Raw genomic sequence first — 54,936 nt, forward strand, 5'->3', positions numbered from 1 at the left:
GCGCACCGAACTGGAGCGCGAGCAGGACCGCTCCACCGTGCTGGCCCGGTTCGTCTCCGACCTCTCCGACGACGACGAGCGCCTGCTGCGCGAACTGCTCGGCGACGGCCCGGCGAACGGGCAGGCCGCCGGTCGGCAGGCGGCCGGCGGGCAGAGCGGCGGCCACCAATGATCGTCGCCGTCTGGGCCCCGTTCCTGGTGCCGTTCCTCGCCGCCCCCGCCGCCCGCCGACTGGCCGAGGCGCTGCCACCGCGCGCCGCCGCCTGGGTGCTGGGCTGCACCGGGGCGCTGCTGGCCGGGGCCAGCGCCGCCTCGCTCGGCCTGCTGCTGGCGGGCGGCCTGCTGCGGATCCCCGCGGTGGCCGCGCTCGCCCACCTGTCGGTGCCCTGGCTGGCCGACGCCTCGCCCACCACCATGGTGCTCGCCACCCTGGCCGGGATCGCCCTGGTGGTGACCGGCGCGCTGACCCTGCGCACCGCGCACCGGCAGTACCGCGACCTGCGCCGGGCCCGGGCCGCCCTCGGTCTGCCCCAGCCGCCCCGCCCGAGCCTGCGCGAGCTGTTCAGCCCCACCGACCACCACCCGCTCGCGGTGCTGGACGAGGACCACGCCGACGCCTACGCCCTGCCCGGCCGCCCCGGCCGGATCGTGGTCACCGCCGGCATGCTGCGCGCCCTGCCGGCCCCCGAGCGGGCCGCCCTGCTGGCCCATGAGCGAGCGCACCTGACGTCCCGGCACCACCTCTTCCTGGCCACCGCCGAGTACGCCGCCGTGCTGCACCCGGCGCTGCGCCAGCTGCGCACCCCGCTCGGCTACCACCTGGAGCGCTGGGCCGACGAGGACGCCGCCCGCTCGGTCGGCGACCGCGCGGTGACCGCCCGTGCCGTCGGCCGCGCCGCGCTGGCCGCCTCCCGCACCCCGCGCCGGGAGCGCCGGCAGCGCCCGCTGCTGGCCCCGGCGGCCGCCGCCGGACCGGTCCCCCGCCGGGTGGCCGCGCTGCTCTCCCCCCAGCCCGACGGGCTGACCGCCGCGCTGCCCGGCACCGGCAACCGTCGCCGGGCGGTGGCCGCCCTCGCCCTGGCCGCCTGCCTGGCCGTCAGCGCGGCCGGTACCGTGGAGGCCACCACCGACCTGCACCACGCCGTGGAGATCGCCCAGGCGAGCGAAGCCGGCGCGCGGCGCTGACCCGAGCACGGCATGACCCGCGCGTGACGCCCGACCCGCACGTCACGTGCGACGGCCGACCCGCACGTCACGCGCGACGGCCGACCCGCACGCGAAAGACGGAGGGGACCTCCCGTGACCATCACCGTGCTCGGCGAGTGCGTCGCCGACGCCTTCGCCACCGACGGCCGCCCCGGCGAGCTGTCGCTGACCGTGCACCCCGGCGGCGGCCCCGCCAACACCGCCACCGCGCTCGCCCGGCTCGGCAGCCGCACCCGCTTCCTCGGCCGGCTGGCAGCCGACCCGTTCGGCGCGCTCTTCCGCGACCGGCTGGCCGGCTCGGGCGTCGACCTGTCGGGCTGCGTGGCCGCCGCCGAGCCCAGCACGCTGGCGATCGCCGCGCTGGACGCCGAGGGGCGGGCCGGCTACACGTTCCACGCCGAGGGCACCGCCGACTTCCAGTGGCAGCCGGCCGAGCTGGCCGCCGTCGACCTGACGCAGTCCGTCGCCGTCCACACCGGCTCACTCGCCCTGGTACGCGCCCCCGGCGCAACCGCCGTCGAGGAGTTCCTGGCCCGCGCCGGAGCGCACGCCACCGTTTCGATCGATCCGAACCTTCGACCGCTGCTGGTCGCCCCGGAACGCTACCGGGAGCGCATGGCCGCCTGGTGCGCCCTCACCGACCTGCTACGCCTGTCCGCTGACGACCTGGCGCTCCTCCATCCCGATCAACCGGTCGCCGAAGTCCTCGACCACTGGCACCAGCTGGGCGTTCCGCTGATCGTGCTGACCCTCGGTGAGCAGGGCGCGCTGGCCTCCCTCGACGGCGAACGGGTGCGGATCGAGGCCGCTCCCGTTCAGGTGGTCGACACCGTCGGGGCCGGCGACGCCTTCACCGCCGGGCTGCTCCACCACCTCGCTCAAGCCGGCCTGCTGGGTGGCCGGTTGAACGCCCTGACGGTCGATCAGGTGGCTGACGCCTGCCGGTTCGCGGCCGCCGTAGCCGCGCTGACCTGCTCGGTCGCCGGCGCCAACCCGCCCTGGGCGGCCCAGCTGACCACCCTCTGAAGGCCGGTGGCAAAGGGTCAGCCGCTGTCAACCCCTGGCACCACGTCCGAGGATCACCCGACGAATCGGCGGGCCAGCCCCGTACGCTGTGGGCGACAGGGCCGGCCCGACCCTGCCCCGGCCGAAACAGACCGGTGATGCGGCAACGGGAGCAGTCACCATGCGGAAGATCGCGCGCTCGGAGCGGAGCGACGACGGCGCCGGGCACCCCGCCGTCCCGGTGAAACCGCCCACCGACGAAACCCTTGAGCAGTGGGCGAACGGCGAGCGACCCACCCGGCCGCTCCGCCCCGAGATCGGCGACTCCTGGGAGCGGATGCGCCGGCTCGGACTCGACCCGGGGCGCGGCCGCGACCCGCAGCACCTCGGGCCGGCCGAGATCGAGCACCGGCGCCGGGCCAGCGGCCTGGACCAGGTGATGCCCGCGCTGCGCTCCACCCTGCTCGACCCGGTCTGCGACCTGCCGCTGATCCTCGCCGTCTCGGACTCCGCCGGCACCCTGCTGTGGCACGAGAGCCCGCCCCAACTGCGGCGCAGCGCCGACCTTATCGGCTTCATGACCGGCGGCCACTGGGCCGAGGAGTCGGTCGGCACCAACGGAATCGGCACGGTCGCCCGCACCGGCCGGCCGCTGCGGGTCCAGTCCACCGAGCACTACCTGCACAACCAGCACGCCTGGACCTGCGTCGGCGCACCGGTGCGCGACCCGCGCACCGGCCGGGTCACCGGGGTGGTCGACCTCAGCGGCCCGGCGCGCGGCGTCCACCCGCAGCTGCTGTCGCTCGCCGTGACTGCCGCCCGACTGGCCGAAACCGAGCTGCGGGCCGCCCAGTTGGAGTCGCTGCACCGACTGCGCATGGTCGCCGAACCGATGCTCGCCCAGGCCTCGGGGCCGGCCCTGGTGGTCGACCGGGACGGCTGGACGGCCGCCGCCACCGGCCTGGCCGGCCCGATCAACCGGCTGCGGCTGCCGGCCGACGGCTGGGGCTCGACCTCGGTGCACTGGCTGCCCTCGCTGGGTGAGTGCGCGGTGGAGCCGCTGGCCGACGGCTGGCTGGTCCGACCGCTCTCCGACTCGGCCGAGGCGGTCTCCGAACAGGTGCTGGGCGCCCGGCTGGTGCTCGATCTGAGCAGCGCCGACCACCCCACCATCGCGGTCCGCGGCGGCGTCGGCAACTGGTCGCACCCGCTCAGCCCGCGCCACGCGGAACTGCTGCTGCTGCTCGCAACCCACCAGGCCGGCCGAACCGCCGCGCAGCTGGCCGAGGGGCTGTTCGGCGACCCGAGCAGGACCGTCACGGTACGGGCCGAACTCTCCCGGCTGCGCCGCTACCTGGGTGGGCTGCTGGAGCACCGGCCGTACCGGTTCGCCGAGTCGGTGCAGGTGGAGGTGGTCCGCCCGTACGACGCCTACCAGTTGCTGCCGGCCTCCTCGGCGCCCGGGATCCGGCGGCTGCGGGCGCTGCTGGACGGCGGCTCGGTGCTGCTGCCGGGCTGCCGCACGGTGCACCCCGACCCCGCCGAGCCGGTGAGCCCGGCGATTCCCGGACCCCGGCGGCTCGGCTCGGCCTGACGGAGCGTCAGCGGTCGGTGGACGTCAGTCCAGGTCGCCGATGAGCAGTGCGCTCAGCTGCGCGTCGGTCGGACTGGCGTCCGGCTCGGCGCCCTCCGGAACCTCGGCGTAGGTGCGCTCCAGCCAGTCCCGCACCCGGGGTGCGGATGCCTCCAACAGGGCGCTGCCGTACGGCGATTCGAGGGCCAGGTGGAGGGTGGCGCCGTGGCACGGGCAGTGTGCGGGCCAGAGCCGCACATCGCCCTGGCCGGTGAGCCCGCGCAGGCCGTCGCGGAGCAGTTCACGGGAGAACACCCAGTCCACCTCGTCCGGTCGCCCGAGGTGGAAGGTGACCAGGACCTCGTAGGGGCGCTCGGGTTCGTAGCGGAACCGGGTCGGCACGGTGCCCACCCGGTCGCGACCCAGCGCGATGCGCAGGGTCAGCACCTCCTCCACCGGCAGCGCCGGGCGAGGCGGTGACTGCGGTCGGGCCCCCTGCCCGGCCGGGTGCGGGGATTGGCTGCTGGCGGACAGTGGATCGCGCGGCATGGCTGCTTCTCCGGAGCGAGAGGGAACGGCTCAGCCTGGCCCGGCCGCACGGCGGCCGGCAAAGGTTGCAAGGGGTTGCAGCGGCGACCTCATCCCGCACGGCCCGCGGGCGCCCGTCCCCACACGGCCCGCGGGCGCCCGTCCCCACACGGCCCGCGGGCGCCCGTCCCCGCACGGCTCGTGAGCGCCGCCGTTCGGATCGATCCAACAGACGGTTCGTCAGTTTGTGGACCTCCCTAGCCCATTCGGCCGAACCCGCCGACTTCTGAACCCGCGTCGACACCCCGCGCGTAACCCACCGCCGGTTACGCAGCGGCGCCGCGCTGGTACTCTCGTCAGCCTGTCGAGATGGCGTGGGCCGGTGGGGTTGCGGTCCGCCGACGAGCGAGTGCCTGCCCGGGCCGAGTGGGGCAGCGGCAGCCGACCGGGAAGGCCGGCTGGGGAGGAGAGGGATCCGGTGACGCACCGGGAGAGCGCCCCCGCGGCGGAGCTGTCGACCGGCGAGGGGCTGACGCAGACGCTGACGCACGGCCGGCACAGCCGGCCCAAGCCGCTCGGCGGCCAACTGCGGCTGCCCGCGATCAAGGTCTCCGGTGCCGCGATGGCGATGTCCACCGTGGTCGGCATCAGCATCGCCACCACCTGGCTGATCACCGCCCAGCAGCGGGTCGGCTACGGCCCCCAAATGTCCACCGTGGGCGCCACGCCCACCGACGGCGGCATCCCCGGCGCCTCGACCCCACCGACCCAGCTGGCCGGCGGCACCGCCCCGGCCGCGGGCTCCGCAAGCAGCACCACCCCGCTGAGCTCCGGCGCCACCGTCACCGCCCGGAACGACCGGGCCGTGAAGCCCGGGCCCACCCAGCCCGCCGCCGGCGCTGCTGCCGGGCCCGCCTCGGCCTCGGCGGGCGGTGGCGCGTCGACCTCGACGACGCCCGGCCCGGGTGGTCAACTGGCCGACCGGGCACCGGTGTCCGCACCGGCGAGCCCGCCGGGCAGCGGCATCGCGACCGGGCCCGTCGGCAGCCTGTCGACTCCGGCGCCCGGTGCCTCGACGGCGGCCGATCCCGCGGCGTCGGCGGCGGCGAGTCCGACGCAGAGCACCGGGCAGCCGCGGCCCACGAACCCGGCCGGCCTGACGCCGGGGACGCCCGGTATGACTCCCGGCATCACGCCTGGCATGACGCCCGGCCTCGTGGGCGGCCCCGGGCACGCGGACGAGTTCCACCCCGGCGCCGGCCTGCCCGGATCGCCGACCGCACCCACCGGGCCCACCACACCCGCCACCTCGGCGCCCGCGACCCCTGCCGTCCCAGCACCCCAGCCCGCCCCCGGCGCCTCCCGCTACGGCACCCCCGCCTACCCGGTGCCGGCGCCGAGCCTCGCCGGCTGGGGCGGCACGGTGGCCTCCGCGGGCCTCGGCCAGCGGCACACCGTCACCCTGACCGTCACCGAGCCGCTGGCCGCCATGGAGACCGAGCTGCGCCTGCCCCGCACCGACGCCACGGCGGGCGCGATGACCTGGAGCACCCTGCCGGGCGCCCGGGTGACGCTGCTCCAGCAGGGCGACACGGTGGTCTACCGGTTCGCCCCGCCGCCGGGTGAGGACGTGCTGCCCGGCACCTACACCTTCACCGTGCAGGGCGCCCGCTCGGCCACCCCGGGCGCCGGCGACACGACCGGCCGCTGGACCGCCTCCGGCTTCGCCCTGCGGTTCCCGCAGGCGGTGGCCGCGCACGGAGGGTTCGCCGCAGCAAAACCGTGACCGCCACCGGCGCACAGCCTTCGACGGTCACCGCCGCACCACCGCGACCGTCACCGCCGCACAACCCTGACCGCCGTCGCCGCACCACCGCGACCGTCACCGCCGCCCAACCGTGATCATCGCCGCGGCAAAACCGTGATCCCTTTCGCCGACCCTCTTGGTTAGGCTGAGCGCGGACCGGCGCGCCGAGGGGCTCGCGCACATCTTCCGTGCGCCCCTTGGACTCTGAGTCCATGCCAGATGACGCTGTGCCACCAGCCGTACACCGTCGTGCCACCGGCCACAGGTCACAGGCCACAGGCCACAAGCCGCCGGACCGGACGCCGCAGAGCCGAGGAGGATCACGTGACCGAGACGCTGACCCCTGGGGCCAACGCCCCGCTGGCCGCCGTCCGGGTGACCGTGGAGGTGACGGCCCCTCAACGGCTCGACGTCTCGGGACTGCTGGTCACCGCCGCCGGCAAGGTCCGCTCCGACGCCGACCTGATCTACTACAACGCCCCGCACCGCTCGGGCGTCAGCCACCGCCCGGCCACCGGCGCGATCCCGGGCGCCATCACGGTGGACACCTGGGCGATCCCCGCCGACATCGCCAAGGTCGTGGTGGCCGCCAGCCTGGACGACCCGGCGGCCGTCTTCGGCGGCGCCGAGCCGACCGCCACCGTGCGGGACGCCGACACCGGCCAGGTGCTGACCAGCTTCACCCCGCCCCGGCTGACCCAGGAGAAGGCCCTGGTGGTCGTGGAGCTCTACCGGCGCGGCACGGAGTGGAAGATCCGCGCCGTCGGCCAGGGCTACACCGACGGCCTGGCCGGCATCGCCTCCGACTTCGGCGTCACCGTCGACGAACCGGCCAGTGCCACGCCGCCGATGCCCGCCTACGCCCCGCCGGCGGCGCCCGACGCGCCCCCGCAGCCCGCCGCGCCGCCCCGGGTGACCCTGGACAAGGGCCGGGTCAGCCTGGTCAAGGGCGACTCCGTGTCACTGGTCAAGAACGGCGGCCCGGCGCTCAGCTCGGTCCGGATGGCGCTGGGCTGGCAGCCCGCCCGCCGGGGCCGCAACATCGACCTGGACGCCTCCTGCATCGCCTTCGACGCCCAGCGGGAGCGCCTGGAGACCGCCTGGTTCATGAAGCTGAACGTCTTCAACGGCGCGATCCAGCACACCGGCGACAACCTGACCGGTCGCGGCGGTGGCGACGACGAGGCCATCGACGTGCACCTGGACGGCCTGCCGCCCGAGGTGTGCGGGCTGGTCTTCGTGGTCAACTCGTTCTCCGGCCAGCGCTTCACCGACGTCCAGAACGCCTACTGCCGCCTGCTGGACGCCGTCACCGGCGAGGAACTGGTCCGCTACGACCTGACCACCGCCGAGCCCGCCACCGGCGTGGTGATGTGCAAGCTGATCCGCCAGTACTCCGGCGAGTGGGTCATGACGGCCCTGGGCCACTACGTCGACGCCCAGACCGCCCGGGGCATGGTGAAACCGGCGGCCGCGCTTCTCTAGCCACCCGGTAGCATTGGTTGCTTGTGCCCGTCCGGCGACCCGAGGTCAGTGAGAAGTGAGCCAGCCGCAGTCCATCACCACCGCGCAGGTCATCGATGAGGCCGGCCGCCGGCGGACCTTCGCCGTGATCTCCCACCCCGACGCCGGTAAGTCCACGCTGACCGAGGCCCTGGCGCTGCACGCCCGGGCGATCAACTCGGCCGGCGCCGTCCACGGCAAGGGCGACCGGCGCGGCGTCACCAGCGACTGGATGGAGCTGGAGCGCGAGCGCGGCATCTCCGTCACCTCCGCCGCGCTGCAGTTCGGCTACCGCGAGCAGGTGATGAACCTGGTCGACACCCCCGGTCACGCCGACTTCTCCGAGGACACCTACCGGGTGCTCTCCGCCGTCGACTGCGCGATCATGCTGGTCGACGCGGCCAAGGGCCTGGAGGAGCAGACCCGCAAGCTGTTCGCGGTCTGCCGGCACCGCGGCGTCCCGGTGATCACCTTCATCAACAAGTGGGACCGCCGCGGCCGCGAGTCGCTGGCCCTGCTGGACGACATCGAGAACATCCTCGGCATCACCCCGGTCCCGCAGGTCTGGCCGGTCGGCCCGGCGGGCAACTTCCGCGGCATCGTGCAGGCCTCGGACACCGACCTGATGCTGCGCTACACCAAGGTGCCGAGCGGCACCCACGTCGCGCTGGAGGAGACCCTCTCCGCCGCCGAGGCCGTCGAACAGGAGGGCGAGCTCTGGGAGACCGCCCTGGAGGAGCTGGAGCTGGCACTCAGCTCCGGGCCCGGCTACGACCAGGAGGCCTTCCAGGAGGGCAAGATCACGCCGGTCTTCTTCGGCGCCGCCCTCACCAACATCGGCGTCAAGCTGCTGCTCGACGCGGTGGTGGAGCTGGCCCCCGCACCCAGCGCCCGCCCGCTGGCGGACGGCGGCGCCCGCGAGGTGACCGAGGACTTCTCCGGCGTGGTCTTCAAGATCCAGGCGAACATGGACCCGGCGCACCGCGACCGGATCGCCTTCGTCCGGGTCTGCTCCGGCGTCTTCGAGCGCGGCATGAACGTCACCCGGGCCGCCAGCGGCCGCTCCTTCGCCACCAAGTACGCCTCCACCGTCTTCGGCGCCGAGCGCACCGTGGTCGACACCGCCTACCCCGGCGACGTGGTCGGTCTGATCAACGCCAGCGCCCTGCGCGTGGGCGACACCCTCTACACCGGCCGCAAGGCGACCTTCCCGCCGCTGCCGGCCTTCGCCCCCGAGTACTTCGCGGTGGCCCGCCCCAAGGACATCTCCCGCTCCAAGCAGTTCCGCCGCGGCGTCTCCCAGCTGGACGAGGAGGGCGTGGTCCAGGTGCTGGTCTCCGACCGCCGAGGCGACCAGGCCCCGGTGATGGCGGCCGTCGGCCCGATGCAGTTCGACGTCGTCCTGCACCGCATGGAGCACGAGTTCTCGTCCCCCATCACCCTGGACCGCCTCTCCTACCGCCTGGCCCGCGTCACCGACGCCGAAGGCCAGGCCGAGCTCGCCAAGGCCCGCCTCACCGACGCCGAGGTCCTCACCCGCCGCTCCGACGAGGCCCTCCTCGCCCTCTTCGCCGACAAGTGGCACCTCAACGCCTTCCAGCGCGCCAAGCCGGACATCCGCCTCGACCCCCTGATCGCCACGGCGGACTGACCCCAGCCCCGCAGTGACCTGAAGCCCGGCGCCCGACGCGCGCCGGGCTTCGCGCCGTTGTCGGCCGTTCCGCCTGCCTGGCAGCGTCAACTCCCTTCGTGGACGCACCCACGATGAGGTGAAACAACGCCGCTGGCTCATTCTGCGGCCGTCCGGCCCGGCTAGCCTGTGCCTTACCCAGGGAAGGGGCATCATGAGTGCCATGACGCACGACTACCCAGGCCAGGCAACGCCGCCTTCGCAGGAAGAGATCCTGCTCGAGGCGTTCCTCAGCCTGGCCACCCCCGAGGGCTTCCGGGCCGAGCTCATCGAGGGAGAGATCATCGTGTCGCCACCGCCGGACGGAGACCACGAGGACGTCATCGGGCTTCTGATCGATCAGGTCGTGCTGGGCTCGGCAACTCGGATGCAGGTATCCGGTGGCAAGGGCCTGAGGCTTCCCAGAGGCGGTCGCTGCCCCAAGAGCCACGTAATCCCCGACGCCACCTTCGCTCCCCTCGATCGGCGCCTCTTCCGCGGTGCCCCGCCCTGGATGGACCCGGACGGCGTGACCATGGTCGTCGAAGTCACCTCCGGCAAGCCCATCCAGGACCGGATCGCCAAGCGCCACTGCTACGCGCTCGCCGGGATCCCGCTCTATCTTCTGATCGACCGCGAGGAGTCCCGGATCACGCTCTTCTCCACCCCTGAGGGCGACGACTACACCGAGTCCCAGAGCGTCGCCTTCGGCAAGCCGCTCCCCCTCCCCGAGCCCTTCGCCTTCGAGCTGCGCACCGACGACTTCCTCTGATCTTCTCGTTTCCGAGCTACTTCAGTCTGCTCAGCGCGCCTGTCCTGTCACCCGATCGCCCCCATCACCCCGCCACCACCCCGTCCGCCACCAGCCCCGCGAGCACCGCCTCCCCCAGCGCATGGACGGCCGACTGCGGGCGGACCATCACGGTGAACTCCTTGATCCGGCCGTCCTCGCCGAAGTGCAGCAGGTCGACCCCGTGGATCTCCTTGCCGCCGACCACCGCTCGGAAGAGCAGCACCGCCGACGGGGCCTGAGTCCCGTCCCCGCTGGTCTCTGCGCTCCCGTCGTAGTGGCCCACGTACCGGAAGTCCTCGAATGTGCGCAGCAGGACTCCGAAGAGCCCCAGGACCATCGGCTTCCCCTCGAACGGGGTGAACTTCACGGGGCTGTAGAAGCGGATGTCGTCGGTGAACAGGTCGTCCAGTGCGGCGAGGTCCCGATTGTCGACGGCTGCGCGGAAGCGGTCTGCGGTGGCGTTCATGCTCCATGCCCTCCCTGCTCAACAGAGCTGCCCAATAGAGCTACTCATCAAAATGACTAATCACTTTTATGAGTACCATGGCCACCACAACCCGCACCAGAGGCACCGGCGAAGGAGGCCACCCCCATGGCGCTACGGCATGCCGTACTCGCCGCGCTGCTCGACGGAGAGATCAGCGGCTACCAGCTGGCCAAGGCGTTCGACATCGGCGTGGCGAACTTCTGGTACGCCCAACCGCAGCAGCTCTACGCCGAGTTGACCCGGCTGGAGAAGGACGGACTCGTCAGCGGACGCGAGGTCGTCCAGGAGAACCGGCCCAACAAGCGGGTGTTCCGGGTGACGGAGACCGGCCTGGGCGAGCTCGAGCGGTTCACCGCCGCCTCCGCCAAGCCCTCCGTCATCCGCGACGACCTGCTGGTCAAGGTCCAGGCGGCCGACCGCGTCGACGCCGGGACACTGATCGCCCAGCTGGACGAACGCGCCACCGCCGCCCAGGCCAAGGTGGAGCTGTTCGAGGAGTTGCTGCGGACCATGCGCGGGGAGCGTACGGAAGCGGACTTTCTGTGCCACGGCGAGCACATCGGCCCGTACCTCACCTGCCTGCGCGGCCTCGCCTTCGAGCAGGGCAACCGCGACTGGTGCCGCAACACGATCACCATCCTGCGCAGCCGGCAGGCGGCCGCCCGCACCCAGCAGTGACCACCCCCGCCAGACCGCCAACTGCCCCTTGTACCAACGGCCGTGCCATCGGGCAGACGATCGTGCCCCCGTCCCTGCCCCTCCGTACCTTCTGGGCAGGCTCCCGCTCGCGTAGAACGAGCAAGCAGCCTGGAGGAAGAGGCGGACATGCATGCCAAGGAACAGCCGGAGAAGAGCCCCAGCCAACGACGCCAGCCGCATGCGCCGATCCAGGAGGCCGCAGAAGTGCGGTCTGCCGATGGGGAGTTGTCCCCGCAGGCGGTCGCGGCCCTGCAGCGCAGCGTTGGGAACGCGACGGTGGCGCGAATGATCGAGGAGCGGCGCCGCGGTGACGCACCGGCTGTGCAGCGGTCCGCGGTGCACGGTGTCCTGCGCTCGTCCGGGCAGCCCCTGGAGGAGCCGCTGCGCGCCGAGATGGAGGCGCGGCTCGGCGCGGACTTCTCCGATGTCCGTATCCACACCGGGAGTTCGGCCCGCGCTTCCGCTGCCGAGGTGGGCGCACGGGCCTACACCAGCGGCAACCACATCGTCATCGGGGACGGCGGCGCCGACAAGCACACCCTCGCCCATGAACTCACCCACGTCATCCAGCAGCGGCAAGGACCGGTCGCCGGTACCGACAGCGGTGACGGGCTGCGGATCTCCGACCCCGCCGACCGGTTCGAACGAGCGGCCGAGGCAAACGCGACGCGGGTGATGCAACGCCAACTCACGGCCTCCGACGAGACACACGAGGACGAGGCCCGCCGAGCCACCGGAACGACGACGACCGGCGGCGAGGTCGTCCAGCGCTACACCACCGCTCAGGATCCGACGCTCGGCAGGATCCAGATCTCCCAGAACGGGAGCTTCGTCATCCAGCCCGACGCGCAGAGCGTCTGGGTCCGCGACGACGTACCGGCCGGCCAGCTCGCCACCGCACTGCAATCAAGGAACCAGCAGATGCAGATCAACGAGCAGACGTACAACCGGTACTGGCTCGGCGGCCCGATCCTGCTCGACTGCCTGCACGCCGCCGAGGAGATCATCAACAACCGGGTGGGACAACTGGGCTGGGGCGAGGGCGAGTACAGCAACATCGACATCACCAAGAAGGGCAATGTCACCACCGAGGCGTTCGGCAAGTCGGACTCGTCCAACCGACGGCAGGCGCGCGCCTTCGCCGGAGCCCGCAACGAGGCGGCCAACCCGCAGCCCGGCGAGGCCTTCGTGATCGTCGCGACCAAGCCGAACGGCACGGAGATGAGCCAGTTCCACGCCGCCGCCGTGGTCGCACGCGACGGCCAGGACTGCGTCACCCTGGAGGTCTGGTCCGACAACGGCAACCCGCCGGCGCAGGGTGCCGCCAACGCCGCGATGTACACCGTGGCGGACCTCTCGAAGTCCTTCCACAACGCCTACGGGGGCGAGGGCGCCTACTTCGGGGAGGTCGGCCCCATCACCGTGGTCGTCAGGCCTGCGGGGGTGTAGCCCCAACCCCCGCCGCCCCCGCCCCCGCCCCCGCCCCCGCGCAGAACCCGCTCCCGCCGCCACCGTCAGCCGATGAACGCAGACGTCACGCGGTCATCGACGACCGTGACGCGCACTCTGAAGCTCCGGAACTCAAAAGTGAACGGCCCGGAGCTCACCCCGTCCTGGCTGATGACCTGCAGTTCCCGATGCTCCTTGGCCGCCTGCGCACGGGCGGCCTCCAGCGTCAACCCCACGTACTGACAGGATCGCGTATCCGGGGCGAGTTCGATCGGCGGCGTGGCACCAGGCGCGGCACCGGGCGTGGCAGCGGACGTGGCAACGCAAGCCGATCCTGTGGGCGGGGCGGCGGCCGGCTGCGCCGACACCGAGGTGACCATCGGACGAGATGGCGATCCCTCGGCGACCTGGACCGTGATCACCGCGCCGGCCGCGAGGCAGCCGACCGCGAGCCCAAGTGCGCTGGTGCGCACCCGCCGACGCCTCCTGACGCGCGTGGTGACGTCCGCCAGGCTCACATCGAGCGGCCCGGCTTGCTCTGCTGTGTCGAGCAGCAGCTGCTTGACCGTGTTCAGCTCATTCACCATGTCCATCCCCATCGAGATTGGTGAGCACCAAGACCTTGCCGAGCCTTGCGACGGCCTCACTGAGGTGCCGCTTGACCGTCCCCGCGCTGCAACCCAGCCGGTCGGCCACCTCGGCCACCGGCAGGTCCTCGTAGAAGCGCAGGACCACGCACGCCCGTTGGCGTGGGGAGAGCGCATCGAGCGCGCTGACGACGTCCAGCCGGTCACCGCTGCCGGCGGTGAAGTCGCCGGTCGAGGTGGGCGTCGCCAGGCGCGGGAGCAGGCTCGTCCAGCGGGCCCGGCGACGGTGCTGGTCGAGGTAGCGGTTCAGCATGACCCGACGTACGTAGGGCTCCGCGGACGCGACGTCCCAGCTACGCCGGGGCTGGGCGAGCACCCGGACCAGCGCCTCCTGCACCAGGTCGTCGGCTTCCGTGCGGTCGCCGCACAGCAGGTATCCGTACCTCTTCAACGCGGATCCCCTGGCCTGCAAGAGTTCGCCTGCGACGTCATGCCAGTGCACCCCTCACCTCTTCTTCCTTCTGCACGTTCCACCGACTCCCACGAACGACCGCGGCAATTCGTTGGCCCCTGTCGTGTTTCCGCCCGCTGGAGGGGTGCCCACGAGGCGGCTATCGGAGTGGATCGTGACAGGCAGTCACCCGCTCTGCTCGGTCAAGGACACGAAGAAGTGCCCGCCCAGGCCGTGCGGCCACCGGCCCTCACCGTGGCAGCGCCCACGCGAGCACTGATGACCTGCTCCGACCTTAGGGGGCTCGGCGCCCGAACGGGTAAGTGATGCGAGGGTGTTCAGGATCTGCTCCGGCAGATCCTGAACACCCTCGCGCTTTGCCCGGCTGAGCGATTGCCCATCGTCCCAGCGAATCAGACCGCAGGCGCCAACGATTCGGTGACATCCCACGCGAAGCCGTCCGGGTCGGTGAAGGGCTCGGCGGCGGTGCCGATCGCCAGCCGGTGCGACCCGGAGCCCTCGGGAGCGACGCCGACCTCCTTGGCCAGAGCGCGGCGCCGGTACAGTGCGAACTTGACCGGCCCGGTCGCGAATTCGACGTACCGGCTGCCGAAGCTCTTCGCCACGGTGAAGCCCCGCTCGACGTAGAACCGCTTGGTCGCGGCCACGTCCTCGACGCCCACCAGGAGCACCATGTCGTCGATCTGCCGGGTGGCCGGGCCGGTGTCCTTCTTCGCCGAGGTGGCGATCTTCCAGATCGACCCGTCCGGGGTCTGCACGACACCGCCGTAGCCCCAGAGCGACTTCGCGGCGGGCTTGAGCGTGGTGGCACCGGCGGCCACGGCGGCGTCGATGAAGCCGTTGACGGTGGCCGGCTGGGACACCGTGAGCGCGAGCGCGAAACCACGGAAGCCGGTCGTCGGTGCCTCCGAGGCCCGCAGGCGCACCTGACTGTCCAGGCCGAAGGCGGTGGCGTAGAAGTTACCGGCGGCCTTGGTGTCGGCCACGTCGAGGGTGATGGTTTCGATGATTGCCATGGCCATAAAGCTAGTTGGGGCACGGCAGCCGGTGCTTCTCCATTCCTGATCGGTCTGGCCGGCCGTGCCGCTGGTCATGGCAGAGAGGCCCCTCAACCCCCGAGGTCCAGCTCGCACCAGAGCGTCTTGCCGTAAGGCGGATACGGCACCGTCCCCCAGCGGTCCGCGAGCGTGTCCACGATCAGCAGGCCACGCCCCGACTCACCGTCGGCCGACGCATCGCCCGACTTCTGGCAGGGCAGGCGCTCGCCCCGGGGGTCGGTCACCTCGATCCGCAGCAGCTTCGGCAGTCCGGCGAACGAGTCGAGCGAGAGCCGGAGTTGGAAGCCGAGGCCGCGACGGCGGCCGTGCGTAATGGCGTTCGAGGCAAGCTCGGCCACGATCAGCGTGACGCACTCGACGAGGTGCGATTCGGGCTTCCAGCCCCAGGCGCACACCTGTTGGACGGCGTTCAACCGGGCTCGGCGAGCGCCGAGCGGGGTGGCTGGGAGCTGCCACTTGACCTGCGACATGGGGTCGGGCTGGTCCGCAAGAGTGAAATCGGTCGTCATGTCTTTTAGCGTGGCGACTTGCGCGTACGCTGACCAGAGCGACCGGCGGTACTCACCGTAAGCGTACGAACGCGCAGCGCAGGCCTGTCCGGGTGGGCGGTCGTAACCGAATTGATCGTGCGTCAGGGACGGTGGTCACGATGACGATTACTGGGCAGCGCAACGGACTGCAGCCCGCCGAGCCGGGCGAGGAGAAGCGGCCGGAGGCGCCGGAAGACTCCGAGGGCGCGGCCGACTTCTTCCGTGCCATCGGCAAGATGATCAAACTCCTGCGCGAGCGCAAGGGGTTGACGCAGAAGGAGTTCGGCCAGCTGATCGGCTACGGCGAGGACCAGGTCTCCTCTCTGGAGCGCGGCCGACGCACCCTGCACCCGGACATGCTGGAGATCGTGGACAGGGTGCTGGACGCCGGCGGGCTGTTGCTGGCGCTGAAGCCGGACTTGGAGGCGGCCAAGTCGCGGGCCAGAGTCCGGCATCCGGCATGGTTCCGGGACTTCGTGCGGCTGGAGGCGGAGGCGGTGGAGCTGCACGGATACAGCACGCACTTCATCCCCGGCCTGCTCCAGACCGAGCAGCACGCGCGGGCGCTGTACTACATGCGACGGCCGCTACTCGCCGAACAAACCATCGAGGAACGGGTGATGGCCCGACTGGCCCGCCAGACGATTCTGGCCAAGTGGCCGTTCCCCGAGTTCAGCTGGATCATCGAGGAGGCCGTCCTGCGGCGGCCGATCGGCGGCTGGGACGTACACCACGGACAACTTGAGCAGCTGATCCGCATCGGCCGTCAGCGCAACGTATCGCTCCAGGTCATGCCGATGGACCGCGCCGAACACGCGGGCATGGGTGGGCCGTTCACCCTCATCACCCCAAAGGGCCGGGGGCAGGTCGGCTACGTGGAGGCACAGAACATCAGTCGTCTCTGCACGGTGGCGGAGGAGGTCCGTATTCTGGCCTCACAGTACGGCCTCCTCCGGGCTCAGGCGCTCACCCCGCCCGAGTCCACGGCCCTGATCCAGAAGATGCTGGGAGAACGATGAACACCACGGAACTCGCCTGGTTCAAGAGTAGCCACAGCAGCAACGAGGGTGGCGAGTGCGTGGAGGTCGCCAAGACCGCCGCCACCATCCACGTCCGCGACTCCAAGGACCAGCACGGCCCGGCCCTCACCCTCACCCCCGCCGCCTGGTCCGCCTTCCTCCAACTCGCCACCCGCCACTGACCCACCCCGAACGGGTACTGCCAGGCCGCTTGCGCCCCACGCGTGTTGCGGCCTGGCTGGTCTGCCCTCATCCCTCAGATGAGGCGGACTCGCCACCGCCGGGCTTCTCCACTCAGAGCGCGGTGACCTGAACGATGAAGACCGTCTCCAGATGCGGAGCGATGAAGTAATGGAACATGCCTCCGGAGACGTCCGCTGCCTCCATGCCGGGACCGACTCCCTCGAAGCTCGTCCCGTCGAGGTAAAGGGCCTCAGCCGCTCTCACCAACTCATCGGCTCTCCTGGCAACTTCGGCAAGGAATGCTACTGGAGCGCCAGCGGCTACGTACTCGGCATCTGGGTGATACTCCCAGGACCAGCTCATTCCTGGACCGCCGATGTGGCCGCACGAAGGATCTCACTGGAAACCGTCAGGTAGTCGCGTGCTTCCGCCACGGTGTCGGCCTGTTGCGCGAGGTACAGATTCCGGTGGTACTCCCGGGCCGTCTCGGGGAAGCGCTCGATCTCGACCATCGCGGACCAGTGCATCAGGAAGGCGTGCACAGGGGTCAGGCTGTCCAACTCGGCGGCCCGGTTGAACGCCTTCTCCAGGTCGGCCTGCATCTTCGGCAGGAGGTTCGGTGCCACGATGGCCAGTGCCGCTTTCAGCGCGGCCGGAGTCTTCGTCGGCCTCGGGATCAGTTCCTCGCCGTGGTGTGCTGCTGTGCTCAACGTTTCCTCCAAGGGATACCTCGGCTACCGTACGGCAGCCAGGGCCAGCAGAGCGTCCGGACCTGCCAGCTTCGCGCACAGCTGAGCCTGCCGCCGACTCCGAGGACCAGCACAGCCCGCCCTCACCCCCGGCAGCCGGCCCTGACGGGTCACCCCGGCTGACGCTGGACGTCACCCCTCCAGTACGCGTTCAAGCCCGAGCGACACCTCGTGCAGCACGAGGCGGCTGCGTAGCTCCCGCACGCCCAGGTCGGCTTTGAGGCGGTCGATGACGCTCTCGAACTCGCGCGCGTCCGCGCACACCACGCGGAGCTGGAAGTCGTAGTCACCGGTCAGGCGCATCGCGCTGATCACCTGGGGCACGTCGGCGAGTTGGCGCTCGAAGGCGTGGCGGTCCACCCGGTCGCCCAGGCGGATGTCGCTGATCATCTGCATGCCCCGGCCGAACGCCTCCAGGTTCAGCTCGGCCCGGTAGCCCTTGATGATGCCGGCGGCCTGAAGTCGGCGCACCCGGTCGGCCACCGTGTTCGCCGACAGCCGGACCTGGCGCCCCAGCTCCTGGTAGGTCGCCCGGCCGTCCTGCAGCAGGAAGGCGAGAAGCTCTCGATCGATACGGTCCACGGCACCCATGCTACGAATCCTCGGCAGATCTCACCAATCACCGATTTTCCCTCACCACCATGGCGCCCATCCCCGTGAGATCCGAGACAAAATCGACGCAACCGACGCAAGAATCGCAGCCATGGAACTGCTGCTGGTCCGCACCGCCCTCGCCCCGTCCCTCGTGTTGCTCGCCTCCGTGATCGCCCGCCGTCTGGGGCCGCGCCGGGGTGGGCAGTTGCTCGGCGCACCGACGAGCACCGGGCCGTTCCTCGCCCTGACATGGCTGAGCTCCGGACCCGAGAAAACCGCGGCGGCCGCGCACGGCACCGTCACGGGGACGCTGGTCGTGGCGTGCTTCTGCCTCGCGTACGCGCGCCTCGCCCCGACGCGCCGCCCGGCGTGGACGCTGGTGCTCACCCTGGCGTGGGCGGCCGTGGCGGGGCTGGTCGGGGCGAGTTGCGGGAGCATCTGGCTGACCGCCGGGCTGACCGTCGCCGTCATCGGCGCCGGCTTGCTCAGCTGGCCTGCCACCGGGCCGAGTTGCCCGCCGCCGAGCCGCACGCGGAGGTGGGAGATACCGGTACGGATGGCGCTGGCCGGCGCAACGGTCGTGACGGCGCTGGCCGCTGCCACCGCACTGGGGTCCTTCGTCGGAGGCGTACTGTCCGCGCTGCCGGTGCTGTTGTCCGTCATGGGGACGTCGGTGCACCGCACGGCCGGGGCGCCGGCCGCGCAGGAGATGATGCGCGGCGCGCTGACCTCCGCCGCGGGCACCCTCGGCTTCCTCCTCGTGCTCTGCTTCGCCCCGGTCCCCCTCGGCCCGCTCGCTGCCTTCCTCCTCGCCCTGGCCGCCCTGCCGACGGGCGACTACCTGCTACGCGCCGCTCAGCACGCCTGACGCATGGGGGCGGTGCACCCTCCTGTAGCGGGAGAGTCTTGCCCCCAACCGGACTTGACCCTGCCACGGCAGCACCGCCCATCGTTGCGTCCGCGGCCACCCAGGCCGTTAGAGACGATAGAAAGGGCGCCGATCATGCCGAACATCCACACCCCGGACGGCACGCAGCTGTTCTACCGGGACTGGGGCAGCGGACGCCCGGTCGTCTTCGTCCACAGCATGCTGATGAGTAGTCAGATGTGGCAGCACCAGATGCAGCACCTGGTCGAGCACGGTCATCGTGCGATCGCCTACGACCGCCGGGGCCACGGGCGGTCCGACGACCCGGGCACCGGCTACGAGTTCGACACCCTGGCCGACGATCTGGCCGCCCTCCTGGCCGAGTTGGACCTCACCGACGTCACGTTGGTCGGGCACTCGATGGGCGGCGGCGAGGTGGTGCGGTACCTCAGCAAGCACGGTGACGAGCGCATCTCCCGTATCGCACTGGTGGGTTCGACCGTCCCGCACCTGGACGTCGAACCCGCCGTGGCGGCAGCGCTGCTCGACCGCCTCCGGGTCGGCTACGGCCAGTGGGTGGAAGAGAACGCCGCGCTGTCCTTCGGCGACGGGCTGCCCGACTGCTCGATACCGCAGGTGGAGAAGGACCGGACCATCCAGGACTGGATGGAGGTCTCGCTCAAGGCGGCAGTCGACTGCACCGCCGCCAACCTGGCGGCCGACTTCCGAGCCGACCTGCGCGCGATCAGGATTCCGACGCTGGTCGTCCACGGAGACGCCGACGCCTTCGCCCCGCTGGAGACCTGCGGACGCCGCTCGGCCGAACTGATCCCCGACAGCAAGCTCGTGGTCTACCGCAACGCCTCCCACATGCTCCACCTGTCGCACCGCCGACAGCTCAACACCGACCTGCTGGCGTTCGTCCACTAGGCGGGCGCGCCCCACCGTCAACCGCACCACGGCCTCCGCCGTACAAGTACGCTGGGACGATGACCGAATCCCTGCCGCCCGGCGGCGTGGTCCTCGACGCCGACGAAATGGAAGCCCGCTGGGCTGGCGCATGGCGGCCGGAGCAGGTTGCGGAGCGGTTGCGCGGGGTCAGTACGACCTGGTGTGTCGCGGCAGGCTGGGCGCTGGACCTGTTCCGTGGGAGGCAATCGCGGCCGCATGGCGATCTGGAGATCGCGGCGCCCGCCGCGGCGTTCCCGGAAGTTCGAGATCGCTTCCCCGAGTACGTGTTCGACGCGGTGGGTTCGGGGCAGGTCTGGCCGGCGGCAGACGCCGAAGCACTGGCGGCCACGCACCAGACCTGGGCGCGGGATCCGGCGAGTGGTCAGTTCCTCTTCGACGTCTTCCGCGAGCCGCATCAGGGCGGGGTCTGGGTCTGCCGGCGGGATGAGAGTCTGCGCCTGCCGTACCACGCGATCATCGAACGAACGGCGGACGGGATCCCGTACCTGGTACCGGAGTTGGTGCTGTTGTTCAAGGCGAAGGCGGCGCGGCCCAAGGATCAGGCGGACTTCGACGGTGTGCTTCCGCTGCTGAGCCGGACGCGGCGCGACGTCCTCAGCGGGTGGCTGGAGCGCGTGCACCCGGGTCATCCGTGGCGGGCCGAGCTGGCGGGATAGCCGTGCCCGGCAGCCGCCAGCCGCACGCGCTCCCGCCAGCCCAGGCGCGCCGGTTCGGACTCCGGCGGTTGCACCGGTGCCGTGCTGCGGCAGCCCGCGCACCGTGCCTCGCCCGCGACGACGCGGAACGGGCGCTCGCAGTTGCCGCAGATCGCCAGCGTCAGCGGCAGGTGGTCCGTCTCGTGGTCGGGCATCTTGTCCAGCAACCGAGTACGCAGCAGCGCTGCCGGGCACTTCACCTGCGGCGGCAGGCCTGCCGTCAGCGCATGTCGCAGGCCCGTCGAACCGACGCCCCTGGCCAGCCACTCGGCGGCCAGCGGCGCCAAGCGGGCTGCCTCACGGGAACCGAGCACCAGGCGCTCGTCGAACTGGCGCAGCGTCAGCAGCAGTTGCTCGGCGGTCTCCAGGCGCCCGTCCGGATCCGGCGGGACCGGGAGGGGGGAAGACGTCTTCTCCCCCAGTGTTCCTTCCGTAGGGAGGACGGTGCCGGGTGACGGAACGTCGGCCCGCCCGACCTTTCGTGATCCGGCACCCGGTACAGCGGCCTTGCCCCCACGCCCCGAGACGAAGATCTCCGCCGCCTCCTCCGCCCGCAGCGGCACACTCGACACCAGCGACTCCGACCGCACCTGGCCACCCGCATCGCGCCGCTTCGTCGTGTGCAGCAGCCCCTTGTTGACCAACTGCCGCCGCGCCCGATCGGCCGTGATCCGCCCGCCCGTCAACCCGGCGGCCAACTCCGTCACCGTCGTCTTCCGCGCCGCCACATCCGACAGCGCCAACGCCCGCACCAGCAGCCGGAAGGCAGAATCCGACAGATCGTCATCCCAGATGTGGGCGTTGGCGATCTGCGTAAAGGCGCGCGCGGGCGCGATAACATTCCTAAGCATCCTCAGTGGCCCTTTCCTGAGCCCACTTGGCGGATGAAGAGCCCGGCCAGGTGCGTCAACACCCGCCGGGCTCGCCCTTTTCCATTCGGGGCGACCCGCTCACCGCGCACGCTAACACCACCCGTAGCCGATCAACGACTGTCCGCGACTCCACGGCCACACCGCGCAACCCTCCGCGCGCCCCCTCGCGCCGGTAGTCACCTGCTGGGCACGGCCGTCCGGGAGGTCCGAGAGGAGACCGGACCCGACGTCAACATGACCAGCTACCGCGTCAGTCCGCACCCTCCATCACCAGGCACACCGGCTCCCCGTCGGCATCCGCCAACTCCCAGGCCAGCGCGCTGCCATAGGGAGCGTAGAAGGCGAGGTACTTCGCCCCGCCGCCCGAATCCGCCGGGATCTCCGCGACATTGGGCACCCTCCCCGCCTCGGCCCCCGCCGCGAGGTCGGCCTCGATGCGCTGGACGAACTCCGGGGTGCGGTCTGCCGGGTAGTTCGACTCCTGGTCCCACAGCGCGCCCAGCGGGCCGAGCGGCTGGTAGTCGTTGTACACCAGCTCGATCCGGCGGGCGGCGGCCGCCTCGGCGATGGCCTCGGGGGCGGCGAGGGGGATCACGATCCGGAAGGTCCAGGACGGCTTGAGGTCCAGCGGTACCCGGGCCGCCGGGTCGGGCTCCTCGATCACCTCCAGGTAGACCGGGTACGAGCCGGGCGCCAGCGTCTCGTACGGGATCCACTCCCCCGGGTTGGGCTGGGCGAACACCAGCGTCCCGGTCACCACGAGGTCGCTCACCCGGTGGAACCCGTGCGCTCGGCCCTGGTAGGGCCAGTCACCCATCTGGAACTCGTTGAACAAAGTCGCGATGCGCTCCAGCGCCGCTGCGGTGTCCACGTCTGCTGCGTCCATGGGCGCGGATTCTGCCAGGCGGCCCCGACACCGGGCCCAGCCGCTGTTGCCCCATCACGCAGACCGTGGCAGCCGAACTTGACGTGTCACCAGGCGATCTTCGGACAACCGGGCCGCCGCCCCTCTGATACGGTTCTGGCCGGCCCACCGAGGGCCGCTGCCGCTCCGCTGACCGCGGGGCCCGACCGAGGAGGTGAGACCCATCAACGCTGGTGTTGTCCGGGTACTCGCCCCGCGCGGTCGCCGTTCGTCGAGCTGAGCCGCCGAGAGTACCCTTCGGATCCCCGGAAGGCTCTCCCCATGACCGCTCAGCCCCACTCCGCGCCATCCTCCACTTCCCCCTCCCCGGTCTCCCCCGCATCCCCCTCCTCGGCCTTTCCCGCCTTTGCCGCCGTCGTCGAGACGCTGCGCGCGGCCGGCTGCGTCTTCGCCGAGGACGAAGCGGACCTCCTTCTCGCCGCCGCCCGCTCCGATGCCGAGCTGGCCCGCATGGTCGCCCGCCGGGTGGCCGGGCAGCCGCTTGAACACGTCGTCGGCTGGGCCGAGTTCTGCGGTCTGCGGATCGCGGTGGACCCCGGGGTGTTCGTCCCCCGGCGGCGCACCGAGTTCCTGGCCCGGCAGGCGCTCGGGCTGGTCCGCACCGGATTCCGCACCGTCGACCTGTGCTGCGGCTCGGGAGCGCTCGGCGCGGTGCTGGCCGCGGCCGTCGAGCTGGAGTTGCACGCGGCGGACATCGACCCGGCCGCGACCGCCTGCGCCGCCCGCAACCTGGCCGGGCGGGGCACGGTGTGGACCGGTGACCTGTTCGATCCACTGCCGACCGGGCTGCGCGGCGAGGTGGAGCTGCTGATCGCCAACGTGCCCTATGTGCCCACGGATCGGCTGGCCGTGCTGCCCGCCGAGGCCCGCGACCACGAGGCCCGGGCGGCGCTGGACGGCGGGCCCGACGGGCTGGGCGTGCTGCGCCGGATGGCCGCCGAGGCGCCGAGCTGGCTGGCACCCGGCGGCGCGCTGCTGTTCGAGACCAGCGAGCGCCAGCTGCCGGCGGCACTGTCGGTGGTCCGCAGCGCGGGCCTGGCCGCCCGCGTGGTCGCGGACGAGGAGCTGGACGCCACCGTGGTGATCGCCACCCGGGATCTCCCGCGCCCGTAATCACCACGCGCGGGGGAGCTCCCCCGACACGACCGCCTGCGCCCGTAATCACCACGCGCAGGGGAGCTCCCCCGCCGGCCCCAGACCGCCCCCTTCCACCTTCCCGAATAAAGTGATATCACTTTGATAGGCCCGTGATAACGGGCTCAACGGAGGATTGAGAGGAGCCGGTCCGATGGCCGCTCAGCAACACCCCATCGCGGTGCCCGAGATGCCCGCCCCCAAGATCACCGAGCGGCTGATCACCGGCCGCCCCGGTCTGCCGATGCTCGCGCTCTGCCTGCTCTCGGTGCTCGGCGGCGCCGCGCTGACCGTCGTCGCCATCGCCCAGCTGGCCATCCGACACGGCAGCGCGCTGGGGATCGTGCTGGTCTGCTTCGGCCCGCTGCTGGCCATCACCGGGCTGGTGCTCTGGGGCGGCATGACGGTGGTCGCCCCCGGTGTGGCCCAGGTGGTGATGCTGTTCGGGCGCTACCGGGGCACCATCCGGGCCGACGGCCTGACCTGGGTCAACCCGTTCACCTCACGCCGCCGGATCTCCACCCGGATCCGCAACCACGAGACCGAGACCGCCAAGGTCAACGACGCCGACGGCAACCCGATCCAGATGGCCGCCGTGGTGGTCTGGCAGGTCGAGGACACCGCCAAGGCCGTGTTCGAGGTGGACGACTTCGTGGAGTTCGTCGCGATCCAGACCGAGACCGCCGTCCGGCACATCGCCAACAGCTACCCGTACGACTCCCACCAGGACGGCCAGCTGTCGCTGCGGGACAGCGCCGACGAGATCACCGGCCGGCTCTCCGAGGAGATCGGCACCCGGGTGGCGTCGGCCGGCGTCAAGGTCATCGAGTCCCGGATCACCCGTCTCGCCTACGCCCCCGAGGTCGCCCAGGTGATGCTGCAGCGCCAGCAGGCCGGCGCGGTGGTCGCGGCCCGCAGGCTGATCGTCGAGGGCGCGGTCGGCATGGTGGAAGCCGCCCTGGACCGGCTGGCCGAGCGCGACGTGGTCGAGTTGGACGAGGAGCGCAAGGCCGCCATGGTGAGCAACCTGCTGGTGGTGCTGTGCGGCGACCGTGGCACTCAGCCGGTCGTGAACACCGGTTCCCTGTACCAGTAGGAGAATGCGCAGGTGGCGACCGAGCGGAAGAAGATCCTGTTGCGCCTGGATCCGGGGGTCCACGACGCACTGGCCCGCTGGGCCTCGGACGAACTGCGCAGCACCAACGCCCAGATCGAGTTCCTGTTGCGCCGGGCCCTGACCGACAGCGGCCGAATGCCCGGCGGCGTGGGCCGGCTGCCCAAGCGCGGCCGGCCCGCCAAGGAGGACGCGAGCAGCCCTGACGAGGAGGGGGAAACCTCATGACCGACGTACCCGACACCCTGCAGGGCAAGCTGTTCCTGCTCGCCTACGACCCCGACAAGGGCCGGCTCACCAACCGCCCCAACCTCGACCTGCTGCTGCGCGCGGCGGGCCTGGCCGACCTGCTGCGGCTCGGCCTGATCCGCGACGACCGGGGCAGGCCGGTGGCCGTCGCCCCCGCTCCCGCCGGCCTCGACCCGCTGCTCGCCGAGCCGCTGCGGCTGATCGCCCAGAGCCGGCCGCGGTCCTGGCAGCGGTGGATCGGCCGGCGTCGGCCGACCGTGCGCGAGGTCCGCGGCAGCCTGGCTGACCGGGGCGTGCTGCGTCTGGAGGAGCGCCGGGTGCTGGGGCTGTTCCACTCGGTGCGGATCGAGCCGCGCGACCCGCGGGCCCGCAAGCAGCTGACCGCCGCCGTCTCGGCGGCGCTGCGCGACCCGATCAGCCGGGTCGAGGCGGCGGACGCGGCCCTGGTGGCGCTGGCCCACGCGGGCGAGCTCACCGTGGTGTTGAGCCGTCAGCAGCGGCGCGAGGAGAAGGCCAGGATCGCCGAACTCGCCGACCTGTGCGGGCCGGTGCCGATGGCGCTGCGCCGGGCGATCCGCTCCAGGCGGGCGGCGCAGTCCAGTTGAGTCGACGCGATGTCGACCACGAACAACTCATGCACCAACGAGCAAAGAGAAATGGCGAGTTGACATATCGTCAACTCGCCATTTCACCCATTCGGGAACCACTAGCCCTTGGTGGCCATCGCCCGCAGGAAGAACGTCAGGTTGGCCGGACGCTCCGCCAGGCGGCGCATGAAGTAGCCGTACCACTCCTGCCCGTACGGCAGGTAGACGCGCATGGTGTTGCCGGCCTGGGCGAGGCGCAGCTGCTCCTCCGGGCGGATGCCGTAGAGCATCTGGTACTCGAAGCTGTCCCGGGTGCGGCCGTTCCACTCGGCCAGCTGGCCGGCGATCTTGATCATGTTGGGGTCGTGCGAGGCCACCATCGGGTAACCCTCGCCGCCCATCAGGACCTTGAGCGCGCGGACATAGGCGAGGTCGACCTCGTGCTTGCCCTGGAAGGCCACCGACTCGGGCTCCTTGTAGGCGCCCTTGCAGATCCGGACCCGGGAGCCCGCGCCGGAGAAGTCCTTGCAGTCGGCCTCGGTGCGGCGCAGGTAGGCCTGCAGCACGACGCCCAGCCACGGGAAGTCGGCGCGCAGCTCGCGGGCGATCGACAGCGTGGAGTCGGTGGTGGTGTGGTCCTCCATGTCCAGGGTGACCGTGGTGCCCGCGTCGGCGGCGGCCTGGCAGATCCGCCGGGCGTTCTCCAGCGCGATCTTCTCGCCGTCCACCGGCAGGAACTGGCCCACCGCGGAGAGCTTGACCGAGACCTCGGCGTTGGCCGCGAGTCCCGTCTCCTTGAGGGCGGCCAGCAGGTGCTCGTAGGCCTTGGCGGTGCCGGCGGCCTGCTCGGCGTCCTTGGTGTCCTCGCCGAGGTGGTCGAGGGTCACCTTGCGGCCGGTGGCGACCAGCTCGTCAGTGGCGGTGATGCCCTGGTCGAGCAGCTCGCCGGCGACGAAGCGCTCGACTATCGCGTGGGTCGGGGGGAACTTCTCGACCATGGTGCGCACCTGCGGGGAGCGGGACGCGGCGAGCAGTGCGGAACGGAGCATCGGTACTCCTGTGGGGGATGGGCAGGTTGCGAGGGGGTGGGGGCGGCGGTGAGGGTAGCCGCCGCCCCCACAGGGGTCGTCGCGCGCCGCCGCGCCCTCGACGGGGCGGCGGCGGGCGACGGGAGTGCACTGGGCGAGGGGTGTCAGCCCATGTGCGGGTAGCGGTAGTCCGTCGGCGGGACGAACGTCTCCTTGATGGACCGGGTCGAGGTCCAGCGGGCCAGGTTCTGCTTGGCGCCGGCCTTGTCGTTGGTGCCCGAGGCCCGGCCGCCGCCGAAGGGCTGCTGGCCGACGACCGCACCGGTCGGCTTGTCGTTGATGTAGAAGTTGCCGGCCGCGTAGCGCAGCTTCTCGGCCGCGTCCTGGGCCGCCGCGCGGTCCTGGGAGATGATCGCGCCGGTCAGGCCGTAGGCGGAGACGGACTCCATCTGGGCCAGCATCTGCTCGTACTCGTCGTCCTGGTAGACGTGGACGGCGAGGATCGGGCCGAAGTACTCGTCCCGGAAGTACTCCGAGGCCGGGTCCTGGCAGACCAGCACGGTCGGGCGGACGAAGTAGCCCACCGAGTCGTCGTAGCTGCCGCCGGCCAGGACCTCGACCGTCGGGTCGGCCTTGGCGCGGTCGATGGCGGCCTTGTTCTTGGCGAAGGCGCGCTCGTCGATCACGGCGCTCATGAAGTTCGACAGGTCGCTGACGTCGCCCATGGTCAGGCCCTCGACCTCGTCGCGGAACTCGTCCTTGAGCGACGCCCAGATCGAGGCCGGGACGTAGGCGCGGGAGAGCGCCGAGCACTTCTGGCCCTGGAACTCGAAGGCACCGCGGGTCATCGCGGTCTTCAGCACCTGCGGGTCGGCGGACGGGTGGGCGACCAGGAAGTCCTTGCCGCCGGTCTCGCCGACGATCCGCGGGTAGGAGCGGTAGTTCTGGATGTTGTTGCCGACCTCGCGCCACAGGTGCTGGAAGGTCGCGGTGGAGCCGGTGAAGTGGATGCCGGCCAGCGCCGGGTGCTTCAGGGCCACCTCGGAGACGGCCAGGCCGTCACCGGTCACCATGTTGATGACGCCCTTGGGCAGACCGGCCTGCTCCAGCAGCTGCATCAGCAGGTGCGCGGCGAACTGCTGGGTGGGGGACGGCTTCCAGAGCACCACGTTGCCCATCAGCGCCGGGGCGGTGGGCAGGTTGCCCGCGATGGCGGTGAAGTTGAACGGGGTGATCGCGTAGACGAAGCCCTCCAGCGGGCGGTGGTCGCTGCGGTTCCACACGCCGTCCGAGGAGATCGGCTGCTCGGCGATGATCTGCCGGGCGAAGTGCACGTTGAAGCGCAGGAAGTCGACCAGCTCGCAGGGGGTGTCGATCTCGGCCTGCTGCGCGGTCTTGGACTGGCCGAGCATGGTGGCGGCGGCCAGCGTCTCGCGCCACGGGCCGGCCAGCAGGTCGGCGGCCTTGAGGAAGATCGCGGCGCGGGAGTCGAAGGAGAGCGCCTGCCACGCGGGGGCCGCGGCCAGGGCGGTGTCGATGGCGTCCTTGGCGTCGGCCTGGGTGGCGTTGCGCATGGTGCCGAGGCGGGCCGCGTGGTTGTGCGGCTGGACGACGTGGATCTCCTCGCCGCCGCCCATCCGGCGCTCGCCGTTGATGGTCATGGTCAGCTGGACGGGCTCCTGGCCCCCCAGCTCCTTCAGCTTGGCCTCCAGGCGGGCCCGCTCGGGGCTGCCGGGGGCGTAGCTGTGGACCGGCTCGTTCACCGGCGCGGGGACCTGGGTCACAGCATCCATGAGTGCGCGCTCTCCTTCGAGTCGTGGGGGCCCTCGGGTAGGGCAGCGGAGCCGCCGTTGTTCACACGGCCGCCATGAAGGAACGTTAAAGCGCCGGAGGCGCCCCCATGGTTGGCCGGGCGGCTAAAGTCATCCATACGGCATTGTTCAACCGGATGAAGGTGAGCCGATGACTACTCCGGCCCCCGGCATCCCACTGCGTCATCTACTGATGTCGCTTGGCGAACCTCTGGTCGAACTCCAGGCCGCCCCGGCCGGGTTGGACGTGCCGGTGCGCGAGGTGGCGATCCTCGACCCCGAGGATCCGGCCACCGCCGCCACCGGCGAACTGGTGCTGGCGATCGGCGCCCGCGGCCGCGCCGCACTGCCCGCGCTGCGCGCCGCCGGACGGGCCCGAGCGGCCGCCGTCGCCGTCAAGCTGGACGCCCCCGGGCAGGCCGACGCGCTGCGCGAAGCCGCCACCGAGGCCGGCGTGGCACTGCTGTCGGTGCGCCGGGAGACCCGCTGGGAGCACCTGGACGCGCTGGCCCGCGCCATCATCAGCGGGCCGGACGCGCCGGAGACCGCCGAGCACAACGCCGGCGACCTCTTCTCGCTCGCCCAGACCACGGCCGTGCTCACCGGCGGCATCGTATCCATCGAGGACACCTCCAGCCGGGTCCTCGCCTACTCCCGCTCCGCCGACTCCGACGAGGTCGACGACCTGCGGCGGCTCTCCATCCTCGGCTGGCAGGGCCCCGAGCCCTACCTGTCCAAGCTGCGCGAGTGGGGCGTCTTCCAGCACCTGCGCAGCTCGGACAGCGTGATCGCGGTCGAGCCGCACCCCGAACTCGGCCTGCGGCGCCGACTCGCCATCGGCATCCGAGCCGGCGCACAACCGCTCGGCACCATCTGGGTGCAGGAGGGCTCCCGGCCGCTCGCCCCGCAGGCCGAGCAGGCGCTGGTCGGCGCCGCCCGGGTGGCCGCCGCGCAGCTGGTGCGCCGGCGGCGCGAGCTCTCGGCCGACGTGCGGCTCACCCAGACCCTGCTGACCGGCCTGCTCGAAGGCAGCACCGGGCCGCAGTCGCTCGCCACCCACCTCGGGCTGCACCCGCAGCGCCCGGCCACCGTGCTCGGCTACGCGGCGGTCGGCGGCGACACCGCCCGGGCCGACGTGACCGGCCTGATCTCGGTCCACACCGCAGCCCGGCACCGCAGCGCGCTGCTCGCGCCGATCGACTCGCGGATCTACGTGCTGCTGCCCGACCTGCCGGCCGCGCTGCCGGTGGCCACCGTGCGGGGCTGGGCCCAGGAGGTGGTCGACGCGGCCCGCGACCACCTGGGCGTGCAGCTGCGCGCGGCGATCGGCAGCACCGTGCCCGGGCTGGCCCGGGTGCCCGAATCCCGCGCGCAGGCCGACCGGATCCTGGACGCGATGGGGCGCGGCGGGGTGATGCCGGAGGTCGCCGCGCTGAGCGACGTGCAGGCCGAGGTGCTGGTCAGCGAGACGCTGGCGCTGCTCCAGGAGCGGCCCGAGCTGCGCGACCCGCGACTGGCTGCGCTCACCGACTACGACGCCCGGCACGGCACCCGGCTCGCCGAATCGGTGCTGGCCTGGCTGGACGCGCTGGGCGAGGTGCGGGTCGCGGCACAGGTGCTGCACATCCACCCGAACACCCTGCGGTACCGGGTCCGGCGGGCCGAGCAGCTGACCGGGATCGACCTGGCGCAGCCGCAGCAGCGGCTGCTGGCGATGCTGCAACTGCGCTTGCCCAGCGCCTAGTTGCCGACGTGGTGGCGAAACGAGCAGGGGCCCTGGTCGGTTGACCAGGGCCCCTGCTGCGCAATCCGGTGGGCGATACTGGGATCGAACCAGTGACCCCTTCGGTGTGAACGAAGTGCTCTCCCGCTGAGCTAATCGCCCGGGTGCAGGGAAAACCTTATCCCATCCGCGGCACTGCACCCCACGCCCCCCTCACCGCCGCCGCTGCCGCCGCCAGATGTCCCAGGCGGCCAGCCAGCACGCCTCCGCCTCCGGGTCGCCACCGCGCTCCCGCACCCGCACCCAGGCCTGGTGCGCGGACAGGCTGGGCACCTGGCTGGCGAAGACCGTGTAGCGGATCGCCTCCTCCACCGCCGCCCGGCCCTCCTCCGAACCCACCAGCCAGTCCGCCTGATCGGCCAGCCGGCAGAGCTGGCCCACCATCAGCTCCAGTGCGGCCCGTGCCTCGCTGCGGCTCTCCGAGGCGTAGTGCATCTGCTGGCGCATCGCCGCCGACCAGTGCTCCACCGGCTCGCCGACCCGCAGCCGCCGCGGCAGCCGGGCCCGGCCGTCGGAGAGCCGGTGGGCCCGCTCGGCCAGCGCCCGCTCCACGCTGGACTCCACCAGCAGCCGGTGCGCGTCCAGGCCGGTCAGCGCCGCGTGCCCGCGCCGGGCCTGGGCGATCCGGGCCTGCCGACCCGTCTCCAGCTGGCGCAGCAGCTCGGTGCGGCCGGTCAGGTAGCGGTCGCAGTCCGGCCCGCTCAGCCGGTCCAGCTCCACATCGCCCGGTGCCACCCCGCGCCCGCAGAGCAGCACCACCGAGCCCTCCACGGTCAGCCGCCCGGCCCAGACGGTGCGGGAGTGGCCGCCCGCCCCGGGGCCGCTGCCGCGCTCCTCGTGGATCTGCACCGGCACCGGCTCGCCGTCCACGTTGATCCACTCCCGCAGGGTGCGGATCCGGGAGGGGCAGTCGCCCTCGTCCAGCCCGAGGTACTCGTAGATCCGGTCGCGCTCCCGCTCGATCAGCTCCTCCGGCTCCGGCATCGAGGTGTAGCGCTCGATGCCCGGCTGGTAGGTGCGCACCGTGACGTACGGGCCGTCCAGCGAGCTCCAGTCGCCCGACCGCACCTCGAACCAGGAGACCTCGTCGCCGAGCATCTCGTAGTCGCTCAGCGCGTCACTGTCCACGACCGCCGTCCGGCCGGCCACCGGCGGCACGCCCCGGGCGCCCCGGCCGGACCGGTCCACCCCGTAGACCTGGAAGTCCAGTTCCTCGAAGACCGCCCGCACCGCCCGCTCCTGACCCCGCAGGTGCTCCTCGCCCGACTCCACCGCCCAGCTCTCACCGCTGATCGCCACTTTCGCCGCTCCCCCGGTCTCGCCGTTCCTCGATCCGCGGCCGGGCCCCGCCAGGCGCGGACCGCGTCCGCCCACGATACGTGCGCTCGACCTGGCGGGCCATCAGCTTCCCTCGTACGGCTGGCAGATCCCGCGACCCCGCCCGTCCCGCCCCGGGCCGGGCCTATGGTGGCGGTGCCCACGCCCACTCGGGGCCGGTGCTCGCGGTGAACCCCTCCCGGGTCCACCGCGTACCCCTGGGTGGCCGCCGTGGGCCAGGGAGTTCTCCGGGAGTCGCCATGGACCTGAACCGGTACCGGCTGGTCAGCGTCTGGCTGCTGCCCGCCCCACCGCGCGAGGTCTACCGGGCGCTGCGGGACGTACCGCAGTACCCGCACTGGTGGCCGCAGGTGCGCGAGGTGCGGCGGCTGGACGACCACACCGGGCGGCTGCGGATACGCTCGCTGCTGCCCTACCAGTTGCTGCTCACGGTGCGGGAGCGCCACCAGGACGAGGCCGGCGGGGTGCTGGAAGCGTCGCTGGACGGGGACCTGGTCGGCTGGTCCCGGTGGACGGTCGGCGCGGACGGGCCGTCGGCCAGCCGCGCCGTCTTCGAGCAGGACGTCCGGCCCGGCAAGCCGCTGATGCGGCGGCTGGCGCTGCCCGGGCGGCCGCTCTTCCTGCTCAACCACGCGGCGATGATGCGCGCCGGGGAGCGCGGGCTGCGGCGCCGGCTGCTCGGCTCCCCGGATGGCTCCGTCAGTTCCGGGACCGGGCCTTGAAGGCCGCCTTGCGGGCCTCCTTCGCCACCCGCTTGTCCGGGTGCAGCTCGCCGATCGTCTCCAACACCTGTGCGGTGTACGGATGTTCAACCCGCCACAGCTCGCCGAAGAAGCCCGCCGGGTCATCGGCCACCGGCATCCGGGCGATCAGCTCGCGCTCCAGTTCGGCGTCCCCTCCGAGGTCCAGCAGCTGCCCGGCGTAGGTGTCCACGGTGGTCCACAGCACCATCGGGCGGTCCGGCTCCGGCACGTCGGAGGCGCCCTGGGAGAGCAGCAGGGCCCGGGCGGCGCCGCCCAGCTCCCGGTCGTCCAGCACCTCGCGCACCGCCGGCTCGACCGCCGCGCCGAGCTCGCCGATCGCCAGCTGGGCCAGCATCCGGCGCAGCGGGGCCACCGGGTCGTTGCCCCGGGCCGCCTCCAGCAGCTCGCGGGCGGCGCCGACCGGCTCGCGGCCGACCAGCCAGACCTGGATCTCCTGCTCCGGCAGCACATTGACGGCCTCGGCGATGCCCTGCAGCAGCGCGGCGGCGTCACCGGTGGCGTACTCGCCGATCAGCGGGGCGTCATAGCCCTTGTCCAGCAGCCACTGGCGGATGCCGTACTGGCCCAGCGGGGTCAGCTTGACCAGGCCGAACCGGGCCGCCTCCGCGTCGTCCGCCTCGGGGCTCACGGCGGCCCGGGCCTCGGCCGCCTCGGCCTCCCCCTCGATCTCCTCCTCGGCCTCCTCGAAGAGCTCCGGGTCGATCGGCTGGTACTCCAGCAGGCCGATCTCCTCCAGGTCGGAGAGCATCGGGTCGAGGGCGACCATCACATCGGTGATGTCGCCGAGCATCTCCTCGTCCGGCTCCTCGCCGTCCGGCACCACCAGCAGGGCGGCCAGCACGCCCAGCGGGACGGTCTCCTGGCCGGGCTGGGCGAACGCGGTGGCCTCGTAGAGCACCTGCAGGGCCTCGTCCAGCAGCTCGGCGGCCTCTGCCTGGACCTCCTCGTACTGGCTCAGCAGCTCCTCGGCCCGGTCCTCGTCGGCCTGCTCGCCCGCGTCCGGCTCGGAGTCCAGCGGCTCGATCTCGGCGGCCAGCTCGGTGACCACCTCGGCGGCGGACAGCCACAGCTCCAGCACCGCCTCCGCATCGCCGGCCTCCACCGGGGCCAGCTCCTGGCTCGGGCCGGCCACCCGGTTGCCCTCGGCGTCGTGCGCGGGCACCACCAGCTCCAGGTCGCTCGCCAGCGACCAGATCCGCAAGGCCTCCAGCACGCTGTCCTCGGGGACGTTGCCCTCGGCTGGGGCCAGGCCGAGGTGGCGGGCGGCGGCCACCTGGTCGGCCGGCAGCAGATCGCCGAGCTCGTCCACCGGGCGGGTCGGGGCCGCCCATCTGGCCAGCCGGACCGCCCGGGCCAGCAGCGGCACGGCGGCGGCCTGAGCGGCCAGCTCGCCCTCCGGCAGCAGGCGCACCGGCGGGACCAGCACCGGCTGGTCGTCGGCGTCCTCGTCGTCCTCGGAGCCGTGGGCGCCGTAGAGGTCGGCCAGCTCGAAGTCGGCGGGCAGCAGACTCTCCGCCGGCTGCGTTCCAGGCCCGGTCGCCGACGGGTGGTCCGGGTTCTTGCGGCGTCGTCCGGGCATCAGGAGCGGTCTCCTCAGGTGGGGTCTGCACTGCGATTCATGTGGGGGACTGCACTGCGATCAGCGTATCGGCCGACCAGGCGCCCGTGCCCTACCTACGGGGGCGCGTGCCGCCGCCGTACGCCTTTGCCGCACCACCACCGCTGATCGCGCCCCTGGCGCACCACCACGCTGCCTGTGCATCCGGCTCACCACCACACTGACCGCACCTCTGGCCCACCACCATGCTGACCGCACCTGCCGCCACCAGCCCGTATCCTTGTGCGCTACTGCACATCACACCCCCGCACCACCTCGGCACCCCGCCCCCGGCCACCACAGCAGGCCACGGACGGACCGCCCCGGCACACCCCGCCGGCCCGGGGTGGCGCCCGGCCACATCAGGAGACCCCTGCCATGGCGGACCTCTCCCCCGCCGGCCCCGGCCTGCCCACAGGGCGGCTGACCGGTACCCGGCTCTCGGAGGCCCTGCTTCCCCTGGAGCTCGCCCCGCGCGGCCAACTCCAGCTCTCCGCGGTCAGCCGCTGGAACGCGGCACGCGGCATACGCGTCGGCCTGGTCGCCGCCGCCCTACTGCTCCTGCTGATCGGGGCCAACCTGGCCACCCCGGTCTACCCGCTGCTCCAGCAGCGCATGGGGCTGACGGCGCTCGACACCACGCTGCTCTTCACGATCTACGTCTTCGCGCTGATCCCGGTGCTCGCCGCGGTCGGCCACTGGTCCGACCTGCTCGGCCGCCGCGCCCTGATCCTGCCGGCCATCCTGCTGGCCGCCGGCGGCGACGCGCTCTTCGCCACCGCGCACGGCTTCGGCCAACTGGCCGCCGGACGCGCCGTCCAGGGCATCGCGGTGGCGCTCTCCACCGGCGCGGCCGGCGCGGCGCTCAGCGACCTGCTGCCCGACCACCAGACGCTGGCCGCCAAGCTCACCCTGGCCTGCTCGGCGGGCGGCGTCGCGCTCGGCCCGATCGTCGGCGCGGCCCTGGTCACCAGCCGCGACCCGCTGCTCACGCCGTTCCTGGTGCACGCGGTGGCGCTGGTCGCGCTCTGCATCCCGCTCGCCGTACTGCACCCGCGGCTGCCCGGCGCCCGCCGCCACCCCGCCGAACCGCCCCGGATCACCACCGCGCTGCACCTCAAGCCGCGCAAGCTGGTGCTGCCCGCGCAGGGCCGCCGGATGTTCCTACTGGCCGCCGCCGCGGGCTTCGTCTCCTACGCGGTGTTCGGGGTCTTCCTCAGCCTGGCGCCCGCCTTCTCGGCCCAGCTGCTGCACACCCACGCCCCGATGGCCGGCGCCGTCGTGGCCGCCCTGCTGCTGGGCTCCTCGGCCGGCGCCCAGCTGGTGATCCCGCCCACCAGCAGCCCCCGGCTGATCGCCCTCTTCATGACCGGCCTCGCGGCCGGCCTCACCCTGGTCGTCCTCGCCGCCTACGCCCACCTGCCGGCCCTGCTCTTCATCGGCAGCGTCGTCGGCGGCGCCTGCCAGGGCATCGCCTTCCGCTCCCTCTTCACCACGGCCATCGCCGCCATGGACCCCGCCAAGCGCGCCAGCGAGATGAGCGCCCTCTGGGTCATCGTCTACCTGGGCAGCTCCGCCCCCATCGTCGCCGTCGGCGCCCTGGCCCGCAGCTACGGGCTGCTGCCCGCGGTCAGCGGCTTCGCCGCCATCGCGGCAGCCGCCTGCCTGGCGCTGGCTGGGGCGGTAGTGCGGCGGCGGTAGTGCGGGTCAGTCCGACCACGGACGCCAGAGCTCGGTGTTGATCTCGAAGCCGAAGGGCTCAGGCAGGTTCACCGGGTCACCGAACTTCCACGTGCGGTTGGCCCGGTAACTGCCGGCCACCCGATCCGGCTCAGTGAAAAAGGTGACCCCGGGACGGCGTGGGTCTCGGTCGACCAGCAGGTAGTACGGGATGCCACAGCGGGCGTAGCCGCTCCATTTGGTCGCGCGACGCCCGAGGACCGGCTCCCGATCGTTGTGAGCATTGGACTTCGAAGTGACCTCCACCACCAGGTCCAGCTGGCCGGGCGAGAGGAACAGCCGGTCCTCGGCCCGGCACCTGGCTGCGGTGTCCTTGGCCAGCAGGACCAGGTCGGGAATGTACCCGTCACCAATATCGACCAGGTCCAGGTTGATCGTCTGAACCACTGCCCACGGAAATGCGGGATCCATGACACCGGCAGTGACTACCGCACTCTGGATATCGCTGAGAATCGCCGCGTGCGAGAACACGGGAGCGGGTGACACGACGATCTCCCCCCCGACCACCTCCACCCTCGTGCCGTCGTTCGGCATGTGCAGGTAGTCGTCGAGCTCGCCCCGTGCCCACATCGCGTACGGGGAGTCCGGCAACATCAAGTGCGCGATCGCAGCGATGGACACCTCGGCACTCCCTCCACGTTCGCGGTCCCAGCCTTGCCCACAGTACGCGCGAACGCCACTGCCGCGGACCCGAATCCCCCGAAGGAGCGAGTCCGCGGCAGCGGCGTTGACGATCTAGAAAACCTACGACCTCAGACGTTGAAGCCAAGCGCCCTCAGCTGCTCGCGGCCGTCGTCGGTGATCTTGTCCGGGCCCCACGGGGGCATCCAGACCCAGTTGATCCGGAGGTCCTTGACCAGGCCGTCGGTGGCGCTCTTGGCCTGGTCCTCGATGACGTCGGTGAGGGGGCAGGCGGCGGAGGTGAGGGTCATGTCGACGGTGGCGGTGTCGTCCTCGTCGATGTGGATGCCGTAGATCAGGCCGAGGTTGACCACGTCGATGCCGAGCTCGGGGTCGACCACGTCCATCAGGGCCTCGGTGAGGTCCTCGACGGAGACGGTGCCGGCGGTGGTGCCGACGATGGCGACCGGGCCCTCCGGGGTCTCGGGGGTGTCACTCATGGGGTGGGAATCCTTCTGGTCGGGTGGGGTCAGGAGGGGTGGGCGGCCAGCGCCTTGGCGGTGGCGTCCTTCCAGGCCATCCAGCTGAGCAGGGCGCACTTGACGCGGGCCGGGAACTTGGAGACGCCGGCGAACGCGATGGCGTCCTCCAGCAGCTCCTCGTCGCCTTCGAGCTGGCCCTTGCTCTGCATCAGCTCCAGGAAGGCCTCCTGGATCTGCTGGGCCTCGCCGACCGGCTTGCCGACCAGCAGGTCGTTGAGCACCGAGGCGCTGGCCTGGCTGATCGAGCAGCCTTGCGACTCGTAGGAGACGTCCGCGACCACGGCGCCGTCCAGCCGCACCCGCAGGGTGATCTCGTCACCGCAGGTCGGGTTGACGTGGTGGACCTCGGCGTCACCGTCCCGCAGCCCCTTGCCGTGGGGGTTGCGGTAGTGGTCCAGGATGATCTCCTGGTACATCGAGTCGAGCTTCATCTCACCAGTCCCTGTCCTCAGCCGAAGAAGTTGCGGACGTGGTGCAGCCCGTCGATCAGGGCGTCCACCTCGCCCGGCGTCGAGTACAGATAGAAAGACGCCCTGGTGGTCGCAGGAATTCCGTACCGCAGGCAGACCGGCCGCGCGCAGTGGTGGCCGACCCGGACCGCGATGCCCTGCTCGTCCAGCACCTGGCCCACGTCGTGCGGGTGGATGTCGCCCAGCACGAAGGAGATCGCGGCGCCGCGGTCCACGGCCGTGTTCGGGCCGATGATCCGCAGGTCCGGCACCTCCTGGAGCCGGTTGACCGCGTACTCGGTGATCGCGTGCTCATGAGCGGCGATCTTGGCCATGCCGATGTTGGAGAGGTAGTCGATCGCGGCACCCAGGCCGACGGCCTGCGCGATCGGCGGGGTGCCGGCCTCGAACTTGTGCGGGGCCGGGGCGTAGGTGGACGAGCCCATGGTGACGGTCTCGATCATCTCGCCGCCGCCCAGGAACGGGGGCAGGTCCTCCAGCAGCTCCTGGCGGCCCCAGAGCACGCCGATGCCGGTGGGGGCGAGCATCTTGTGGCCGGTGAAGGCGACGAAGTCGGCCTCCAGCGCCTGCACGTCCAGCACCATGTGCGGGGCGGCCTGGGAGGCGTCGATCACCACCAGGGCGCCGACGTCCTGGGCCCGGCGGACGATCGTCTCGACCGGGTTGACGGTGCCGAGCAGGTTGGAGACCAGGGTGAACGAGACCACCTTGGTCTTCTCGGTGATCAGCTCGTCGATGTTCGACAGGTCGAGCCGGCCCTCGTCGGTCAGCCCGAACCACTTCAGCTTCGCGCCGGTGCGCTGCGAGAGCAGCTGCCACGGCACGATGTTGGAGTGGTGCTCCATCTCGGTGATGACGATCTCCGAGTCGGCGTCCACCCGGTACGGCTCATCGGCCCAACCGAGCATGTTGGCAACCAGGTTGAGCGACTCCGAGGCGTTCTTGGTGAAGATCACCTCGTCCCGGCTGGGGGCGTTGACGAACGCCGCCACCTTGTCCCGGGCCCCCTCGTAGAGCGCGGTGGCCTCCTCGGCGAGCACGTGCACGCCGCGGTGCACATTGGCGTTGTGCTGCTCGTAGTAGGCCGACAGCGCGTCCAGGACCTGCCGGGGCTTCTGCGAGGTCGCCGCGTTGTCGAGGTAGACCAGGGGCTTGTCGTCGTGGATCAGCCGCTGCAGGACCGGGAAGTCCTTGCGGATCGCGTCGGTGTCCAGGAGCCCCGGCAGAGTCAGGTTCGTCACGCTGAAGCGCCACCCTTCACGTAGGCCTCGTAGCCCTCGTTCTCCAGCTTGTCGGCCAGCTCCGGGCCGCCGGACTCGACGATCCGGCCGCCCGCGAAGACGTGCACGAAGTCAGGCTGGATGTACCGCAGGATGCGGGTGTAGTGGGTGACCAGCAGGGTGCCGACCTCACCGGTGGCGCGGACCCGGTTGATGCCCTCGGAGACGATCCGCAGCGCGTCGACGTCCAGACCGGAGTCGGTCTCGTCGAGGATCGCGATCTTCGGCTTCAGCAGCTCCAGCTGCAGGATCTCGTGGCGCTTCTTCTCACCGCCGGAGAAGCCCTCGTTGACGTTGCGCTCGGCGAAGGCCGGGTCCATCTGGAGCCCCGCCATGGTCTCCTTGACCTCCTTCACCCAGGTGCGCAGCTTGGGGGCCTCGCCGCGGACCGCGGTGGCCGCGGTGCGCAGGAAGTTGGAGACCGACACGCCCGGCACCTCGACCGGGTACTGCATCGCCAGGAAGACGCCGGCACGGGCCCGCTCGTCCACCGACATGGCCAGCACGTCCTCGCCGTCCAGCAGCACCTGGCCGCTGGTGACGGTGTACTTGGGGTGGCCGGCCAGCGAGTAGGCCAGGGTGGACTTGCCGGAGCCGTTGGGGCCCATGATGGCGTGGGTCTCGCCCTGCTTCACGGTCAGGTCGACGCCACGCAGGATCTCACGCGGGCCACTCTCGGCCTCGACGGAGACGTGCAGGTCGCGGATTTCAAGGGTTGCCATGGTGCTCAGGACTCCTGGGTGACGGAGACGAGCACGTCGTCCCCTTCGATCTTTACGGGGTAAACGGGAACCGGCTTGGTGGCGGGCAGTCCGGAGGGCTTGCCGGTGCGCAGGTCGAAGCTGGAGCCGTGCAGCCAGCACTCGATCCGGCAGTCCTCGACCTCCCCTCGGAGAGCGACACATTGGCGTGCGAGCAGATGTCGTTGATCGCGAACACCTCGCCGTCGGTGTGCACGACGGAGACCGGCACCCCGTCGACCTCGACCCGCTTGGGGGTGTCCTCGGCCAGCTCGCTCAGCGCGGCGACACGGACGAAGCTCACGCGACACCCGCCAGCTCGGACTCGATCTTCTCCATCAGCTGGTCGTGGATCTCGGCCACGCCGATCTGCTGGACCAGCTCGGCGAAGAAGCCGCGCACCACCAGGCGGCGGGCCTCCTCCTCCGGGATGCCGCGGGCCTGCAGGTAGAACAGCTGCTCGTCGTCGAACCGGCCGGTCGCCGAGGCGTGCCCGGCACCGACGATCTCGCCGGTCTCGATCTCCAGGTTGGGGATCGAGTCGACCCGGGCGCCGTCGGTGAGCACCAGGTTGCGGTTGTGCTCGTAGGTGTCGGTGCCCTCGGCGGCGGCGCGGATCAGCACGTCGCCGACCCAGACCGCGTGCGCGTCCTGGCCCTGCAGCGCGCCCTTGTAGACCACGTTGGACCGGCAGTGCGGGGTGTCGTGGTCGATCTGCAGCCGGTGCTCCAGGTGCTGGCCGGCGTCGGCGAAGTAGAGGCCGTAGAGCTCGGCCTCGCCGCCGGTGGCGGCGTAGGTGACCCGCGGGTGGATCCGGACCAGGTCGCCGCCGAAGGTGACCACCACGGACTTCAGCGAGGCGTCCCGGCCGATCAGCGCGGTCTGCTGGGCGGCGTGCACCGCGTCGCGGTCCCAGTCCTGCACGGAGACGAAGGTGAGCTTCGCCCCGTCGCCGACCAGCAGCTCGACGTTGGCCGCCCGGGTGCCGGTGCCGGTGTGGTTCAGCACCACGACGGCCTCGGCGAACGGCTTGACGTCGATCACCACGTGGGCGAAGCGGACGCCGCCCTCGCCGTGCACGTCGATCTTCACCGGCTCGGTGAGCACCGCGTCCTGGGGGACGGTCACCACCAGCGCCTCCTCGAAGGCGCTGTAGGCCTGGGCGGCGACCCGGTCAACGGGCTTGCCGGCCTTGCCGATCCGGGCGTCGTCGCGGCCGACGGTCTCGGCGGTGACGCCGTCCGGCAGGCCCAACTCGACCTTGTCGTTGCCCTTTTCGGCGCCAACGGCAGTGCCGTCGTGCAGACCCGCCAGGCGGTGCAGCGGGGTGAACCGCCAGTCCTCCTCGCGGCCGGTGGGCACCGGGAAGTCGGTCACGTCATAGGACGGCTTGACCGCGACGCGGGCGTCGATCGGCTGCCGCACCTCGGCGCGGCCGGTGCCGGGACCGGCCAGCTGCGCACCGGCGCCGGCGGTCCCGACCTCGATCGACCCGGCGGTGGTGGAGCCGGAAGTGTTCTGCTCAGCCATAGCTGTTCGTGGTGCTCACTTTCTCAATTCGAGGCAGTCTCAAAGTTCGGATGGGCGACGGTTGCTGACGATGCGTCAGCCGACCGAACCCTCCATCTGCAGCTCGATCAGCCGGTTGAGCTCCAGCGCGTACTCCATCGGCAGCTCACGCGCGATCGGCTCGACGAAGCCGCGGACGATCATCGCCATCGCCTCGAACTCGGTCATCCCGCGGCTCATCAGGTAGAAGAGCTGGTCCTCGCTGACCTTGGAGACGGTCGCCTCGTGGCCCATCGACACGTCGTCCTCGCGGACGTCCACGTACGGGTAGGTGTCGGAGCGGGAGATGGTGTCGACCAGCAGCGCGTCGCAGAGCACGTTGGACTTGGCGCCCTTGGAGCCCTCGCCGATCTCGATCAGACCGCGGTAGGAGGTCCGGCCGCCGCCGCGCGCCACCGACTTGGAGACGATGTTGGACGAGGTGTTGGGCGCCAGGTGCACCATCTTGGCGCCGGCGTCCTGGTGCTGGCCCTCACCGGCGAAGGCGATCGACAGGGTCTCGCCCTTGGCGTGCTCGCCCATCAGGTAGACGGCCGGGTACTTCATGGTGACCTTGGAGCCGATGTTGCCGTCGACCCACTCCATGGTCGCGCCCTCGTACGCCACGGCGCGCTTGGTGACCAGGTTGTAGACGTTGTTCGACCAGTTCTGGATGGTCGTGTAGCGGCAGCGGCCGCCCTTCTTGACGATGATCTCGACCACGGCGCTGTGCAGCGAGTCCGAGGAGTAGATCGGCGCGGTGCAGCCCTCGACGTAGTGCACGTAGGCGTCTTCGTCGACGATGATCAGGGTCCGCTCGAACTGGCCCATGTTCTCGGTGTTGATCCGGAAGTAGGCCTGCAGCGGGATGTCGACGTGCACGCCCTTCGGCACGTAGATGAACGAACCGCCGGACCAGACGGCCGTGTTCAGCGAGGCGAACTTGTTGTCGCCGGGCGGGATCACGGTGCCGAAGTACTCGTGGAACAGCTCCGGGTGCTCGCGCAGCGCCGTGTCGGTGTCCAGGAAGATGACGCCCTGCTCCTCCAGGTCCTCGCGGATCTGGTGGTAGACCACCTCGGACTCGTACTGCGCGGCGACACCGGCGACCAGGCGCTGCTTCTCCGCCTCCGGGATGCCGAGCTTGTCGTAGGTCGCCTTGATGTCGGCCGGCAGGTCCTCCCAGGACTCCGCCTGCTTCTCGGTCGAGCGCACGAAGTACTTGATGTTGTCGAAGTCGATGCCCGAGAGGTCGGAACCCCAGGTCGGCATCGGCTTCTTGCCGAAGAGCTTCAGACCCTTGAGGCGCAGGTTGAGCATCCACTCCGACTCGGACTTCTTCGCCGAGATGTCGCGGACGACCTCCTCGCTCAGGCCGCGCTTGGCCACCGAGCCGGCAACGTCGGGGTCCGACCAGCCGTACTCGTAGGTACCCAGACCCTCGAGCTCGGGGTGGGAAACGGTGTCAGTCATGCGGGACTCCTCCGCGCGGACGTAGCGGGTGGTTCGGTGGTCGTACCGGCAGTCGGCGCTGCACCGGTGCCCTGGCGGGGCGACGGTGCGGCACCGGGTGCCGGCACATAGGTGGTGCAGACCCCGTCGCCGTGGGCGATGGTGGCCAGCCGTTGCACATGGGTGCCCAGGAGCTGGGAGAAGACCTCGGTCTCCGCCTCGCAGAGCTGGGGGAACTGCTCGGCGATGTGCGCGACCGGGCAGTGGTGCTGGCAGAGCTGGGCGCCCGCGGGGCCTTGCCGGCCGATCCGCTGGGCACTCGCCGCACCGTGGCAGCGTACCCGTCGGCACTCAGCGCCTCGGCGAGCGCCTCGGTGCGCTGGTCGGCCGCGGCCTGCTGCAGCGCGCTGAGGTACTTCTCGCCCTGCCGGCCGAAGCGGGCCCGGGCGAAGGCGGCGACCGCCTCCTCGCCCGCCTTGCCGCCGCCGACCGCCTCGGCGATCCAGCGCAGCGCGTCGGCGGCGAGCTGGTCGTAGGCCTGGTAGAAGGCGTCCCGGCCGGACTCGGTGAGGGCGAAGACCTTGGCCGGGCGGCCCCGGCCGCGGCTGCCGTAGACCCGCTGCTCGCGGGATTCGACCAGACCGGCCGCCAGTAGGCCGTCCAGGTGACGGCGGACCGCTGCGGCGGTCAGCCCGAGCCGGTTGGCCAGGTCGGCGGCGGAGGACGGGCCGTGGTCCAGGATGGAGCGGGCGACCCGGTCCCGAGTCGCCCGGTGGCCGTCCAGCAGGACTTCCGCCGAGGTCGCGGGCACCGAGCAACCGGGGGCCGACTCGGCCTCCTGCTGCGTCAGGTGCTCACGCGTGTTTTTCACAACACCATTGTTGCGTAATTAGTTCCGACCGAACAAGCGGTGATCGACGCCTCAGCGGTGGGATCCGTCACTCAGGCAAGCCTTACCTCAGCCTGTCTGCAGCCTTCCTGCGGTGTTTCCCGGGCCTGTCCTGCGGTGTTTCCCGGCCCTGTCCTGCGGCGTTTCCCGGGCCTGTCCGCGGTGTTCGCGGCGGACCGTGCCGGAAGGCCCCGCGTCAACGGCTCCTACACTGCCGGGTATGCATCCGAACCCCGCCGTCGAGATCGCCGGCCTGGTCAAGCGGTACGCCGGGAAAACCGCGGTGGACGGCCTGGACCTGCGCATCGACCGCGGCGCCGTGACCGCCGTGCTCGGCCCCAACGGCGCCGGCAAGACCACCACCATCGAGACCTGCGAGGGCTACCGCCGACCGGACGCGGGCACCGTGCGCGTGCTCGGCCTGGACCCGGTCCGGCAGGCCGCCGAACTGCGCCCCCGGATCGGCGTGATGCTGCAGGCCGGCGGCGTGTACGCGGGCGCGCGGGCCGTCGAGATGCTCCGGCACACCGCCAAGCTGCACGCCCACCCGCTGGACGTCGACGCCCTGGTCGAGCGGCTCGGCCTGGACTCCTGCGGCCACACCAGCTACCGCCGGCTCTCCGGCGGCCAGCAGCAGCGCCTGGCCCTGGCGATGGCCGTGGTCGGCCGCCCCGAGCTGGTCTTCCTGGACGAGCCCACCGCCGGCCTGGACCCGCAGGCCCGCCGCGCCACCTGGGAGCTGGTCCGCGACCTGCGCCGCGACGGCGTCACCGTGGTGGTCACCACCCACCACATGGACGAGGCCGAGGAACTCGCCGACCGGGTCGCCATCGTGGACCACGGCAAGGTGATCGCCGAAGGCAGCCCGGCCGAGCTGTGCCGGGGCGGCGCCGAAGACAGCCTGCACTTCGAGGCGCCCGCCGGCCTCGACCTGGGCGGACTGATCAAGGTGCTGCCCGACGGCGCCTCCGCCACCGAGCCGACCCCGGGCCGCTACCGGGTGCAGGCCTCCCCGGTCGACCCGCAGCTGGTCGCCACCGTGACCGGCTGGTGCGCCTCCACCGGGGTGCTGCCGGAGCGGGTGACCGTGCGGCAGCGCACCCTCGAAGAGGTCTTCCTCGAACTGACCGGACGGGAGCTGCGCTCATGAGTACCTATTCGCCTGCCCCGGGCGCGGCGCCGGTCGGCCGGATGCTGCTGGCCCAGACCGCCTTCGAGACCAAGATGCTGCTGCGCAACGGCGAACAGCTGCTGCTCACCGTGGTGATCCCGACCGTGCTGCTGGTGCTGTTCAGCGCCGTGGACGTGGTGTCGGTGACCGGCCCCGGCAAGCGCGTCGACTTCCTGGCCCCAGGCCTGCTGGCGCTCGCGGTGATGTCCACCGCATTCACCGGGCAGGCCATCGCCACCGGCTTCGAGCGCCGCTACGGGGTCCTCAAGCGGCTCGGCGCCAGCCCACTGCCGCGCTGGGCGCTGCTCACCGCCAAGACCGGGTGCGTGCTGGTCACCGAGGCGCTGCAGGTGGCGCTGCTGTCGGTGATCGCGCTGGCCCTGGGGTGGTCGCCGCACGGCAATCCTGTCTCCGTGGTGCTGCTGCTGATCCTGGGCACCGCCGCCTTCTCCGGACTCGGCCTGCTGATGGCCGGCACCCTCAAGGCGGAGGCCACCCTGGCGGCGGCCAACCTGGTCTTCATCCTGCTGCTGCTCGCGGGCGGGGTGATCGTGCCGCTCACCAAGTTCCCGGGTGCCGTGCGCTCGGTGCTGGAACTGCTGCCGATCAGCGCACTCTCGGACGGGCTGCGGTCCGTACTGCAGAACGGCGCGGGGGTGCCCTGGGGCGACCTCGGGCTGCTGGCCGGCTGGGCAGTGGTGGCGCTGGCGGCTGCGGCGCGGTTCTTCCGCTGGGAGTAATCGCTCGACGTTCACGACTGTGGGGCGGGGACCGATCGGTCCCCGCCCCACAGCTGTCCTGCCGTCCTCAGCTCAACGGCTGGTCATGCACGTTCAGTTGTGACGCCCGGCCGCCCGGCGACGGCTCATGAACACCAGACCGCCACCAACCACGACCACGCCCGCGCCGACGCCGGCGATCAGGCCGGCATCGCTACCGCCACCGGTGTAGGCGAGCGACGGCTTGGTGGGCGTGGCGGACGGGGTGGGCACGGCCGCAGCGGGCGTGGTGGCGGCGGGGGTGGTGGGTGCCGGAGTCGTCGGCGCGGGGGTGGTCGACGCCGGGGTTGTTGGCGGCGCGGTGGTGGGCGGCGCAGTGGTGGGCGGCTGCGTAGTCGGCGGCGCGGTGGTGGGCGGCGCAGTGGTGGGCGGCTGCGGGCAAGGCTTGTCCAGCGACACGGTGAAGTCGCCGCTCCACTGGTGGTTCTTCTCGTCCGGGTCGTCCTTGGTGTGGACGTGGAAGGTCACCGTGTCCGTCGGCTTGGCCGCAAACGGTGCCGGGTTGTAGACACCCGAGAAGTAGTGGTGTGTGACGATGTCCTTGCCATTGACCGTCACCGTGACCCAGTTGGCCTCGGCGCCGTCCGGGTAGTAGTGCAGGTTCAGCGTGAACGAGGTGCAGTCCCGCGTGTAGTCCGGGATGTGCGCCGACGCGACGCCCGCGAACGTGACAACGCCGGCCACGGCGAGCGCCCGGCCCCAGCCAGGCGGCCCGAGATCCGCCCCAGTCGTGCCATAACGTGATCCTCCCCAAGTAGGTTGCGCAGCACGGACGTTGAATGATCGTGAGTGACCGGCTACATCTGGTGTCCGGGACTCTACCGCCCTACCCGGTGGCATATCCCCCAAACAGACCGAACGGAACAGAACTGGCGGTTCAGCCCGTTCCATGCCCGGGATCATGCACAGCCGAATGCATTCCCCGGTGATCATTCCTGATCACCGAGAGGGCACAGGATCTATTGACATATCGTCAGGCCTTCCCAGCTGCCGCCCCCGCCTGGCCACAGCAGCAATCCCGCCACCGATACCACCCGCACCAGAGGCCGTCGCCACACCTCAGACTCCGCCCGCACCCACGAGAACATTTACGCACTGTGGTCAACCGGTCTCCTACTCCGAAAGCAAGAGACATGCGAGGTTCCCAGTGGCGCCCCGGCGCAAGATCAGGTATAAGGCGACCTACGATATTGAGCGTGCGTAACCCCTTCTCGCTGCTCGCCGAGCGCTGGCAGCCCTCCCCCGTCATCGTCCGCCGGGCCGCGATGTCAGCCGTCGTGATGGCGGTCGTGATCGTGGTGACCGGTGGCGCCGTGCGGCTGACCGGGTCCGGGCTCGGCTGCCACACCTGGCCCACCTGCAACGGTGAGAGCATCACGCCGACGCCCGCCAACGGGCTGCACGGCAAGATCGAGTTCACCAACCGGATGCTGACCTACGTGCTGTGCGCGGCGGTCGGCTGGTTCATCCTGGCGGCCCGGTGCTCGCGGCCGTGGCGGGACAGCCTGAGCAAGTGGGGCTGGGCGCAGTTCTGGGTGGTGATGAGCAACGCGGTGCTCGGTGGCATCACGGTGCTGGTCGGCCTCAACCCGTACGTGGTGGGCGCGCACATGCTCTCGGCGCTGGCGCTGCTGTGGATCGCGGTGCTGGGCTGGGAGCGCAGCAAGGAGGGCGACGGGCCGGTGCGGCCGCTGGTCGCGGAGCCGCTGCGCAAGCTGAGCTACCTGCTGGTCGGGGTGACATGGGCGCTGGTGGCCGCGGGCACCCTGGTGACCGGTGCCGGGCACCACCCGGGCGACTCCAGCGACGTGCCGCGGATCGCGTGGCTCAGCTACGACCAGCTGACCCAGGTGCACGCGGACTTCGTCTTCCTCACCGTCGGGCTCTCGCTGGCGATGGTGTTCATCCTCGGTGCCGTGAAGGCGCCGGCGCCGGCCAAGGCGCGGGCCCGGGAGCTGTTCCTGGTGCTGCTGGCCCAGGCGGTGATCGGGTACGTGCAGTACTTCACCGACGCACCGGAGATCCTGGTCGGCATCCACATGCTGGGCGCCTCGCTGGTCCTGATCGCCGCCGTGCGGATCCCGCTGGCGCTGCGCACCCGGGGCGAGCTGCCGACGGAACTCCCGGCCCAGGAGGCCGCCTTGGAGACCGCCGCAGCCTGATCGAAGCGCAAGAGCGCCGCACGACGAAGGCCCTGACCCCCACTCCGCACCCGGGGGCCAGGGCCTCGCCGTATCGGCGATCAGGCGATCAACCGCCGAGCTGGATGCCGGCCATCCGCTTCCACTCGTACGGGCCGGTGCGCACCTTGAGGCCGAGCTCGCCCTCGAAGGAGTCGTGCAGGGTGATGCCGGCCAGCTCGGCGGCCCGACGGCCGACGGCGTAGCTGGGGGCCACCTGGTCACCCCAGGAACCGTCCGCGCCGACCACCACGATCCGGGTGGCGGCCTGGCCGACGTACTCCACCACGCCGTCGGCGCTGCCGCCGTGCTGCTTGCTGAAGGCGGTCAGGTGCTTGGCGATGCGCTTCGCGCGACGCTCGGTGCGGGCGTCCGCGGCGGGGGTGAGGGTCTCTGCGCTGCTCATGTCGGCATGCTACCCACGGGTAGAGGTACTGACGACGGTAGGGGCGTGTGCCACGGGCCACAGCGCCTTCCGATGGACCTAGCCTAGCCCCATGACCTTCCACGGCTGGCCCGCCGAGGCCCTCGAGTTCTACGAGGGCCTGGAGGCGGACAACTCCAGGACCTACTGGTCCGCGCACAAGGCGTTCTACGAGGAGGCGGTGTACGGGCCGATGGCCGCGCTGCTGGCGGGGCTGGAGGACGAGTTCGGACCGGGCAAGATCTTCCGCCCGAACCGGGACCTGCGGTTCAGCGCCGACAAGTCGCCGTACAAGACGCACATCGGGGCGGTGCTCGACCAGGGCGGCTATGTGCAGCTGTCGGCCAACGGGCTGGCCGCCGGGCTCGGGATGTACCACCTGGCCGCGGACCAGCTCGACCGCTACCGCAGCGCGGTCGCCGAGGACGTCACAGGCCGGGAGCTGGAGCGGGTGCTCGCGGGGCTGGCGAAGACGCGGATCGAGGTGGTGGGGCTGAACTCTCCCCCAGCCTTCGGCCGGGAGGTGCCCCCATTAGAGCGCACCGCGCGGCTACCCGAAGGACCACCCGCGGATCGAGCTGCTGCGGCACAAGGGCCTGATCGCTTGGCAGGAGTGGCCGGTGGAGCCGTGGCTGGGCACGGCCGAGGCCAAGAAGAAGATCGTCGCCTTCCTGCGCGGCGCCCGCCCCTTGCACGACTGGCTCGGCACCCGAGTGGGGCCGAGCCAGCTGTAGAGCGTGTTTCCAGAAGTCCGTCAGCGCAGGAACGGGTCCACCGCGACCGCGACCATCAGCAGCGTCAGGTAGGTGATGGACCAGTGGAAGAGTCGCATCTCCTTGAGCTTGGCGCCCACCACACCGGCCTTGGCGCGCGCGTACAGCCCGTGCGCCTCCTTCAGCCAGAACGCGCCCAGCACGGCCGCCGCGCTCGGGTAGAGCCAGCTGGTGTGGTCCAGCGGCCAGAGCGCCAGCGAGACCGCCACCATGATCCAGCTGTACGCGACGATCTGCTTGGCCACCGCCAGGTTGCCGGCGGTCACCGGCAGCATCGGCACGCCGGCCTTGGCGTAGTCGTCGCGCACCTTCATCGACAGCGGCCAGTAGTGCGGCGGCGTCCAGAAGAAGATCACCAGGAAGAGCACCACCGGCGCCCAGGACAGCGAGTCGGTGACCGCGGCCCAACCGACCAGCACCGGCATGCAGCCGGCGATCCCGCCCCAGACGATGTTCTGCGCGGTGCGCCGCTTCAGGCCCATGGTGTAGACGAAGACGTAGAACAGCAGCCCGGCCAGCGCCAGCCCGGAGGACAGCCAGTTCACCAGGAAGCCCAGCCAGAGCGTGGAGACCACACCCAGCGTGATGCCGAAGACCAGTGCCTCGCGCGGCGAGACCATCCCGGTGACCAGCGGGCGCCGCTCGGTCCGGCTCATCACCGCGTCGATGTCGCGGTCGTAGTACATGTTGAGCGCGTTGGCGCCGCCGGCCGAGAGGTAGCCGCCGAGGACCACCGCGAGCACTCGCCACAGGTCGGGCACCCCGCGCTGCGCCAGGAACATCACCGGCACGGTGCTCATCAGCAGCAGCTCGATGATCCGCGGCTTGGTCAGTGCGACAAATGCCCCGACACGGGCCCCCAGTGGCCGGTGTGGGGGGGTCGTCCCGAGGACCCCGGCGGGGCGGGATTCGACGGCGGTCACGAACACCCCAACTGAAGATGAATCTTCGCAGACGTCCCCGGGTCGAATGTGCTCGTGAATCCGTTCACGCTGCGCGTACCACGCCACCTTAGACGGTGCATATATGGCGTTCCGCCCGGGGTCTCCTGACGGGGCCCTACCGCACTCCCGTGGGTGAACTGTCCAGTTCGCCGGGGAGCGGGCCCCTCGGAACCGGGTGAAGGTGGTACCGGCGCCACCACCGCACTCCACACAGTACGACCGGGAATCCCAGCTCAAAACTCCCGGTTGTGCCGGTACGGAAGGCGGGCCCCGACGCGGACGGTAGGCTCGGCCCTGAAGCGGGATCAACCCTCCGTGACCGGCAACACCGAACATGCGTCAGGCCCACAGTGTCGTGGCCGCCGACCCGGTCCCTTCACGGGGTCATACCTCAATACGGAAGGAGCCCTGAGAAGGGTGAGCACGACGCCGACGAACGCAATTGACTGGTCCGCTCTGGACGAGCGCACGGTGGACACGGCCCGCGTGCTGGCCATGGACGCGGTGCAGAAAGTCGGGAACGGGCATCCCGGCACCGCGATGGCCCTCGCTCCGGCCGCCTACGTCATCTTCCAGCGCTTCCTGCGCCACGACCCGACCGACCCCAACTGGGTCGGCCGCGACCGCTTCGTGCTGTCGCCGGGCCACACCAGCATGACCCTCTACACCCAGCTCTTCCTCTCCGGCTACGGCCTGGAGCTGGACGACCTGAAGTCGTTCCGGGTGCACGGCAGCCGGACCCCGGGCCACCCGGAGCACGGCCACACCGCGGGTGTCGAGACCACCACCGGCCCGCTCGGCCAGGGCATCGCCAACGCCGTGGGCATGGCGATGGCGGCCCGCTACGAGCGCGGCCTGTTCGACCCGGACGCGGCGGCCGGCACCTCGCCGTTCGACCACACCATCTGGGCCATCGTCTCCGACGGCGACCTGGAGGAGGGCATCTCCGCCGAGGCCTCCTCGCTGGCCGGCCACCAGGCGCTGGGCAACCTGGTCGCGCTCTACGACGACAACCACATCTCGATCGAGGGCGACACCCACACCGCCTTCTCCGAGGACGTGCTGAAGCGCTACGAGGCCTACGGCTGGCACGTGCAGCGGGTCACGCCCAAGGCCAACGGCGACATCGACGTGCAGGCGCTGGCCGCCGCGCTGGCCGCCGCCAAGGCCGAGACCTCGCGCCCGTCCATGATCGCGATGCGCACCATCATCGCCTGGCCGGCGCCGGACGCGCAGAACACCGCCAAGGCGCACGGCTCGGCGCTCGGCGCCGAGGAGATCGCCGCCACCAAGAAGGTGCTGGGCTTCGACCCGGAGCGCACCTTCGAGGTCAGCGACGAGGTGCTCAGCCACGCCCGCCAGGTGATCCAGCGCGGCAAGGCCACCCGCGCCGAGTGGGAGCAGACCTACCTGGAGTGGCGCTCGGCCAACCCGACCCGGGCCGCCGAGTTCGACCGGATCCAGGCCGGCGAGCTGCCGAACGGCTGGAAGAAGGAGATCCCGCACTTCCCGGCCGGCAAGGACGTCGCCACCCGCAAGGCCAGCGGCGACACCCTCAAGGCGCTCGGCGCGCTGATCCCGGAGCTGTGGGGCGGCTCGGCCGACCTCGCCGAGTCCAACCTCACCACCATCGACGAGGGCAGCTCGTTCCTGCCCGATGGCAACCCGCTCAAGGGCGCCGGCCCCTACGGCCGGACGATCCACTTCGGCATCCGCGAGCACGCCATGGGCTCGACCATGAACGGCATCGCGCTGCACGGCAGGACCCGGGTCTACGGCGGCACCTTCCTGGTGTTCTCCGACTACATGCGCCCGGCGGTCCGACTGGCCGCGCTGATGAAGCTGCCCGTCACCTACGTCTGGACGCACGACTCGATCGGCCTCGGCGAGGACGGCCCGACCCACCAGCCGGTGGAGCACCTGGCCGCGCTGCGCGCCATCCCGGGCCTGTCGGTGGTCCGCCCGGCCGACGCCAACGAGACGGCCGTCGCCTGGCGCACCGTGCTGGAGCGCCAGACCACCCACCCCGGCCCGGTCGGCCTGGCGCTGACCCGCCAGGGCGTGCCGACCTGGGACCGCGAGGTCTTCGGCTCCGCCGACGGCACCGCCAAGGGCGGCTACGTGCTGGCCGAGGCCTCGACCGGCGTGCCGCAGGTGATCCTGATCGGCACCGGCTCCGAGGTGCAGCTCGCGGTCAAGGCCCGCGAGACCCTGGAGGCCGAGGGCATCCCGACCCGGGTGGTCTCGATGCCGTCCGTCGAGTGGTTCAACGAGCAGGACCAGGCCTACCGCGACCAGGTGCTGCCCCCGAGCGTCAAGGCCCGGGTGTCGGTCGAGGCCGGCATCGCCCTGGGCTGGCGCGACCTGGTCGGTGACCACGGCCAGATCATCAGCCTGGAGCACTTCGGCGCCTCCGCCGACTACAAGGTTCTGTACCAGGAGTTCGGCATCACCGCCGAGGCAGTGGCGCACGCGGCGCACAAGTCGCTGCGTTCGCTCGAAGCCGTCAACCGCTGACCCGGCCGCCTCGGCTGCACGATACGAAGAGGGCCCGCCCTCCTTCAGGAATTGGGAACATCATGACTGACGCACTGAAGCGCCTCAGCGACGAAGGCGTGTCGATCTGGCTGGACGACCTCAGCCGGAGCCGGCTCAACAGCGGCAACCTGGCCGAGCTCGTGCAGAGCAAGCACGTGGTCGGCGTGACCACCAACCCGACCATCTTCCAGAAGGCGATCGCCGGCAGCGGCGACACCTCCTACGACAGCCAGCTGCGCGACCTGGCCGTCCGCAAGGTCACCACGGACGAGGCGATCCGCATGATCACCACCTCGGACGTGCGGGACGCGGCCGACGTGCTGCGCCCGGTCTACGACGCCAGCAACGGCCGCGACGGCCGGGTCTCCATCGAGGTCGACCCGCGGCTGGCCCACCAGACCGCGCCGACCGTGGCCGAGGCCAAGCAGCTGTGGTGGCTGGTGGACCGTCCCAACGTGTTCATCAAGATCCCCGCCACCAAGGCCGGCCTGCCCGCGATCACCGAGGTGATCGGCCGCGGGATCAGCGTCAACGTGACCCTGATCTTCTCGCTGGACCGCTACAAGGCCGTGATCGACGCCTTCCTGACCGGTCTGGAGCAGGCCAAGGGCAAGGGCATCGACCTCTCCTCGATCGAGTCGGTCGCCTCGTTCTTCGTCTCCCGCGTCGACACCGAGATCGACAAGCGGCTGGACGGGATCGGCACCGACGAGGCCAAGGCGCTGCGCTCCAAGGCCGCGCTGGCCAACGCCCGCCTCGCCTACCAGGCCTACGAGGAGGTCTTCGGCTCGGTGGACGGCAAGAAGCCGGCCTCGGAGCGCTGGAAGGCCCTGGAGGCCGCCGGCGCCAAGCCGCAGCGCCCGCTCTGGGCCTCCACCGGCGTCAAGGACCCGGCGCTGCCGGACACCCTGTACGTCACCGAGCTGGTCGCCCCCGGCACCGTCAACACCATGCCCGAGGCCACCCTGGACGCCACCGGCGACCACGGCCAGGTCACCGGTGACACCATCACCGGCGGCTACGCCGAGGCCAAGGCCGTGCTGGACGCGCTGGCCAAGGTCGGCGTGGACTACGACGACGTGGTCCAGGTCCTGGAGGACGAGGGCGTGCAGAAGTTCGACGCCTCCTGGCAGGAGCTGCTCGACACCGTGACGGCCTCGCTGGCCGGCTTCGCCGACGGCAAGTGACACCTACTCGCACCGAAAGCTGAGGGCGGAGCCCACCAGTGAGCAATGCACAGGAATTTCCTGACCTTGAGGGGGCCGAGGTGACGCAGGGCGACAACGTTGCGCGACCGGTGAACCCGCTTCGGGATCCGGCCGACCGCCGGCTGCCGCGGATCGCCGGACCGTCCGGTCTGGTCATCTTCGGTGTCACCGGGGACCTGTCCCGGAAGAAGCTGATGCCGGCGATCTACGACCTGGCCAACCGCGGCCTGCTGCCGCCGGGCTTCTCACTGGTGGGCTTCGCCCGCCGCGAGTGGGAGGACGAGGACTTCGCGCGCGAGGTGCACGACGCGGTCAAGGACCACGCCCGCACCCCCTTCCGCGAGGAGGTCTGGCAGCAGCTCGCCAAGGGAATGCGGTTCATCCAGGGCGACTTCGACGACGACGAGGCCTTCGACAACCTGCGCCGCACCATCGAGGACCTCGACAAGGCGCAGGGCACCGGCGGCAACTTCGCGTTCTACCTGTCGGTCCCGCCGCGCTTCTTCCCCAACGTGGTCCAGCAGTTGAAGAAGCACGGGCTGGCCGACCCTCCGGCCGGCTCCTGGCGCCGCGCGGTGATCGAGAAGCCGTTCGGCCACGACCTGGAGAGCGCCCAGGAGTTGAACCGGATCGTCCACGAGGTCTTCCCCCGTGACGAGGTCTTCCGGATCGACCACTACCTGGGCAAGGAGACCGTCCAGAACATCCTGGCGCTGCGGTTCGCCAACTCGATGTTCGAGCCGATCTGGAACCGGTCGTACGTCGACCACGTGCAGATCACCATGGCCGAGGACATCGGCATCGGCGGCCGGGCCGGCTACTACGACGGCATCGGCTCGGCCCGTGACGTCATCCAGAACCACCTGCTCCAGCTGATGGCCCTGACCGCCATCGAGGAGCCGGCCTCGTTCCACCCCAAGGCCCTGGTGGCGGAGAAGCTCAAGGTGCTCAGCGCCGTGCAGCTGCCCAAGGACCTCGGCGAGCACACCGTGCGCGGCCAGTACGCGACCGGTTGGCAGGGTGGCGAGGAGGTGGTCGGCTACCTGGACGAGGACGGCATCAACCCGGAGTCCAAGACCGACACCTACGCGGCGATCAAGCTGGAGATCAACAACCGGCGCTGGGCCGGGGTGCCGTTCTACCTGCGCACCGGCAAGCGGCTGGGCCGCCGGGTCACCGAGATCGCGGTCGTCTTCCAGCGCGCCCCGTACCTGCCGTTCGACTCCTACGCCACCGAGGAGCTGGGGCAGAACGCCCTGGTGATCCGGGTGCAGCCGGACGAGGGCGTCACGGTGCGGTTCGGCTCCAAGGTGCCGGGCACCTCGTTCGAGGTCCGGGACGTGACGATGGACTTCGCCTACGGCGAGTCCTTCACCGAGTCCAGCCCGGAGGCCTACGAGCGGCTCATCCTCGATGTGCTGCTCGGTGACGCCAACCTCTTCCCCGCCACCAGGAGGTCGAGCTGTCCTGGCAGATCCTCGACCCGATCGAGAAGTACTGGGAAGAGCACGGCAAGCCCGCGCAGTACCCGGCCGGCACCTGGGGGCCGGTCGAGGCGGACGAAATGCTCGCACGAGACGGCAGGAGCTGGCGCCGGCCATGAGGATCGACCTGACGGACACCACGTCCAGCAAGATCAACAGTGCCCTGATGGACGCCCGCCGGGCCAGCGGTTCCACCGCGGCCGGCATGGTGCTCACCATGGTCATCGTGGTGGACGAGGGCAGCGCCTACGACGCCCTCAAGTGCGCCAACGACGCCTCCCGCGAGCACCCCTCGCGGATCCTCGCGGTGATCAAGCGGGCCGGCCGTTCGCCGCGGGCCCGCGCCGGGGCCCGGCTGGACGCCGAGATCCTGGTGGGTTCGGACGCCGGCTCGGGCGAGACGGTGGTGCTGCGACTGCACGGCGAGCTGACCTCGCACGCGCAGTCGGTGGTGCTGCCGCTGCTGCTGCCGGACGCCCCGGTGGTGGTCTGGTGGCCGGAGAAC

54 protein-coding genes, 1 tRNA gene and 4 pseudogenes (2 of these 59 only partly in view) are annotated in these 54,936 nt (G+C 71.3%); 31 read left to right on the forward strand and 28 right to left on the reverse strand.

What is annotated here, in order from left to right; all coding sequences use genetic code 11:
- From E6W39_RS13370 to E6W39_RS13385, 4 genes are all read left to right on the forward strand, one after another.
- On the forward strand, window positions 1–172 hold the 3' portion of the coding sequence (locus tag E6W39_RS13370) for a BlaI/MecI/CopY family transcriptional regulator (RefSeq protein WP_141633742.1). It extends 257 nt beyond the left edge of the window; only the last 172 of its 429 coding nucleotides appear in the window; the start codon falls outside the window, past its left edge; the stop codon is at window positions 170–172.
- On the forward strand, window positions 169–1,185 hold the full coding sequence (locus tag E6W39_RS13375) for a M56 family metallopeptidase (protein WP_141633743.1): 1,017 nt from the start codon (window positions 169–171) through the stop codon (window positions 1,183–1,185). The genes E6W39_RS13370 and E6W39_RS13375 overlap by 4 nt, the downstream gene beginning before the upstream one ends.
- A gap of 114 nt (window positions 1,186–1,299) precedes the next feature.
- Entirely contained in the window at window positions 1,300–2,232 is a 933-nt protein-coding gene (locus E6W39_RS13380) for a carbohydrate kinase family protein (RefSeq protein WP_141633744.1), read from the forward strand.
- A gap of 160 nt (window positions 2,233–2,392) precedes the next feature.
- The gene (locus E6W39_RS13385) at window positions 2,393–3,805 is read left to right on the forward strand and encodes a helix-turn-helix domain-containing protein (RefSeq protein WP_141633745.1); all 1,413 of its coding nucleotides are present in this window, start codon (window positions 2,393–2,395) and stop codon (window positions 3,803–3,805) included.
- A 24-nt stretch (window positions 3,806–3,829) separates the two neighbouring features.
- Here the strand turns inward: E6W39_RS13385 and E6W39_RS13390 are convergent, their stop codons facing one another.
- A complete protein-coding gene (locus E6W39_RS13390; protein ID WP_141633746.1) occupies window positions 3,830–4,333 on the reverse strand; it encodes an SsgA family sporulation/cell division regulator in 504 nt (167 codons plus the stop codon).
- A gap of 457 nt (window positions 4,334–4,790) precedes the next feature.
- On the opposite strand from E6W39_RS13390, the gene E6W39_RS13395 reads away from it, so the two are divergent.
- The 4 genes from E6W39_RS13395 to E6W39_RS13410 all read left to right on the forward strand — a co-directional run bounded on the left by E6W39_RS13395 (window position 4,791) and on the right by E6W39_RS13410 (window position 10,063).
- A complete protein-coding gene (locus tag E6W39_RS13395) occupies window positions 4,791–6,098 on the forward strand; it encodes a hypothetical protein (protein ID WP_141633747.1) in 1,308 nt (435 codons plus the stop codon).
- 357 nt (window positions 6,099–6,455) lie between these two features.
- Window positions 6,456–7,604: a TerD family protein gene (locus E6W39_RS13400; RefSeq protein WP_141637717.1), complete on the forward strand. Its 1,149-nt coding sequence runs from the start codon at window positions 6,456–6,458 to the stop codon at window positions 7,602–7,604.
- 55 nt (window positions 7,605–7,659) lie between these two features.
- Window positions 7,660–9,273: a peptide chain release factor 3 gene (locus tag E6W39_RS13405; protein ID WP_228718135.1), complete on the forward strand. Its 1,614-nt coding sequence runs from the start codon at window positions 7,660–7,662 to the stop codon at window positions 9,271–9,273.
- Window positions 9,274–9,466: 193 nt separating this feature from the next.
- Window positions 9,467–10,063: a Uma2 family endonuclease gene (locus tag E6W39_RS13410; protein ID WP_141633748.1), complete on the forward strand. Its 597-nt coding sequence runs from the start codon at window positions 9,467–9,469 to the stop codon at window positions 10,061–10,063.
- Window positions 10,064–10,127: 64 nt separating this feature from the next.
- On the opposite strand, the gene E6W39_RS13415 is transcribed toward E6W39_RS13410, so the two are convergent.
- A complete protein-coding gene (locus E6W39_RS13415; protein ID WP_141633749.1) occupies window positions 10,128–10,550 on the reverse strand; it encodes a nuclear transport factor 2 family protein in 423 nt (140 codons plus the stop codon).
- Between the two features lie 126 nt (window positions 10,551–10,676).
- On the opposite strand from E6W39_RS13415, the gene E6W39_RS13420 reads away from it, so the two are divergent.
- Both E6W39_RS13420 and E6W39_RS13425 read left to right on the forward strand, forming a co-directional pair.
- The gene (locus tag E6W39_RS13420; protein ID WP_141633750.1) at window positions 10,677–11,249 is read left to right on the forward strand and encodes a PadR family transcriptional regulator; all 573 of its coding nucleotides are present in this window, start codon (window positions 10,677–10,679) and stop codon (window positions 11,247–11,249) included.
- A 147-nt stretch (window positions 11,250–11,396) separates the two neighbouring features.
- The gene (locus tag E6W39_RS13425) at window positions 11,397–12,719 is read left to right on the forward strand and encodes an eCIS core domain-containing protein (protein ID WP_141633751.1); all 1,323 of its coding nucleotides are present in this window, start codon (window positions 11,397–11,399) and stop codon (window positions 12,717–12,719) included.
- A 65-nt stretch (window positions 12,720–12,784) separates the two neighbouring features.
- On the opposite strand, the gene E6W39_RS41525 is transcribed toward E6W39_RS13425, so the two are convergent.
- The 4 genes from E6W39_RS41525 to E6W39_RS13445 form a co-directional block, all read right to left on the reverse strand.
- Entirely contained in the window at window positions 12,785–13,306 is a 522-nt protein-coding gene (locus E6W39_RS41525) for a hypothetical protein (RefSeq protein WP_228718136.1), read from the reverse strand.
- The gene (locus E6W39_RS13435; protein ID WP_141633752.1) at window positions 13,296–13,808 is read right to left on the reverse strand and encodes a SigE family RNA polymerase sigma factor; all 513 of its coding nucleotides are present in this window, start codon (window positions 13,806–13,808) and stop codon (window positions 13,296–13,298) included. The genes E6W39_RS41525 and E6W39_RS13435 overlap by 11 nt, the downstream gene beginning before the upstream one ends.
- A 362-nt stretch (window positions 13,809–14,170) precedes the next feature.
- Window positions 14,171–14,794 (reverse strand): VOC family protein, encoded by a 624-nt coding sequence (locus tag E6W39_RS13440; protein WP_141633753.1) that lies wholly within the window; start codon window positions 14,792–14,794, stop codon window positions 14,171–14,173.
- A gap of 92 nt (window positions 14,795–14,886) precedes the next feature.
- Window positions 14,887–15,345: an ATP-binding protein gene (locus E6W39_RS13445; protein WP_141633754.1), complete on the reverse strand. Its 459-nt coding sequence runs from the start codon at window positions 15,343–15,345 to the stop codon at window positions 14,887–14,889.
- Between the two features lie 140 nt (window positions 15,346–15,485).
- Between E6W39_RS13445 and E6W39_RS13450 the strand changes: the two genes are divergently transcribed.
- Window positions 15,486–16,385 (forward strand): helix-turn-helix domain-containing protein, encoded by a 900-nt coding sequence (locus tag E6W39_RS13450; RefSeq protein WP_141633755.1) that lies wholly within the window; start codon window positions 15,486–15,488, stop codon window positions 16,383–16,385.
- A complete protein-coding gene (locus tag E6W39_RS13455) occupies window positions 16,382–16,567 on the forward strand; it encodes a DUF397 domain-containing protein (RefSeq protein ID WP_141633756.1) in 186 nt (61 codons plus the stop codon). Before E6W39_RS13450 ends, E6W39_RS13455 begins: the two co-directional genes overlap by 4 nt.
- Before the next feature lie 112 nt (window positions 16,568–16,679).
- Here E6W39_RS13455 and E6W39_RS13460 read toward each other — a convergent pair whose 3' ends face one another.
- From E6W39_RS13460 to E6W39_RS13470, 3 genes are all read right to left on the reverse strand, one after another.
- On the reverse strand, window positions 16,680–16,931 hold the full coding sequence (locus tag E6W39_RS13460; RefSeq protein WP_141633757.1) for a hypothetical protein: 252 nt from the start codon (window positions 16,929–16,931) through the stop codon (window positions 16,680–16,682).
- Complete coding sequence (locus tag E6W39_RS13465; protein ID WP_141633758.1) at window positions 16,928–17,278, reverse strand: DUF6247 family protein; 351 nt, start codon at window positions 17,276–17,278, stop codon at window positions 16,928–16,930. Before E6W39_RS13465 ends, E6W39_RS13460 begins: the two co-directional genes overlap by 4 nt.
- Window positions 17,279–17,449: 171 nt before the next feature.
- Complete coding sequence (locus E6W39_RS13470; protein ID WP_141633759.1) at window positions 17,450–17,899, reverse strand: Lrp/AsnC family transcriptional regulator; 450 nt, start codon at window positions 17,897–17,899, stop codon at window positions 17,450–17,452.
- Between the two features lie 121 nt (window positions 17,900–18,020).
- Here E6W39_RS13470 and E6W39_RS13475 point away from each other — a divergent pair, with 121 nt between their 5' ends.
- From E6W39_RS13475 to E6W39_RS13485, 3 genes are all read left to right on the forward strand, one after another.
- Window positions 18,021–18,779, forward strand: coding sequence for a hypothetical protein (locus E6W39_RS13475; protein ID WP_141633760.1), 759 nt, complete (start codon window positions 18,021–18,023; stop codon window positions 18,777–18,779).
- A 135-nt stretch (window positions 18,780–18,914) separates the two neighbouring features.
- Entirely contained in the window at window positions 18,915–19,709 is a 795-nt protein-coding gene (locus E6W39_RS13480) for an alpha/beta fold hydrolase (protein WP_141633761.1), read from the forward strand.
- Window positions 19,710–19,768: 59 nt separating this feature from the next.
- The gene (locus E6W39_RS13485; protein ID WP_141633762.1) at window positions 19,769–20,407 is read left to right on the forward strand and encodes a nucleotidyltransferase domain-containing protein; all 639 of its coding nucleotides are present in this window, start codon (window positions 19,769–19,771) and stop codon (window positions 20,405–20,407) included.
- Here E6W39_RS13485 and E6W39_RS13490 read toward each other — a convergent pair.
- Window positions 20,377–21,297 (reverse strand): hypothetical protein, encoded by a 921-nt coding sequence (locus E6W39_RS13490; RefSeq protein ID WP_141633763.1) that lies wholly within the window; start codon window positions 21,295–21,297, stop codon window positions 20,377–20,379. The genes E6W39_RS13485 and E6W39_RS13490 overlap by 31 nt on opposite strands.
- Before the next feature lie 271 nt (window positions 21,298–21,568).
- Complete coding sequence (locus E6W39_RS13495; protein ID WP_141633764.1) at window positions 21,569–22,204, reverse strand: hypothetical protein; 636 nt, start codon at window positions 22,202–22,204, stop codon at window positions 21,569–21,571.
- Window positions 22,205–22,504: 300 nt separating this feature from the next.
- On the opposite strand from E6W39_RS13495, the gene E6W39_RS13500 reads away from it, so the two are divergent.
- From E6W39_RS13500 to E6W39_RS13515, 4 genes are all read left to right on the forward strand, one after another.
- Window positions 22,505–23,356 (forward strand): putative protein N(5)-glutamine methyltransferase, encoded by an 852-nt coding sequence (locus E6W39_RS13500; protein ID WP_141633765.1) that lies wholly within the window; start codon window positions 22,505–22,507, stop codon window positions 23,354–23,356.
- A gap of 175 nt (window positions 23,357–23,531) precedes the next feature.
- On the forward strand, window positions 23,532–24,473 hold the full coding sequence (locus tag E6W39_RS13505; RefSeq protein WP_141633766.1) for an SPFH domain-containing protein: 942 nt from the start codon (window positions 23,532–23,534) through the stop codon (window positions 24,471–24,473).
- 12 nt (window positions 24,474–24,485) lie between these two features.
- Entirely contained in the window at window positions 24,486–24,719 is a 234-nt protein-coding gene (locus E6W39_RS13510) for a hypothetical protein (protein WP_141633767.1), read from the forward strand.
- Window positions 24,716–25,345 (forward strand): GOLPH3/VPS74 family protein, encoded by a 630-nt coding sequence (locus tag E6W39_RS13515; protein ID WP_141633768.1) that lies wholly within the window; start codon window positions 24,716–24,718, stop codon window positions 25,343–25,345. The genes E6W39_RS13510 and E6W39_RS13515 overlap by 4 nt, the downstream gene beginning before the upstream one ends.
- A gap of 101 nt (window positions 25,346–25,446) precedes the next feature.
- Here the strand turns inward: E6W39_RS13515 and E6W39_RS13520 are convergent, their stop codons facing one another.
- Both E6W39_RS13520 and pruA read right to left on the reverse strand, forming a co-directional pair.
- The gene (locus E6W39_RS13520; protein ID WP_101382649.1) at window positions 25,447–26,376 is read right to left on the reverse strand and encodes a proline dehydrogenase family protein; all 930 of its coding nucleotides are present in this window, start codon (window positions 26,374–26,376) and stop codon (window positions 25,447–25,449) included.
- A gap of 143 nt (window positions 26,377–26,519) precedes the next feature.
- Complete coding sequence (gene pruA, locus E6W39_RS13525; protein ID WP_141633769.1) at window positions 26,520–28,148, reverse strand: L-glutamate gamma-semialdehyde dehydrogenase; 1,629 nt, start codon at window positions 28,146–28,148, stop codon at window positions 26,520–26,522.
- Window positions 28,149–28,317: 169 nt separating this feature from the next.
- Here pruA and E6W39_RS13530 point away from each other — a divergent pair, with 169 nt between their 5' ends.
- Window positions 28,318–29,910, forward strand: a complete 1,593-nt coding sequence (locus tag E6W39_RS13530; RefSeq protein WP_228718137.1) for a PucR family transcriptional regulator — start codon at window positions 28,318–28,320, stop codon at window positions 29,908–29,910.
- Window positions 29,911–29,979: 69 nt separating this feature from the next.
- On the opposite strand, the gene E6W39_RS13535 is transcribed toward E6W39_RS13530, so the two are convergent.
- Window positions 29,980–30,051: transfer RNA gene (locus E6W39_RS13535), tRNA-Val, on the reverse strand.
- Window positions 30,052–30,102: 51 nt separating this feature from the next.
- Window positions 30,103–31,248: a hypothetical protein gene (locus tag E6W39_RS42950; RefSeq protein ID WP_141633770.1), complete on the reverse strand. Its 1,146-nt coding sequence runs from the start codon at window positions 31,246–31,248 to the stop codon at window positions 30,103–30,105.
- Window positions 31,249–31,526: 278 nt separating this feature from the next.
- Here E6W39_RS42950 and E6W39_RS13545 point away from each other — a divergent pair, with 278 nt between their 5' ends.
- Window positions 31,527–32,009 carry an SRPBCC family protein gene (locus E6W39_RS13545; RefSeq protein WP_141633771.1) on the forward strand — a complete coding sequence of 161 codons (483 nt, stop codon included), beginning with the start codon at window positions 31,527–31,529 and terminating at the stop codon, window positions 32,007–32,009.
- Here E6W39_RS13545 and E6W39_RS39335 read toward each other — a convergent pair.
- Complete coding sequence (locus E6W39_RS39335) at window positions 31,987–33,630, reverse strand: hypothetical protein (RefSeq protein WP_181799258.1); 1,644 nt, start codon at window positions 33,628–33,630, stop codon at window positions 31,987–31,989. The genes E6W39_RS13545 and E6W39_RS39335 overlap by 23 nt on opposite strands.
- Window positions 33,631–34,026: 396 nt before the next feature.
- On the opposite strand from E6W39_RS39335, the gene E6W39_RS13555 reads away from it, so the two are divergent.
- Window positions 34,027–35,349, forward strand: a complete 1,323-nt coding sequence (locus E6W39_RS13555; RefSeq protein WP_141633772.1) for an MFS transporter — start codon at window positions 34,027–34,029, stop codon at window positions 35,347–35,349.
- A gap of 6 nt (window positions 35,350–35,355) precedes the next feature.
- On the opposite strand, the gene E6W39_RS13560 is transcribed toward E6W39_RS13555, so the two are convergent.
- The 9 genes and pseudogenes from E6W39_RS13560 to E6W39_RS13600 form a co-directional block, all read right to left on the reverse strand.
- Window positions 35,356–36,009, reverse strand: coding sequence for a Uma2 family endonuclease (locus E6W39_RS13560; protein WP_141633773.1), 654 nt, complete (start codon window positions 36,007–36,009; stop codon window positions 35,356–35,358).
- A 131-nt stretch (window positions 36,010–36,140) separates the two neighbouring features.
- Window positions 36,141–36,509, reverse strand: coding sequence for a metal-sulfur cluster assembly factor (locus tag E6W39_RS13565; protein WP_228718138.1), 369 nt, complete (start codon window positions 36,507–36,509; stop codon window positions 36,141–36,143).
- Window positions 36,510–36,538: 29 nt separating this feature from the next.
- On the reverse strand, window positions 36,539–36,982 hold the full coding sequence (gene sufU, locus E6W39_RS13570) for a Fe-S cluster assembly sulfur transfer protein SufU (RefSeq protein ID WP_141633774.1): 444 nt from the start codon (window positions 36,980–36,982) through the stop codon (window positions 36,539–36,541).
- Window positions 36,983–36,999: 17 nt separating this feature from the next.
- Window positions 37,000–38,253 carry a cysteine desulfurase gene (locus tag E6W39_RS13575; protein WP_141637721.1) on the reverse strand — a complete coding sequence of 418 codons (1,254 nt, stop codon included), beginning with the start codon at window positions 38,251–38,253 and terminating at the stop codon, window positions 37,000–37,002.
- A 5-nt stretch (window positions 38,254–38,258) separates the two neighbouring features.
- On the reverse strand, window positions 38,259–39,023 hold the full coding sequence (gene sufC / locus E6W39_RS13580) for a Fe-S cluster assembly ATPase SufC (RefSeq protein WP_141633775.1): 765 nt from the start codon (window positions 39,021–39,023) through the stop codon (window positions 38,259–38,261).
- Window positions 39,024–39,028: 5 nt separating this feature from the next.
- Window positions 39,029–39,345 (reverse strand): annotated as a pseudogene (locus E6W39_RS13585) (non-heme iron oxygenase ferredoxin subunit).
- Window positions 39,342–40,571 carry a Fe-S cluster assembly protein SufD gene (sufD, locus tag E6W39_RS13590; protein ID WP_141633776.1) on the reverse strand — a complete coding sequence of 410 codons (1,230 nt, stop codon included), beginning with the start codon at window positions 40,569–40,571 and terminating at the stop codon, window positions 39,342–39,344. The pseudogene E6W39_RS13585 and the gene sufD overlap by 4 nt, the downstream one beginning before the upstream one ends.
- A gap of 75 nt (window positions 40,572–40,646) precedes the next feature.
- Window positions 40,647–42,062, reverse strand: a complete 1,416-nt coding sequence (sufB, locus tag E6W39_RS13595) for a Fe-S cluster assembly protein SufB (protein ID WP_141633777.1) — start codon at window positions 42,060–42,062, stop codon at window positions 40,647–40,649.
- A pseudogene (locus E6W39_RS13600) lies at window positions 42,059–42,852 on the reverse strand (helix-turn-helix transcriptional regulator). The gene sufB and the pseudogene E6W39_RS13600 overlap by 4 nt, the downstream one beginning before the upstream one ends.
- A 298-nt stretch (window positions 42,853–43,150) precedes the next feature.
- On the opposite strand from E6W39_RS13600, the gene E6W39_RS13605 reads away from it, so the two are divergent.
- On the forward strand, window positions 43,151–44,080 hold the full coding sequence (locus E6W39_RS13605) for an ABC transporter ATP-binding protein (RefSeq protein ID WP_141633778.1): 930 nt from the start codon (window positions 43,151–43,153) through the stop codon (window positions 44,078–44,080).
- Window positions 44,077–44,841, forward strand: a complete 765-nt coding sequence (locus E6W39_RS13610; RefSeq protein WP_141633779.1) for an ABC transporter permease — start codon at window positions 44,077–44,079, stop codon at window positions 44,839–44,841. The genes E6W39_RS13605 and E6W39_RS13610 overlap by 4 nt, the downstream gene beginning before the upstream one ends.
- Before the next feature lie 93 nt (window positions 44,842–44,934).
- Here the strand turns inward: E6W39_RS13610 and E6W39_RS13615 are convergent, their stop codons facing one another.
- Window positions 44,935–45,564, reverse strand: coding sequence for a hypothetical protein (locus E6W39_RS13615; RefSeq protein WP_141633780.1), 630 nt, complete (start codon window positions 45,562–45,564; stop codon window positions 44,935–44,937).
- A gap of 449 nt (window positions 45,565–46,013) precedes the next feature.
- Between E6W39_RS13615 and E6W39_RS13620 the strand changes: the two genes are divergently transcribed.
- The gene (locus tag E6W39_RS13620) at window positions 46,014–47,042 is read left to right on the forward strand and encodes a COX15/CtaA family protein (protein WP_141633781.1); all 1,029 of its coding nucleotides are present in this window, start codon (window positions 46,014–46,016) and stop codon (window positions 47,040–47,042) included.
- A gap of 88 nt (window positions 47,043–47,130) precedes the next feature.
- Here E6W39_RS13620 and E6W39_RS13625 read toward each other — a convergent pair whose 3' ends face one another.
- On the reverse strand, window positions 47,131–47,466 hold the full coding sequence (locus E6W39_RS13625; RefSeq protein WP_141633782.1) for a hypothetical protein: 336 nt from the start codon (window positions 47,464–47,466) through the stop codon (window positions 47,131–47,133).
- Window positions 47,467–47,557: 91 nt separating this feature from the next.
- Between E6W39_RS13625 and E6W39_RS44140 the strand changes: the two are divergent.
- Window positions 47,558–47,896: pseudogene (locus E6W39_RS44140) on the forward strand (DUF2461 family protein); the annotation flags it as partial.
- Window positions 47,897–48,083: 187 nt separating this feature from the next.
- Window positions 48,084–48,218, forward strand: coding sequence for a hypothetical protein (locus tag E6W39_RS42955; RefSeq protein ID WP_267286752.1), 135 nt, complete (start codon window positions 48,084–48,086; stop codon window positions 48,216–48,218).
- Between the two features lie 20 nt (window positions 48,219–48,238).
- Here the strand turns inward: E6W39_RS42955 and E6W39_RS13635 are convergent, their stop codons facing one another.
- Window positions 48,239–49,180, reverse strand: a complete 942-nt coding sequence (locus tag E6W39_RS13635) for a heme o synthase (RefSeq protein WP_141633783.1) — start codon at window positions 49,178–49,180, stop codon at window positions 48,239–48,241.
- A gap of 438 nt (window positions 49,181–49,618) precedes the next feature.
- On the opposite strand from E6W39_RS13635, the gene tkt reads away from it, so the two are divergent.
- The 4 genes and pseudogenes from tkt to opcA form a co-directional block, all read left to right on the forward strand.
- On the forward strand, window positions 49,619–51,718 hold the full coding sequence (gene tkt / locus E6W39_RS13640) for a transketolase (RefSeq protein ID WP_141633784.1): 2,100 nt from the start codon (window positions 49,619–49,621) through the stop codon (window positions 51,716–51,718).
- A gap of 62 nt (window positions 51,719–51,780) precedes the next feature.
- Window positions 51,781–52,926: a transaldolase gene (tal, locus tag E6W39_RS13645; RefSeq protein WP_101382631.1), complete on the forward strand. Its 1,146-nt coding sequence runs from the start codon at window positions 51,781–51,783 to the stop codon at window positions 52,924–52,926.
- A gap of 110 nt (window positions 52,927–53,036) precedes the next feature.
- A pseudogene (zwf, locus tag E6W39_RS13650) lies at window positions 53,037–54,550 on the forward strand (glucose-6-phosphate dehydrogenase).
- On the forward strand, window positions 54,547–54,936 hold the start of the coding sequence (gene opcA, locus E6W39_RS13655; protein ID WP_141633785.1) for a glucose-6-phosphate dehydrogenase assembly protein OpcA. Its footprint extends 687 nt past the window's final position; only the first 390 of its 1,077 coding nucleotides appear in the window; it begins with the start codon at window positions 54,547–54,549; the stop codon falls past the right edge of the window. Before zwf ends, opcA begins: the two are co-directional and overlap by 4 nt.

This window comes from Kitasatospora acidiphila (assembly GCF_006636205.1).
Taxonomy (GTDB): Bacteria; Actinomycetota; Actinomycetes; order Streptomycetales; family Streptomycetaceae; genus Kitasatospora; species Kitasatospora acidiphila.

Coding starts and splice junctions, on each gene's coding strand:
- sufD (WP_141633776.1), bottom strand. CDS start 40,571: ATGGCTGAGCAGAACACTTCCGGCTCCACCACCGCCGGGTCGATCGAG.
- E6W39_RS39335 (WP_181799258.1), bottom strand. CDS start 33,630: ATGCCCGGACGACGCCGCAAGAACCCGGACCACCCGTCGGCGACCGGG.
- pruA (WP_141633769.1), bottom strand. CDS start 28,148: ATGGATGCTGTGACCCAGGTCCCCGCGCCGGTGAACGAGCCGGTCCAC.
- E6W39_RS13495 (WP_141633764.1), bottom strand. CDS start 22,204: ATGGACGCAGCAGACGTGGACACCGCAGCGGCGCTGGAGCGCATCGCG.
- E6W39_RS13455 (WP_141633756.1), top strand. CDS start 16,382: ATGAACACCACGGAACTCGCCTGGTTCAAGAGTAGCCACAGCAGCAAC.
- E6W39_RS13605 (WP_141633778.1), top strand. CDS start 43,151: ATGCATCCGAACCCCGCCGTCGAGATCGCCGGCCTGGTCAAGCGGTAC.
- tal (WP_101382631.1), top strand. CDS start 51,781: ATGACTGACGCACTGAAGCGCCTCAGCGACGAAGGCGTGTCGATCTGG.
- E6W39_RS13440 (WP_141633753.1), bottom strand. CDS start 14,794: ATGGCAATCATCGAAACCATCACCCTCGACGTGGCCGACACCAAGGCC.
- E6W39_RS13485 (WP_141633762.1), top strand. CDS start 19,769: ATGACCGAATCCCTGCCGCCCGGCGGCGTGGTCCTCGACGCCGACGAA.
- E6W39_RS13505 (WP_141633766.1), top strand. CDS start 23,532: ATGGCCGCTCAGCAACACCCCATCGCGGTGCCCGAGATGCCCGCCCCC.
- E6W39_RS13520 (WP_101382649.1), bottom strand. CDS start 26,376: ATGCTCCGTTCCGCACTGCTCGCCGCGTCCCGCTCCCCGCAGGTGCGC.
- E6W39_RS13420 (WP_141633750.1), top strand. CDS start 10,677: ATGGCGCTACGGCATGCCGTACTCGCCGCGCTGCTCGACGGAGAGATC.
- E6W39_RS13445 (WP_141633754.1), bottom strand. CDS start 15,345: ATGACGACCGATTTCACTCTTGCGGACCAGCCCGACCCCATGTCGCAG.
- sufB (WP_141633777.1), bottom strand. CDS start 42,062: ATGACTGACACCGTTTCCCACCCCGAGCTCGAGGGTCTGGGTACCTAC.
- E6W39_RS13390 (WP_141633746.1), bottom strand. CDS start 4,333: ATGCCGCGCGATCCACTGTCCGCCAGCAGCCAATCCCCGCACCCGGCC.
- E6W39_RS13500 (WP_141633765.1), top strand. CDS start 22,505: ATGACCGCTCAGCCCCACTCCGCGCCATCCTCCACTTCCCCCTCCCCG.
- E6W39_RS13480 (WP_141633761.1), top strand. CDS start 18,915: ATGCCGAACATCCACACCCCGGACGGCACGCAGCTGTTCTACCGGGAC.
- E6W39_RS13545 (WP_141633771.1), top strand. CDS start 31,527: ATGGACCTGAACCGGTACCGGCTGGTCAGCGTCTGGCTGCTGCCCGCC.
- E6W39_RS13460 (WP_141633757.1), bottom strand. CDS start 16,931: ATGAGCTGGTCCTGGGAGTATCACCCAGATGCCGAGTACGTAGCCGCT.
- E6W39_RS13565 (WP_228718138.1), bottom strand. CDS start 36,509: ATGAGTGACACCCCCGAGACCCCGGAGGGCCCGGTCGCCATCGTCGGC.
- E6W39_RS41525 (WP_228718136.1), bottom strand. CDS start 13,306: ATGGTGAATGAGCTGAACACGGTCAAGCAGCTGCTGCTCGACACAGCA.
- E6W39_RS13475 (WP_141633760.1), top strand. CDS start 18,021: ATGGAACTGCTGCTGGTCCGCACCGCCCTCGCCCCGTCCCTCGTGTTG.
- E6W39_RS13610 (WP_141633779.1), top strand. CDS start 44,077: ATGAGTACCTATTCGCCTGCCCCGGGCGCGGCGCCGGTCGGCCGGATG.
- E6W39_RS13620 (WP_141633781.1), top strand. CDS start 46,014: ATGCGAGGTTCCCAGTGGCGCCCCGGCGCAAGATCAGGTATAAGGCGA.
- E6W39_RS13375 (WP_141633743.1), top strand. CDS start 169: ATGATCGTCGCCGTCTGGGCCCCGTTCCTGGTGCCGTTCCTCGCCGCC.
- E6W39_RS13555 (WP_141633772.1), top strand. CDS start 34,027: ATGGCGGACCTCTCCCCCGCCGGCCCCGGCCTGCCCACAGGGCGGCTG.
- sufU (WP_141633774.1), bottom strand. CDS start 36,982: ATGAAGCTCGACTCGATGTACCAGGAGATCATCCTGGACCACTACCGC.
- sufC (WP_141633775.1), bottom strand. CDS start 39,023: ATGGCAACCCTTGAAATCCGCGACCTGCACGTCTCCGTCGAGGCCGAG.
- E6W39_RS13410 (WP_141633748.1), top strand. CDS start 9,467: ATGAGTGCCATGACGCACGACTACCCAGGCCAGGCAACGCCGCCTTCG.
- E6W39_RS13385 (WP_141633745.1), top strand. CDS start 2,393: ATGCGGAAGATCGCGCGCTCGGAGCGGAGCGACGACGGCGCCGGGCAC.
- E6W39_RS13415 (WP_141633749.1), bottom strand. CDS start 10,550: ATGAACGCCACCGCAGACCGCTTCCGCGCAGCCGTCGACAATCGGGAC.
- E6W39_RS13425 (WP_141633751.1), top strand. CDS start 11,397: ATGCATGCCAAGGAACAGCCGGAGAAGAGCCCCAGCCAACGACGCCAG.
- E6W39_RS13450 (WP_141633755.1), top strand. CDS start 15,486: ATGACGATTACTGGGCAGCGCAACGGACTGCAGCCCGCCGAGCCGGGC.
- E6W39_RS13530 (WP_228718137.1), top strand. CDS start 28,318: ATGACTACTCCGGCCCCCGGCATCCCACTGCGTCATCTACTGATGTCG.
- E6W39_RS13515 (WP_141633768.1), top strand. CDS start 24,716: ATGACCGACGTACCCGACACCCTGCAGGGCAAGCTGTTCCTGCTCGCC.
- E6W39_RS13625 (WP_141633782.1), bottom strand. CDS start 47,466: ATGAGCAGCGCAGAGACCCTCACCCCCGCCGCGGACGCCCGCACCGAG.
- E6W39_RS13490 (WP_141633763.1), bottom strand. CDS start 21,297: ATGCTTAGGAATGTTATCGCGCCCGCGCGCGCCTTTACGCAGATCGCC.